General features: G+C 65.9%; 45 protein-coding genes and 1 pseudogene (1 of these 46 running past the window's edge). 22 read left to right on the top strand and 24 right to left on the bottom strand.

Going from position 1 to position 57,671, the window contains the following annotated elements:
• On the bottom strand, positions 1–1,132 hold the 5' portion of the coding sequence (locus ACLP9N_RS30370; protein ID WP_442410847.1) for a glycine--tRNA ligase. 260 nt of this gene lie to the left of the window's left edge; only the first 1,132 of its 1,392 coding nucleotides appear in the window; it begins with the start codon at positions 1,130–1,132; its stop codon lies beyond the left edge, outside the window.
• A gap of 166 nt (positions 1,133–1,298) precedes the next feature.
• Here ACLP9N_RS30370 and ACLP9N_RS30365 point away from each other — a divergent pair, with 166 nt between their 5' ends.
• Entirely contained in the window at positions 1,299–1,706 is a 408-nt protein-coding gene (locus ACLP9N_RS30365) for an ArsR/SmtB family transcription factor (protein WP_442410841.1), read from the top strand.
• 97 nt (positions 1,707–1,803) lie between these two features.
• Positions 1,804–2,196 (top strand): Fur family transcriptional regulator, encoded by a 393-nt coding sequence (locus ACLP9N_RS30360; RefSeq protein ID WP_442410840.1) that lies wholly within the window; start codon positions 1,804–1,806, stop codon positions 2,194–2,196.
• 16 nt (positions 2,197–2,212) lie between these two features.
• Here the strand turns inward: ACLP9N_RS30360 and ACLP9N_RS30355 are convergent, their stop codons facing one another.
• Genes ACLP9N_RS30355 through recO form a run of 3 tightly spaced genes read right to left on the bottom strand, consistent with a single transcriptional unit; the run spans position 2,213 to position 4,366 of the window.
• Complete coding sequence (locus tag ACLP9N_RS30355; protein WP_442410839.1) at positions 2,213–2,677, bottom strand: hypothetical protein; 465 nt, start codon at positions 2,675–2,677, stop codon at positions 2,213–2,215.
• Positions 2,677–3,567: a decaprenyl diphosphate synthase gene (locus ACLP9N_RS30350; RefSeq protein WP_442410838.1), complete on the bottom strand. Its 891-nt coding sequence runs from the start codon at positions 3,565–3,567 to the stop codon at positions 2,677–2,679. Before ACLP9N_RS30350 ends, ACLP9N_RS30355 begins: the two co-directional genes overlap by 1 nt.
• On the bottom strand, positions 3,560–4,366 hold the full coding sequence (gene recO / locus ACLP9N_RS30345) for a DNA repair protein RecO (protein ID WP_442410837.1): 807 nt from the start codon (positions 4,364–4,366) through the stop codon (positions 3,560–3,562). The genes ACLP9N_RS30350 and recO overlap by 8 nt, the downstream gene beginning before the upstream one ends.
• Before the next feature lie 61 nt (positions 4,367–4,427).
• Here recO and ACLP9N_RS30340 point away from each other — a divergent pair, with 61 nt between their 5' ends.
• Positions 4,428–5,882 carry an amidase gene (locus ACLP9N_RS30340; RefSeq protein ID WP_442410836.1) on the top strand — a complete coding sequence of 485 codons (1,455 nt, stop codon included), beginning with the start codon at positions 4,428–4,430 and terminating at the stop codon, positions 5,880–5,882.
• Here the strand turns inward: ACLP9N_RS30340 and era are convergent.
• The 8 genes from era to hrcA form a co-directional block, all read right to left on the bottom strand.
• Entirely contained in the window at positions 5,879–6,778 is a 900-nt protein-coding gene (gene era / locus ACLP9N_RS30335) for a GTPase Era (RefSeq protein ID WP_442410835.1), read from the bottom strand. The two genes, ACLP9N_RS30340 and era, sit on opposite strands and share 4 nt — an antisense overlap.
• Entirely contained in the window at positions 6,778–7,041 is a 264-nt protein-coding gene (locus ACLP9N_RS30330; RefSeq protein ID WP_442410846.1) for a cytidine deaminase, read from the bottom strand. Before ACLP9N_RS30330 ends, era begins: the two co-directional genes overlap by 1 nt.
• Before the next feature lie 49 nt (positions 7,042–7,090).
• The gene (locus ACLP9N_RS30325) at positions 7,091–8,395 is read right to left on the bottom strand and encodes a hemolysin family protein (protein WP_442410834.1); all 1,305 of its coding nucleotides are present in this window, start codon (positions 8,393–8,395) and stop codon (positions 7,091–7,093) included.
• Positions 8,392–8,925, bottom strand: a complete 534-nt coding sequence (ybeY, locus tag ACLP9N_RS30320; RefSeq protein ID WP_442410833.1) for an rRNA maturation RNase YbeY — start codon at positions 8,923–8,925, stop codon at positions 8,392–8,394. Before ybeY ends, ACLP9N_RS30325 begins: the two co-directional genes overlap by 4 nt.
• Before the next feature lie 19 nt (positions 8,926–8,944).
• Positions 8,945–10,003, bottom strand: coding sequence for a PhoH family protein (locus ACLP9N_RS30315; protein ID WP_442410832.1), 1,059 nt, complete (start codon positions 10,001–10,003; stop codon positions 8,945–8,947).
• Positions 10,004–10,111: 108 nt separating this feature from the next.
• On the bottom strand, positions 10,112–10,897 hold the full coding sequence (locus tag ACLP9N_RS30310) for a 16S rRNA (uracil(1498)-N(3))-methyltransferase (protein WP_442410831.1): 786 nt from the start codon (positions 10,895–10,897) through the stop codon (positions 10,112–10,114).
• Between the two features lie 9 nt (positions 10,898–10,906).
• Positions 10,907–12,055 carry a molecular chaperone DnaJ gene (gene dnaJ, locus ACLP9N_RS30305; RefSeq protein ID WP_442410830.1) on the bottom strand — a complete coding sequence of 383 codons (1,149 nt, stop codon included), beginning with the start codon at positions 12,053–12,055 and terminating at the stop codon, positions 10,907–10,909.
• Between the two features lie 70 nt (positions 12,056–12,125).
• Positions 12,126–13,157, bottom strand: a complete 1,032-nt coding sequence (hrcA, locus tag ACLP9N_RS30300) for a heat-inducible transcriptional repressor HrcA (protein ID WP_442410829.1) — start codon at positions 13,155–13,157, stop codon at positions 12,126–12,128.
• 209 nt (positions 13,158–13,366) lie between these two features.
• On the opposite strand from hrcA, the gene ACLP9N_RS30295 reads away from it, so the two are divergent.
• The 3 genes from ACLP9N_RS30295 (at position 13,367) to ACLP9N_RS30285 (ending at position 15,265) form a co-directional block, all read left to right on the top strand.
• Positions 13,367–13,681, top strand: coding sequence for a type II toxin-antitoxin system VapB family antitoxin (locus tag ACLP9N_RS30295; protein WP_442410828.1), 315 nt, complete (start codon positions 13,367–13,369; stop codon positions 13,679–13,681).
• Positions 13,682–13,775: 94 nt separating this feature from the next.
• A complete protein-coding gene (locus tag ACLP9N_RS30290; protein ID WP_442410827.1) occupies positions 13,776–14,363 on the top strand; it encodes a carboxymuconolactone decarboxylase family protein in 588 nt (195 codons plus the stop codon).
• Positions 14,360–15,265: a sigma-70 family RNA polymerase sigma factor gene (locus ACLP9N_RS30285; protein WP_442410826.1), complete on the top strand. Its 906-nt coding sequence runs from the start codon at positions 14,360–14,362 to the stop codon at positions 15,263–15,265. The genes ACLP9N_RS30290 and ACLP9N_RS30285 overlap by 4 nt, the downstream gene beginning before the upstream one ends.
• On the opposite strand, the gene ACLP9N_RS30280 is transcribed toward ACLP9N_RS30285, so the two are convergent.
• Positions 15,262–15,768, bottom strand: coding sequence for a hypothetical protein (locus tag ACLP9N_RS30280; protein WP_442410825.1), 507 nt, complete (start codon positions 15,766–15,768; stop codon positions 15,262–15,264). The two genes, ACLP9N_RS30285 and ACLP9N_RS30280, sit on opposite strands and share 4 nt — an antisense overlap.
• Positions 15,769–15,995: 227 nt before the next feature.
• Entirely contained in the window at positions 15,996–16,538 is a 543-nt protein-coding gene (locus ACLP9N_RS30275) for a hypothetical protein (protein WP_442410845.1), read from the bottom strand.
• Between the two features lie 228 nt (positions 16,539–16,766).
• Here ACLP9N_RS30275 and ACLP9N_RS30270 point away from each other — a divergent pair, with 228 nt between their 5' ends.
• Positions 16,767–18,173: a SagB family peptide dehydrogenase gene (locus tag ACLP9N_RS30270; protein ID WP_442410824.1), complete on the top strand. Its 1,407-nt coding sequence runs from the start codon at positions 16,767–16,769 to the stop codon at positions 18,171–18,173.
• Here ACLP9N_RS30270 and ACLP9N_RS30265 read toward each other — a convergent pair.
• From ACLP9N_RS30265 to ACLP9N_RS30255, 3 genes are read right to left on the bottom strand one after another with little or no spacing between them, the layout of a single operon-like run.
• The gene (locus ACLP9N_RS30265) at positions 18,170–21,667 is read right to left on the bottom strand and encodes a non-ribosomal peptide synthetase (RefSeq protein WP_442410823.1); all 3,498 of its coding nucleotides are present in this window, start codon (positions 21,665–21,667) and stop codon (positions 18,170–18,172) included. The two genes, ACLP9N_RS30270 and ACLP9N_RS30265, sit on opposite strands and share 4 nt — an antisense overlap.
• A 13-nt stretch (positions 21,668–21,680) precedes the next feature.
• Complete coding sequence (locus ACLP9N_RS30260) at positions 21,681–26,204, bottom strand: amino acid adenylation domain-containing protein (RefSeq protein WP_442410822.1); 4,524 nt, start codon at positions 26,202–26,204, stop codon at positions 21,681–21,683.
• A 10-nt stretch (positions 26,205–26,214) separates the two neighbouring features.
• Entirely contained in the window at positions 26,215–31,296 is a 5,082-nt protein-coding gene (locus tag ACLP9N_RS30255) for an amino acid adenylation domain-containing protein (protein ID WP_442410821.1), read from the bottom strand.
• Positions 31,297–31,594: 298 nt separating this feature from the next.
• Between ACLP9N_RS30255 and ACLP9N_RS30250 the strand changes: the two genes are divergently transcribed.
• From ACLP9N_RS30250 to ACLP9N_RS30230, 5 genes are all read left to right on the top strand, one after another.
• Complete coding sequence (locus ACLP9N_RS30250; protein ID WP_442410820.1) at positions 31,595–32,152, top strand: GNAT family N-acetyltransferase; 558 nt, start codon at positions 31,595–31,597, stop codon at positions 32,150–32,152.
• A 141-nt stretch (positions 32,153–32,293) separates the two neighbouring features.
• Entirely contained in the window at positions 32,294–33,052 is a 759-nt protein-coding gene (locus ACLP9N_RS30245) for a thioesterase II family protein (RefSeq protein WP_442410819.1), read from the top strand.
• Entirely contained in the window at positions 33,034–34,374 is a 1,341-nt protein-coding gene (locus ACLP9N_RS30240) for a polyketide synthase (protein ID WP_442410818.1), read from the top strand. Before ACLP9N_RS30245 ends, ACLP9N_RS30240 begins: the two co-directional genes overlap by 19 nt.
• Positions 34,375–34,378: 4 nt before the next feature.
• On the top strand, positions 34,379–37,420 hold the full coding sequence (gene nbtC / locus ACLP9N_RS30235) for a nocobactin polyketide synthase NbtC (RefSeq protein ID WP_442410817.1): 3,042 nt from the start codon (positions 34,379–34,381) through the stop codon (positions 37,418–37,420).
• 93 nt (positions 37,421–37,513) lie between these two features.
• Positions 37,514–38,875: an HNH endonuclease signature motif containing protein gene (locus ACLP9N_RS30230; RefSeq protein ID WP_442410816.1), complete on the top strand. Its 1,362-nt coding sequence runs from the start codon at positions 37,514–37,516 to the stop codon at positions 38,873–38,875.
• 145 nt (positions 38,876–39,020) lie between these two features.
• Here ACLP9N_RS30230 and mbtG read toward each other — a convergent pair whose 3' ends face one another.
• On the bottom strand, positions 39,021–40,307 hold the full coding sequence (mbtG, locus tag ACLP9N_RS30225) for an NADPH-dependent L-lysine N(6)-monooxygenase MbtG (protein WP_442410815.1): 1,287 nt from the start codon (positions 40,305–40,307) through the stop codon (positions 39,021–39,023).
• Between the two features lie 178 nt (positions 40,308–40,485).
• Between mbtG and ACLP9N_RS30220 the strand changes: the two genes are divergently transcribed.
• The gene (locus tag ACLP9N_RS30220; RefSeq protein ID WP_442410814.1) at positions 40,486–42,150 is read left to right on the top strand and encodes a (2,3-dihydroxybenzoyl)adenylate synthase; all 1,665 of its coding nucleotides are present in this window, start codon (positions 40,486–40,488) and stop codon (positions 42,148–42,150) included.
• Between the two features lie 52 nt (positions 42,151–42,202).
• Positions 42,203–42,532 carry a nitroreductase/quinone reductase family protein gene (locus ACLP9N_RS30215; RefSeq protein ID WP_442410844.1) on the top strand — a complete coding sequence of 110 codons (330 nt, stop codon included), beginning with the start codon at positions 42,203–42,205 and terminating at the stop codon, positions 42,530–42,532.
• A 60-nt stretch (positions 42,533–42,592) separates the two neighbouring features.
• On the opposite strand, the gene ACLP9N_RS30210 is transcribed toward ACLP9N_RS30215, so the two are convergent.
• From ACLP9N_RS30210 to ACLP9N_RS30200, 3 genes are all read right to left on the bottom strand, one after another.
• On the bottom strand, positions 42,593–43,609 hold the full coding sequence (locus ACLP9N_RS30210) for an acyl-ACP desaturase (protein ID WP_442410813.1): 1,017 nt from the start codon (positions 43,607–43,609) through the stop codon (positions 42,593–42,595).
• Positions 43,610–43,721: 112 nt separating this feature from the next.
• Complete coding sequence (locus ACLP9N_RS30205) at positions 43,722–44,504, bottom strand: sigma 54 modulation/S30EA ribosomal C-terminal domain-containing protein (RefSeq protein ID WP_442410812.1); 783 nt, start codon at positions 44,502–44,504, stop codon at positions 43,722–43,724.
• A 161-nt stretch (positions 44,505–44,665) separates the two neighbouring features.
• Entirely contained in the window at positions 44,666–46,018 is a 1,353-nt protein-coding gene (locus ACLP9N_RS30200) for a salicylate synthase (RefSeq protein WP_442410811.1), read from the bottom strand.
• 617 nt (positions 46,019–46,635) lie between these two features.
• Here ACLP9N_RS30200 and ACLP9N_RS30195 point away from each other — a divergent pair.
• From ACLP9N_RS30195 to ACLP9N_RS30180, 4 genes and pseudogenes are all read left to right on the top strand, one after another.
• Positions 46,636–47,871 carry a sodium-dependent bicarbonate transport family permease gene (locus ACLP9N_RS30195; RefSeq protein ID WP_442410810.1) on the top strand — a complete coding sequence of 412 codons (1,236 nt, stop codon included), beginning with the start codon at positions 46,636–46,638 and terminating at the stop codon, positions 47,869–47,871.
• Positions 47,872–48,274: 403 nt separating this feature from the next.
• Positions 48,275–49,522, top strand: a complete 1,248-nt coding sequence (locus tag ACLP9N_RS30190) for a sodium-dependent bicarbonate transport family permease (RefSeq protein WP_442410809.1) — start codon at positions 48,275–48,277, stop codon at positions 49,520–49,522.
• Positions 49,523–49,995: 473 nt separating this feature from the next.
• Positions 49,996–51,714 carry a SulP family inorganic anion transporter gene (locus tag ACLP9N_RS30185; RefSeq protein WP_442410808.1) on the top strand — a complete coding sequence of 573 codons (1,719 nt, stop codon included), beginning with the start codon at positions 49,996–49,998 and terminating at the stop codon, positions 51,712–51,714.
• Positions 51,715–51,752: 38 nt separating this feature from the next.
• Positions 51,753–51,839: pseudogene (locus ACLP9N_RS30180) on the top strand (hypothetical protein); the annotation flags it as partial.
• Positions 51,840–51,842: 3 nt separating this feature from the next.
• Here the strand turns inward: ACLP9N_RS30180 and hemW are convergent.
• Positions 51,843–53,015 (bottom strand): radical SAM family heme chaperone HemW, encoded by a 1,173-nt coding sequence (gene hemW / locus ACLP9N_RS30175; protein WP_442410807.1) that lies wholly within the window; start codon positions 53,013–53,015, stop codon positions 51,843–51,845.
• A gap of 146 nt (positions 53,016–53,161) precedes the next feature.
• Here hemW and ACLP9N_RS30170 point away from each other — a divergent pair, with 146 nt between their 5' ends.
• The 4 genes from ACLP9N_RS30170 to ACLP9N_RS30155 all read left to right on the top strand — a co-directional run bounded on the left by ACLP9N_RS30170 (position 53,162) and on the right by ACLP9N_RS30155 (position 56,585).
• Positions 53,162–53,266 carry an Ms4527A family Cys-rich leader peptide gene (locus ACLP9N_RS30170; RefSeq protein ID WP_442410806.1) on the top strand — a complete coding sequence of 35 codons (105 nt, stop codon included), beginning with the start codon at positions 53,162–53,164 and terminating at the stop codon, positions 53,264–53,266.
• Positions 53,267–53,381: 115 nt separating this feature from the next.
• A complete protein-coding gene (locus ACLP9N_RS30165; protein WP_442410805.1) occupies positions 53,382–55,049 on the top strand; it encodes a nitrite/sulfite reductase in 1,668 nt (555 codons plus the stop codon).
• Complete coding sequence (locus tag ACLP9N_RS30160; protein ID WP_442410804.1) at positions 55,046–55,789, top strand: phosphoadenylyl-sulfate reductase; 744 nt, start codon at positions 55,046–55,048, stop codon at positions 55,787–55,789. The genes ACLP9N_RS30165 and ACLP9N_RS30160 overlap by 4 nt, the downstream gene beginning before the upstream one ends.
• 49 nt (positions 55,790–55,838) lie before the next feature.
• Entirely contained in the window at positions 55,839–56,585 is a 747-nt protein-coding gene (locus ACLP9N_RS30155) for a sirohydrochlorin chelatase (protein ID WP_442410803.1), read from the top strand.
• A gap of 16 nt (positions 56,586–56,601) precedes the next feature.
• Here the strand turns inward: ACLP9N_RS30155 and ACLP9N_RS30150 are convergent, their stop codons facing one another.
• Both ACLP9N_RS30150 and ACLP9N_RS30145 read right to left on the bottom strand, forming a co-directional pair.
• Positions 56,602–56,988: a rhodanese-like domain-containing protein gene (locus ACLP9N_RS30150; protein ID WP_442410802.1), complete on the bottom strand. Its 387-nt coding sequence runs from the start codon at positions 56,986–56,988 to the stop codon at positions 56,602–56,604.
• Positions 56,989–57,027: 39 nt separating this feature from the next.
• The coding region (locus tag ACLP9N_RS30145) for a sulfate/molybdate ABC transporter ATP-binding protein (RefSeq protein WP_442410801.1) at positions 57,028–57,671 on the bottom strand (644 nt) is incomplete at its 5' end.

Genomic DNA, 57,671 nt, shown 5'->3' with positions numbered 1-57,671 from the left:
GGCGGGACAGCGGCAACACGGCGGCCTTGACCGGCGCCAGTCGCGGGTCCAATCGAAGCACCGAGCGCTTGTCCATCCCGCCTTTGGCATTCGGGGCTTCATCCTCGGTGTAGGCGTCGATCAAAAACGCCATGAACGACCGAGTCAGGCCGGCTGCGGGTTCGATGACGTACGGCGTGTACCGGGTGTCGTTGACCTGATCGTAAAAGGACAGGTCGACACCGGAATGCTTGGTGTGCGTTGACAAGTCGAAGTCGGTCCGGTTCGCGACGCCTTCCAGCTCACCCCACGGGTTGCCGACGAAGCCGAACTTGTACTCGATGTCGACGGTGCGGTCGGAGTAGTGCGACAGCTTCTCCTTCGCGTGTTCATACAGCCGCAGGTTCTCCGGATCGATACCGAGGTCGACATACCACTGCAGGCGGGTGTCGATCCAATACTGATGCCATTCCTTGGCGGTCGCCGGCTCGACGAAAAACTCCATCTCCATCTGCTCGAACTCGCGGGTGCGGAATATGAAGTTGCCCGGGGTGATCTCATTGCGAAAGCTCTTGCCGATCTGCCCGATGCCGAACGGCGGCTTGCGGCGCGCGGTCGTCACGACGTTGGCGAAATTGACGAAGATGCCCTGCGCGGTCTCGGGGCGCAGATAGTGCAGCCCCTCCTCGGTCTCGATGGGTCCGAGATAGGTCTTGAGCATCATGTTGAACTCGCGCGGCTCGGTCCACTCCCCTTTGGTGCCACAGTCGGGGCAAACGATCTCGGTCATCGGCACCGAATCGGGATCGACGATCCCCTTCTTCGTCGAGTAGGCCTCCTGCATGTGGTCCTGTCGATGCCGGTGGTGACAGCTCAGGCACTCGACCAGCGGGTCGTGGAAGACCTCGACGTGGCCAGAGGCCACCCACACCGGCCGCGGCAGGATGATCGACGAATCGAGCCCGACGACGTCGTCGCGGCCGGTGACGACCGCGCGCCACCACTGACGCTTGATGTTCTCCTTGAGTTCGACGCCCAGCGGACCGTAGTCCCACGCTGATTTGGTGCCGCCATAGATCTCACCCGAGGGAAAGACGAAGCCGCGCCGTTTGGCCAGGTTGACTACGGTGTCGATGACGGACGCCACAGGGATAGTCCACTTCCTTCCCGGATTGGGGCCAGGCGCGCGCGGTGACGAACCGCTGCACCCAAAACATCAGTCATGGTAGCGATCGGCACCTCGATCTTTGACATGCATCATCATGCATGTGACAGTGGAAGTCAGCCGAACCTTTCCCGACAGCGGGTGATGACTTCAGATGGCGATGTCCTCGACGCCGACCGCCGCAGACGGTTCATCGTCAACGATGACCCCTGATCTGCTTGGCGGCCACGAGCACGGCGGGCTTTCGGGGCTCGCTGACTACCCCGCGCCGCCGCCGCGCGAGATTCTGGACGCTGCCGGCGAGCTGCTGCGCGCGCTGGCAGCGCCGGTGCGGATCGCCATCGTGCTGCAACTGCGGGAATCCCAGCGCTGCGTGCATGAACTGGTCGACGCCCTGGGCGTGCCACAGCCGCTGGTGAGCCAACATCTGAAGATCCTCAAAGCGGCGGGGGTGGTCGCCGGGGAGCGCTCTGGCCGCGAAGTCCTTTACCGGCTTGCCGACCACCACCTTGCGCACATCGTCGTGGACGCGGTTGCCCACGCCAGCGAGGACAGGCCGTGACCTGCGCCGGCGACGATGCAGAGCGCAGCGATGAGGTGGGGGCACGCCCCCACGAGTGGGAGGTACCCCCATCCGCTTGCGGGGGAGAGTGGCGCCGATGACAGGAGCCAGCGTCCGTGCCACCCGCCAGCGAGCCGCGATTTCGACACTTTTGGAGACCCTCGACGAGTTCCGCTCCGCCCAGGAGCTGCACGACGAGCTGCGCCGCCGCGGCGAGAACATCGGCCTGACCACCGTCTACCGGACGCTGCAATCGATGGCGGCGGCGGGAATGCTCGACACGCTGCGCACCGACACCGGGGAGTCGGTCTATCGCAGGTGCTCCGAGCACCATCACCACCATCTGGTGTGTCGCAGCTGCGGCGCCGCCATCGAGGTGGGCGATCACGAGGTCGAGGTGTGGGCGGCGGAAGTGGCCAGCAAACACGGATTCTCCGACGTCAGCCACACCATCGAGATCTTCGGAACCTGCTCCGACTGCCGGACCTAGGAGCCTCCGAGCAGGCTCAGCCTGTTTGCGAGCCCGTCAGCGCGCGCCGAATCTGGGCGCCGGTGTCCAGCACCAGCAGGATCAAGGTGCGCAGCGCGGCGTCAGTCAAGCCGGCGCCGGGAAAGTTGTATCGCAGCATCACGTCTGCTTTTTTGGACGCGGTCGTGGACGCACCCCTGCCGGAGTTGCGCTGCGCGGCCTTCGCATCGGGCTTTTCGGAGACCTTCTCGACCATGGTCACCGTTCCGAGATTGGTATCGCGCGCATGCCTGGCCACCTGGTCGCTGACCTTCTTGGTCAGCGGCAGATCCCAGGCCAGTATCTGGGTTAGTGAGACCAGGTCGAGGTCCTCGACGATGTTCACCACGCGCAACGACGCGAACGTGTCGTCATGGCGCACCGTGAGCCCGCCGTCGGGTTCCTCCTCCACGGGCATGATTTCGCGGAGTATCGCTTCCAGCCGCTCCTGCAGGGATGGCACTAGGCGCTCCCGAACCGTCGATCGCGGTATGCGTATTCCTCGCAGGCCGCCCATAAGTCGCGACGGTCATAGTCGGGCCACAACTTGTCCTGAAAGATGAATTCGGCGTAGGCCGCCTGCCACAGCATGAAATTGCTGGACCGCTGCTCCCCCGAGGTCCGCAGGAAGAGGTCGACGTCGGGGATGTCGGGCCGGTTCAGGTGACGGGCGATGGTGGCCTCGGTGATGCGGTCCGGGTTGAGCCTACCCGCGGCCGCCTCACGAGCGATATCCCTTGCAGCTTCGGCGATTTCGGTGCGGCCACCGTAGTTGACACAGTAATTGACCGTGATGACGTCGTTGCCTGCCGTCATGGCCTCCGCGATTGCCAATTCATCGATGACGCTGCGCCACAGCCGTGGCCGGGAGCCCACCCACCGGATCCGGACACCCATTGCCTTGAGGTTCTCCCGTCGGCGGCGCACCACGTCGCGGTTGAAGCCCATCAGAAAGCGAACTTCCTCGGCGGAACGCTTCCAGTTCTCGGTGGAGAAGGCGTAGAGACTGAGCCACTTGATCCCGAGTTCTATTGCACCGCAGACGATGTCGATCACCACTGCCTCGCCCATCTTGTGACCCTCGGTGCGGGACAGGCCACGCTGGGTGGCCCAGCGGCCATTGCCGTCCATCACGATGGCGACGTGATTGGGCACCCGGTCGGCGGGAATCCGCGGCGCGGCCGCTTTCGACGTGTGCTGGGGCGGCCGACTGGGGCCGCCGTCCAAGGATGGCGGCAGCTCCGGGAAGACAACGGGCCATGTCGACTTGTCTGGAAAGGTCGGGTAGTCCTCGGGCGCGGCGGGCAGTTGCGGGAAGCCGGCAGGCTTCAGCTTGCGCGCGATCTTAGCCACAGGTCATATCCTGTCTGATCAGCGCGGCGCGCCGATCGGCAACCGAGCGATCGACCTGATACGCCTGATTGGTTCGTTCCACTAGCGGCAGGGTTTTGAGCTGCCGCTCCAGATGCCATTGCAGGTGTGCGGCCACCAATCCGCTGACGTGGTTGCGGTGGGATTGCGGCGCCTCCTGGGCGGCCTCCCAATCGCCGTCGTGCAACGCACACATCAGTTCCAGCACACCCAGCGGCGGCGTTGTCGAACCGGCCGGGCGGCAGTGCGCGCACACGCTGCCCCCGGCGGCGATGTGAAATGCCCGATGCGGACCGGGTGTAGCACAGCGGGCGCACTCGGTCAGCGCCGGCGCCCATCCGGCGATACCCATGGCACGCAACAGATAGGCGTCCAGCAGCAAGTCACGGGATCGGCGTCCGTCGGCCACCGCCCGCAGGGCGCTCACCGTGAGCCGGTGCAGCTCCGGGGCGGGCGCCCGCTCCTCACCGGCGAGGCGTTCGGCGGTTTCCAGCATCGCGCACCCACAGGTGTACCGGCCGTAGTCGCTGACGATGTCGGTGGCGAACGCGTCGATAGCGACGACCTGGGTGACGATGTCGAGGTTGCGGCCCGGGTGCAGTTGCACGTCGATGTGCGCGAACGGCTCCAGTCGCGCACCGAATTTGCTGCGGGTGCGGCGCACGCCTCTGGCCACCGCGCGAACCAGCCCGTGATCGCGGGTCAATAAGGTCACGATTCGGTCGGCTTCGCCGAGCTTGTGCTGGCGCAACACTACAGCCCGGTCTCGATACAGCCGCATCACAATAGTTTTGCACCCCGCCGCGACATTACGGGTATCCGCGCCGTTAGTCTCGTACCCCGTGATTGGCGCTTCTGGGTCCGCTTCCGGGTCCGCTTCCGGATCCCGCGACCAGCGCCTGCCCACGCTCACTGACCTGCTGTATAAGCTTGCCACCCGCTCGGTGACCTCCGACACACTGGTGCGCCGTTCCCTGCACGCGATCGACATGAGCCAGTCCACGCTGAACGCGTTCCGGGTGGTGCTCACCGAGTCCGCGCTGGCCGACGCAGCGCAGGCCGACCGGCGTCGGGCCGCCGGCGACACGGCGCCGTTGCTGGGCATCCCGATCGCGGTCAAAGACGACGTCGACGTTGCTGGAGTGCCCACCGCCTTCGGTACCGAGGGGCACGTCCGGCCCGCCACCCACGACGCGGAGGTGGTTCGCCGGCTGAAGGCGGCCGGCGCGGTGATCGTCGGCAAAACCAACACCTGCGAACTGGGTCAGTGGCCGTTCACCAGCGGACCCGGATTCGGGCACACCCGCAACCCCTGGTCGCGCCGGCACACCCCGGGCGGATCGTCGGGCGGCAGCGCGGCCGCGGTGGCCGCGGGGCTGGTGACCGCCGCCATCGGCTCCGACGGCGCCGGCAGCGTCCGGGTTCCCGCGGCCTGGACACATCTGGTGGGCATCAAACCGCAACGCGGCCGCATCTCCACCTGGCCGCTGCCGGAGGCCTTCAACGGCATCGCGGTCAACGGCGTGCTGGCCCGCACCGTGGCCGATGCGGCATTGGTGCTCGACGCCGCGTCCGGAAATGTCGAGGGCGACCGCCACAAGCCGCCCCCGGTGACGGCGTCCGACTACGTCGGCATCGCACCCGGTCCGCTGAACATCGCGCTGTCAACCCGGTTCCCGTACACGTTCTTTCGGGCCAAGCTGCACCCCGAAATCCTGGCGGCGACGCGAGCGGTGGCCAAGCAGCTCGAGTTGCTCGGCCACACCGTGGTCTCGGGCAACCCGGACTACGGCCTGCGGTTGTCGTGGGACTTTCTCGCCCGGTCCACGTCGGGCCTGCGGGACTGGGAGGAGCGGCTGGGCGACGGTGTCATCCTGGACCGCCGCACCCTGTCCAATCTGCGGATGGGTCATGTGCTGGGACAGGCGATTCTGAAAAGCGCGCGCCGCCACGAGGCCGCCGACCAACATCGGGTGGGTTCGATCTTCGACATCGTCGATGTGGTGCTGGCGCCGACCACCGCGCAACCACCGCCGTTGGCGCGCTCCTTCGACCGGCTGGGCGGCCTGGCCACCGACCGCACCATGATCCGCACCTGCCCGGTGACATGGCCGTGGAACGTGTTGGGCTGGCCGTCGATCAACGTGCCGGCAGGGTTCACCTCGGATGGCCTGCCGATCGGGGTGCAACTGATGGGGCCGGCGAACAGCGAAGGCATGCTGATCTCGCTGGCCGCCGAGCTGGAGGCGGTCTGCGGCTGGGCGTCCAAGCAGCCGAACGTGTGGTGGAACAGTTAAAACCCAAGTCTGCCAAGCTGTTTAGGGTCGCTCTGCCAGTTCTTGGCGACCTTGACACGCAGGTCGAGATAGATCTTGGTGCCCAACAGCTTCTCGATCTGGCCGCGCGCCGCGGTACCCACTTCCCGCAGTCGGGCGCCGCCCTTGCCGATGACGATCCCCTTCTGGCTGTCCCGCTCGACATACAGCACCGCGTACACGTCGATGAGATCATCCCGGCCGTCACGCCTTTCTACCTCGTCGATCACCACCGCCAATGAATGCGGCAGCTCGTCGCGCACTCCCTCCAGGACGGCCTCGCGGATGAGCTCGGCCATCAGGATCTCCTCGGGTTCGTCGGTCAGCTCACCGTCGGGGTAGTACGCCGGGCCCGCGGGCAAGGCCGCGGCCAGCACGTCGATCAGCACATCGACCTGCTCGCCGGTGACCGCCGAGACCGGAACGATCTCCGCTGCGTTGTCGACCAGTTCAGCGACCGCGACCAGCTGCGCGGCAACCTGGTCTTTGGAGACTTTGTCGATCTTGGTGACCACGACCACGAGCGTCGTCTTGGGCGCGACCGAACGGATCTGCTCGACGATCCACCTGTCGCCCGGACCGATCGCTTCGTCAGCCGGAATGCACAGCCCGATGACGTCAACCTCGGCATAGGTGTCGCGGACCAAGTCGTTGAGCCGCTTGCCCAGCAGAGTGCGCGGCCGGTGCAGGCCGGGGGTGTCGACCAGAATGATCTGGAAGTTCTCCCGGTGCACGATCCCGCGAATAGTGTGCCGGGTGGTCTGCGGCGTCATCGAGGTAATCGCCACCTTTGCCCCGACCAATGCGTTGGTCAGCGTCGACTTGCCGGTATTCGGCCGGCCCACCAAACACACGAAGCCCGAGCGGAATTCGGTCATCACAGCCGGCTTCCGGCGCTGTTGGTGACGATCACAACGGCCGTCGGCGACAGCTCGCGGACCGCGGCGATACCGGAATCGTCGACGGACCCGGCCACCAGCACGGCGGACCGAAGCGCTCTCGCCCCGCTGGATACGGCCGCGGCCACCGCCGGCTGCAGTGCGGTCAGCTCCAGCGTCGACAAGGCCACCGGCGCAGCCGCATGCGTGCGGCCGTCGACGTCCCGCACCGCGGCGGCGCTGCCGGCTTGGGCGCGCGCCATCGCAGCCCGCGCCAGCGCCACCAGCTCGGCGTCCTCGGCATCCAGCGGCTCAGTCACGACGATCGCCCTCCCGCTCGGAACCGTCGGATTCGGCCGGGCTGAGCAGGACGGTGCCGATCCGCACCCGCCCGCGATGATCGGGACCGCCTTCAGCGCGCAACCGCAAGCCGTGCGATACCACCTCAGCCCCGGGCAGCGGAACCCTGCCCAATTCCAGAGCCAGCAGGCCGCCCACCGTGTCGACGTCGAGATCGTCGTCGAATTCCATGTCGTACAGCTCGCCGACGTCTTCGATGGGCAGGCGCGCCGACACCCGAAACCGTTTTTCGCCCAAGTCTTCTACCGGTGCCGTCTCGGCGTCGTCGTACTCGTCGGCGATCTCGCCGACGATCTCCTCGAGCACGTCTTCGATGCTGACCAGACCGGCTATCGCGCCGTACTCGTCGACCAACAGGGCCATGTGGTTGCGGTCGCGCTGCATTTCCCGCAGCAGCGAGTCAAGCGGTTTAGAGTCCGGCACGAACACCGCTGGGCGCATCACCTGCGCCACCTTGGTGTGCCGGCCGCGATCTTCGGATGTAAACGTATGCTGGACAAGGTCTTTCAGGTACACGACGCCGACGATGTCGTCGACGTTTTCGCCGATCACCGGAATGCGGGAATGCCCGCTGCGGACGGCGAGAGTTGTGGCTTGAGCGGCTGACTTGTCATCTTCGATCCAGATCATTTCGGTGCGCGGCACCATGACCTCACGGGCCGGGGTGTCACCGAGTTCGAAGACCGACTCGATCATCCGGCGCTCGTCAGCGGCGACGACGCCGCGCTGCTGTGCCAGGTCGACGACTTCGCGCAGCTCGATCTCGGATGCGAACGGCCCGTTCCGTAAGCCGCGACCAGGGGTCAGCAAGTTGCCCATCACCACCAGCAACCGTGGGATCGGCATCAACAGTCGTGAGACCGCCTGCAGCGGAAGGGCGGTCGTGAGCGCGATGGCGTATGCGTGCTGGCGGCCAAGCGTACGTGGCCCCACGCCGATGACGACGAAGCTGGTTATCACCATTATGGTCGCGGCGCCGAACAGCCCCGAGGTAAGTCCGAAGTTGTCGTAGAGGAACACCACCAGCAGTACTGTCGCGGTGATCTCGCACGTGATGCGGAGCAGTACGACCAGGTTGACATAGCGCGGCCGGTCGGTCATGACCGTGAGCAGGGCCCCGGCGCCAACTCGCTCGTCGCGCACCAGCTCCTGCACTCGCGCCAGCGACACTGTGCTGATGGCGGCATCGATCGCGGCGAAAAGCCCGCCCAGGGCGATCAATGCGATCGCACCGACCAGCTGAGACAGGCCGGTCAAAGGTCGAAATGCCTTGACTTGTCCAGCAACCGGCGGTCCCGTTCTTCCTGGCGGTCTAGGTGGTAAGCCTCGACTTGTTCGGCGACCCACTCTTCCAGCAGCCGGTCCTGCAGGGCGAACATCTCTTTTTCCTCGTCCTTGTCGCCGTGGTCGTAGCCCAGCAGGTGAAGTACCCCGTGGATTGTCAACAGCGCCAACTCATGTCCGAGACTGTGGCCCGCCGTAGCCGCCTGTTCAGCGGCGAATTCCGGGCATAGCACGATATCGCCCAGCATGGCTGGCCCCGGCTCCGGCGCGTCGGGACGACCGCCCGGTTCGAGCTCGTCCATCGGAAAGCTCATCACGTCGGTCGGCCCGGGCAAATCCATCCAGCGCATGTGCAGGTCGGCCATCGCTGCGGTGTCCAACAGCACCATCGACAGCTCAGCGCCGGGGTTGACATCCATTTTGTCGATGACAAACCGTGCGACGCTAACCAATTCGACTTCGGAGACGTCGATGCCCGACTCGTTGGACACTTCAATGCTCATCGGATGCTCACAGCATTCATCATCGGCGACCGCGGGAGCCCGTCGCGCGCCGAGCAGCTCGGTTCATCCCCGAGCCGGGCTCCTCGTGTCTTGCGTAGGCGTCGACGATCTCGGACACCAGCCGATGGCGCACCACATCCGCACTGGTCAGTTCGGCGATGTGGATGTCGTCGATGTCTTCGAGGATGTCGACCGCCGCACGCAGACCGGACCTCGCGCCGCCGGGCAGGTCGATCTGAGTGATATCCCCGGTCACCACGACCTTCGACCCGAAACCCAGTCGGGTGAGGAACATCTTCATCTGCTCGGGCGTGGTGTTCTGCGCCTCGTCGAGGACAATGAAGGCATCATTCAACGTGCGTCCCCGCATATACGCCAGCGGCGCCACCTCAATAACCCCGGCGGACATTAGCTTCGGGATCAGCTCGGGGTCCATCATGTCGTAGAGCGCGTCATACAGCGGCCGCAGGTACGGGTCGATCTTCTCGCTCAGCGTTCCCGGCAAAAAGCCAAGGCGCTCACCGGCTTCCACCGCGGGGCGGGTCAGGATGATGCGGGTGACCTGTTTGGTCTGCAACGCGTTGACCGCCTTGGCCATGGCCAGGTATGTCTTGCCGGTGCCGGCCGGCCCGATCCCGAACACGATGGTATTGGCGTCGATCGCGTCGACATAGCGCTTCTGGTTGAGCGTCTTCGGTCGGATCGTCTTTCCGCGGCGCGACAGGATGTCCAAGGTGAGCACTTCGGCCGGCGACTCGTTGCCGGTGCCGACCAACATGGCGACACTGTGCCGCACCACTTCGGGCGTCAACGGCTGATGGCTTGCGGCGATGGCGACCAATTCGGAGACCGCGCGTTCGGCCAGCGCGACGTCGGCCGGCTCCCCGGAGATGGTGACGGTGTTGCCCCGCACATGGAGGTGGGCATTGAGGGCGCCTTCCAGGGCTCGCAGGTTTCCGTCGGCTGACCCGAGCAAGCCCACGACGAGGTCGGGCGGAACGTCGATGCTGCTGCGAACCTGAGCGTCGGTCTGCCGAGTTCCGGGTGCGTCGGCGGCGCGGGTCTCGCGGGGCGTCACGTGTTGTCCGATGCCTGCTTTCTGGGCCGGTGAATGTCGATCGTCAGTCTACCGCTGGTCAGGATCGCGTCCCAAAGATCGATACCCACCGGTGACGGCGTCGCCACCTTACGGTCTTGCCTCTGAGACAGGTGGTTCAGAGTCGGGACCATCCCATCGCGACGTCAGCACTCCCAGCGCTCCCAATGCCACCGCCGCCGCGGTCGATGTCCGCAGCACCGTCGGGCCCAGCCGCACCGCCACCGCACCCGCATCGGTCAGCACTTCGATCTCCTCCGGCGCAATACCGCCCTCGGGACCGACCACCAACATCAGCGAATCAGCTTGCGCGACAGCAACATCCGCAAGCCGATCAGTCGCCGACTCATGCAGGGCCAGCACCGCCGCGCCGCCGGCTACCTCGTCGCGGATCCGCTGGGTCAGCGCCGCGGTGGACACCACGCCGTCAACCGGCGGGATGTGCGCTCGGCGGGATTGCCGGGCCGCCGAGCGGGCGACCGCACGCCACCGGCGCAGTCCCTTGTCGACCCGGGCGCCGTCCCAGCTGCACACACAGCGGGCCGCCTGCCACGCGACGAATGCATCGGCGCCGGCCTCGGTGGCCAGCTCGATGGCCAACTCCGAACGCTCGGATTTCGGCAGTGCCTGCACCACCGTCACCGGCGGACGGCCGGGCGCGACGCTCCAACGGCCCAACACCCGGGCACGCAACCCGTCGCGTCCGGCGTGCTCGACCACACAGCTGGCGAGGCCACCGGCTCCGTCGCCGAGCACCAGTTGCTCGCCGGGACGGATTCGACGGACCGCGGCTGCGTGAAATCCTTCGTCGCCGTCCACGACGGCCAGTGCGCCGGTATCGGGCAATGCGTCGACGTAGAACAGCGTCGCCACCATGCGCAGGCGTTAGCGCCCGGTGAATGTCTCGCGCAGTCGGCTGAACAATCCGCCACCGGCGCTGTGCGTCGAGCGGACCTCGGCCACGTCGCGGCTGCGGCGGCTCTTCAGTTCGCGCAGCAGTTCGGAGTCATGGTGGTCCAACCGAGCGGGAACCACCACCTCGACGTGGACGTGCAGATTGCCCCGTGTGCTCGAGCGCAGCTGTGGCATCCCGTGACCACGCAGTGTGATGACCGAACCCGGTTGCGTGCCAGGCGGAATGGTGATCTCGCTGATGCCGTCCAGGATGGCGTCCACGGTGATCGTGGTGCCCAGCGCCGCGTCGACCATCGGCACCGAAGCCGTGCAATGCAGGTCGTCACCGTCGCGGACGAAGATGTCATGTGCCTGCTCGTGCACCTCGACGTACAGGTCACCCGCCGGCCCTCCGCCGGGGCCGACTTCGCCTTGGGCGGCCAGCCGGACCCGCATGCCGTCGCCGACGCCGGCGGGGATCTTGACGCTGATCTCCCGACGGGCCCGTACCCGGCCGTCGCCGACGCACTGGTAGCACGGGTCCGGGATGACTACCCCGACACCGCGACAGGTGGGACACGGCCGCGACGTCATCATCTGACCCAGCAGCGAACGCTGCACGGTCTGCACCTCCCCGCGACCGCCGCAGGTATCGCAGGGTATCGGCGCGGAATCGCCGTTGGTGCCCTTGCCCTGACACCGGTCACACAACACCGCGGTGTCGACGGTGACCTGTTTGGTGACGCCGGTCGCGCACTCCTCGAGGTCGAGCCGCATCCGCAGCAGCGAGTCCGAACCCGGCCGGACGCGCCCGATGGGACCGCGAGATGCGGAGCCTGCACTGAAGCCGCCGCCGAAGAAGGCCTCGAATACATCGCCCAACCCGCCAAAACCGCCGAAACCGCCGGCTGACGCGGCCGCGTTTTCGAGCGGATCACCGCCCAGGTCGACGATGCGGCGCTTCTCCGGATCGCTCAGCACTTCGTAGGCGGCGCTGATTTCCTTGAATTTCGCCTGCGCGGCCTCATCGGGGTTGACGTCGGGATGCAGTTCGCGAGCCAGCTTGCGATATGCGCGTTTGATGTCCGCATCGCTGGCGTTTTTGCTTACGCCGAGCAGCCCGTAGTAATCGCGTGCCACGCTTGACTCTCCTATAGGGGTCTTATGCCGCCCCTAGGCGGCTGTCCTCAAACTCTGCAGCAGGTGCACTTCATCGGGCACCCAGGACTTCGCCAATATAAAGAGCAACCGCAGCAACGCTGGCGATAGTTCCCGGATAGTCCATCCGGGTGGGTCCCAGCACACCCATACCGCCGTACACGGTATCTGACGTGCCGTAGGCGGTGGACACCATCGAGGTGCCCATCATCTGCTCGGAAGCCGTTTCGTGACCGATGCGCACCGTCACCTTGCCGGCTTCCTGCTGGGCCGCCAGCAATCGCAGCACCACCACTTGCTCTTCCAGGGCCTCCAGGATGGAGCGCAACGAACCACCGAAGTCCGCCGCGTTGCGGGTCAGGTTGGCGGTTCCGCCCATCAGCAGGCGCTCTTCGGTGTGCTCGACCAGCGACTCCAGCAATACCGTCGCCGCGCGGCCCACCGCGTCCCCGAAGCTGCCGGCGCCGCTCAGCTGTGTGGCGAGTTCAGCCACCGCGACCGAGGCGGCCGAGAGCTTCTTGCCGTCCAGCGCCTGACCGAGGACCTCACGCAGCTGGGAGAGCTGGTGATCGTCGATGATATCGCCGAGTTCGACGATGCGCTGATCCACCCGGCCGGACTCGGTGATGACCACCATCAACAGCCGGGCCGGTGTCAGCGCGATCACTTCCAAATGGCGAACGGTCGAGGTCGACAGCGTCGGGTACTGCACCACCGCCACTTGGCGGGTCAGCTGGGCGAGCAGCCGCACCGCACGCCGCAACACGTCATCGAGGTCGACACCGGACTCCAGGAAGCCTTGGATCGCGCGCCGTTCGGCCGATGACAGCGGCTTGACTTCGTCGATCCGGTCCACGAACTCGCGGTAACCCTTCTCCGTGGGCACCCGCCCGGAGCTGGTGTGCGGCTGGGTGATGTACCCCTCGGCCTCAAGCACGGCCATGTCGTTGCGGACGGTGGCGCTGGAGACGCCCAGGTTGTGGCGCTCCACCAGGGATTTCGAACCGATCGGTTCCTTGGTGGCCACAAAGTCGGCGACGATGGCGCGCAGCACCTCAAGGCGACGCTCGTCGGCACTGCCCATCGACTGTTCACCTCCTGGATCACGTTCATTTTATGGTCTCGGAAGGCTTGGAACTGACATGGACCGCCGCAGCGGCCCGGCGGCACGTGAGCGGTCCGGCAATTCGAGCCTGAGCTGCGATTCAGCCCACGTTTTCAAGCTAGCCTGTGCAGCATGATCCCGTCGGGCTTGGGCATGGGCTTGCACCCAGCGTCGGAGAGGATCCGCGGATGATCTTCAAAGGCGTGCGCGAGGGCAAGCCCTACCCCGAGCACGGGCTGTCCTATAAGGACTGGTCCCGGATACCGCCACAGCAGATCCGGCTCGACGAACTGGTCACCACGACTACCGTGCTCGCCCTGGACCGCTTGCTGTCGGAGGACTCCACGTTCTACGGCGACCTTTTTCCGCATGCGGTGAAGTGGCGGGGCGTCATCTATCTCGAGGATGGCCTGCACCGGGCTGTGCGCGCCGCGCTGCGCAATCGCACCGTGCTGCACGCGCGCGTATACGAAATGGACGTGCCGGTGGGCGGCCACGCCTAGGGCCGGTCACGTTTTGGCGCCGCCGGGTGTCGACAGAGTGAGGGCCGGCAAAGGCCTAGGCCCCTTATCGCAGCCCTGAGGCAGGAGGATCGCCATGTCCCGGCTTGAAGGAGTGTCCGACCGCGACGCCGGCCTGGGCGCCAAGATCGCCTTCTTCTTCACCAAGCGCAAGTTGGCGCGCATGACCGGGTTGAAAAGTCTGGGAGCCACCGAAATGCTCGAACCGCTGCGGATGTACGCCCATATCCCCCGGTTGCTGAACGCCTACGGCAGGCTCGAACAGGCCGAATCGAAGCTGGATATCCTCACCCCACGCGTGCGCGCCCTGGCCGAGCTGAAGTCGGCGACAACGGTCCGCTGTGAGTACTGCATCGACCTCGGTTCACAGATCGCGCGCGAATGGGGCATCACCGACGAAGAGCTGAGGTCGATGGCCGACTACCGGAACGCGGCATGCTTCTCCGAGGTCGACAGGCTGGTCTTGGAGTACGCCGCCGCGATCAGCCGCACCCCGGTCGGGGTGAGTGACGAGCTGTTCGACGCCCTGCGCGCCCACTTCGACACCGCCCAACTCGTCGGACTCACCCATGTCATCACGCTCGGCAACCTGCGAGCCCGGTTCAACATCGCGCTCCGCATCGGGTCGTCGGGGTTCTCGGCCGGTCGGGTGTGCGCCCGGTGACCCTAAGCGGATCGGCGGCGTCGGATGCCTCACAGGCGGCGCGATTCGAGGCGGCCCGGCCCCGGTTGGGCGCCATCGCCTATCGCATGCTGGGCTCGATCGACGACGCCCAGGACGCGGTGCAGGAGGCGTGGCTGCGGCTCAGCAGCGGCGGCGCGGGCGGCGGTGAGGACATAGCGAACCTCGATGCGTGGCTGACCACCGTGGTGGCCCGGATTTGCCTCAACACGTTGCGCGATCGCCGGGCCCGCGATCGCGAGGAGCTGGTCGTGCACCTGCCGGACCCGATCGTCGAGGCCGAAGGCGAATACGACCCCGAGCACCGGGCGCTGCTGGCGGACGCGGTGGGCCTGGCGTTGTTCGTGGTGCTGGACACCTTGCCGCCGGCCGAGCGACTGGCGTTTGTGCTGCACGACGTCTTCACCGTGCCGTTCGACCAAATCGCGCCGATCCTCGACCGCACCCCCGAGGCGACCCGCAAGCTGGCCAGCCGCGCGCGCAGGCGGATCGAACAGGCGGACCCCGTTCCGGACGCCGGCATGGCCGCGCAGCGCGAGGCCGTCGACGCCTTTTTCGCCGCGGGGCGCGACGGCGACTTCGGCAAGCTGGTGTCGGCGCTGGATCCCGGCGTGGTGCTGCGCGGCGACTTCGGCCCCGGCGCCGCCGTGTTCCGGGCCGAGGGCGCCGCCTCCGTCGCCAAGCTGGCCCGCAGTTACGCGGGACCGGAGCGTGATGTGCGCGCCGCCACCGTCAACGGCGCCGCCGGCGCAGTCATCTTCGTTGCCGGTCAGCCAACGGCGATCATGGGGTTCCTAATCCGCGGCGGACGAGTCGCCGCGATCGACGTGCTGGCCGACCCGCAGCGCATCGCGCGGATCGACTTGAGTGCGGCGGCCGGCTAGCTCGTCGCCGCCTGCAGCAGAGCGAGCGCGGCGTCATGCTGCAGTACCCAGTTGCCACCTTGGTTGACGAAGAAGAGGTGCTTCGTGACCGGCCCGGCGAACTTGGGACCCGAGATGGCTACGTCGGCCTGAGCCGCGTTCGGACCGGCCGGCGCGATATTCGTCACGTTGAACGTCTCGGGAAACTTCCCGTCTCGGTACGCCTTCCTCAGGTCGTGGTCGGCCACATGGCCCTCGTCCGGAGTGATGCCGTTCTCGACCAGATTGGTCTTGGTCGTGTACGAGACGCCGGGATCGGTCGCTTGCGTGCACAGGCTGGAAATCTGGTCGGGGGTCGGTAGGTCTTGCCCCGGCGGCGGGGGCAGTGGGTCCTGCGGCCGGGGCGCGCCGACTGCGGCCAGTTGCACCCCAGCCAAACCGGCTGGCGGTGCGATGGCAGCCAAGCCCGCGGCTGCGCCGCCGACGACGGCAAGCGCCGCCGCGCTTGTGGCGATCAATTTCATGGTTCCCCCTCCGATTCGCCAGGCCCGGGACGGGATGTGACCGACTGTCACAACACTGAGTGCCGTACCCGTTTTCCATGGCGAGACGGTGTCAGTGTGCCCGGCGTAGCTAGTGTTTGTGTCTCGGGGCGGTCACATTTGCAACGAAGCTACCTGGGAACGTCCTGAACGCACCGGGTGGATAACGTCAACGCGACGGCGATCCGCCCAGCCGGCGAATCCTTCGATCAGTGCCCGGCAGCTTGCAACAGCTCCATCGCCGAGGCGCGCGATAGCATCCAGCTGCCCTGGTTGACGAACGTGACGTTCTGGGTGACCGGGCTCGAGATCTTGGGACCCGAAACGGCAACGTCAGCCGTGGCCGAACCCGGAGCGGCGCCCGGTTGAATATTCGCCACGTTGAACGCCAACGGCAGGTCGCCGTTCTTGGCGGCCTTCTTCAGCTCGTGATCGGCCATGTGCGCCTCGGTTCCGCTGATGCCGCCTTCAACCAGGTTGCTCTTGTTGGCGAACGGAACGTTGGGATCGGCAAGGCTGTTCAACACGCCGGTCAACTGATCCGCGGTCGGGACGTTCGCGGCGGGAGCCGGCGATGGGGCCGGGTCCTGCGGCAACGGCGCGCCGACGGCGACCGGCTGCACCCGCACGGTCGGCACCGCGCCAGACGCGACAGACGTCACGGTGCACGTCACGATGGACGTCAGAAAGGCGGCCGCTGCCCCGATTGCGGCCACCGCCACAGCGCTGGTGGCGATGGTTTTCACGCTTATCTTCATGGTCAGGTCTCCCCCTCGATTGGCACCACGTTGCTCACATGTGGCGATAGTGCTGGTTGTGACAGGTGTTTCGTGCGCCAGTGCCGCGACGTTACCCAGGACGCCTGTGGAATACGCCTGAGTAATCTGTGCCGGAGCTGTGTGGCAGCCCAATTTACCGCTGGCCTACGCTAGTTGGCTTGGCACGGTCGCTTCACATTCACAGACGAAAGGGATTGCGGGTTGCGCGCCGTCACATACCCCGACCAAACGCGATTCGCGTTCCGCTCCGGCGTCACCTGCTTGACCACACCGGCCGGAGCGGTGCTGCTGAATCCTCCGCGCAGCGAGAAGCTGACCCGATTGACCGCGGGTCAACTCCACGCGCTCAAGGCGCTGAACCTAGCGCCGGCAACGGTTTCGGAGCTGTCCAAGCCCCCGGACGCAAACCAGGCCGGAGACAAGGCCGGAAACGACGTCGGCACCCTGATAAGCGAGCTTGCGGCCGGCGGCTGGCTGACGGTCGCGGTGCGTGACGGCGCCAAAGACCTGTATGCCATTGTGCCGTGCGGACAACCACCGCCACGACCGGCTTTGTGGTCGCCGCCTTCCGTCGTGTTGTCGAAATTCGCTGTATTGCATCGTGATTCGGAGGGCTTTGTCCTCGAGCATCCGTCGTCGTGGTGTGACGTGCGCATCCACGACGCGCGTCTGCTCCTCCTGCTCGACGGGTCCGAAAGCACAGACTTGCCGAGCGCCGTCGCGTCGCAGTTCATCGAGGACCTGCGCTGGAGCGGCATGCTTGTTGCGGTCGGCCAGGAGGACCAGGACTTCGAGGCCCTCAGCTGGAGCGCACCCGATCTGTGGTTCCACCGACGCAGCACGCTCGGTGAGCGCAACGTCACCTGGGAGCACTTCGGCCCGACCAAGTGGGCCAAGGGCCGGTTCCCGCAGCCGCCGGCGCGCACAACGAAATATTCGGGCGAGCCGATCGGCCTGCCCATCACCGACCTGGCGGACAAACGGACGCAAGACCCGACGCTGACGGCCGTCCTCGAAGATCGGGTTTCGACAAGGACATTCGACGATGCGCACCCGATCACCGTCGGGCAACTCGCCGAATTGCTGTACCGCACCGCGCGGACCCGCAGGACGCTGCCGGTCGGCGAGGGCGAAGAACTGCTGTCACGTCCGTACCCGTCCGGCGGCGGCATCTACGAACTCGAACTCTACCCCGTGGTGCGAAACGTCGCCGGACTCGAGGCGGGAATGTACCACTACGACTCGTTCGACCACGCGCTGCGTCTAGTGGCCGCCGGGGATTCAAAAGCGGTGTGCCAGTTGATGAAACCTGCCGCTGCGACGCTGACCGGGGGTGCTGAGCCGCAAATCCTGATCGTCATGGCCGCGCGTGCCGGCCGCATCATGTGGACGTACGAGCAGATTGGTTACGCCGCCATACTCAAGGATGTCGGCGTTCTGATGCAGACGATCTACCTTGCCGCCACCGCGATGGGCCTCGGCGCCTGCGCCCAAGGATTCAGTGACACAGCCGCATTCGTCGCGGCCACCGGTGTAGACGAACTGCATGAATGTAGCGTCGGCAGCATCATCGTCGGCTCCCCGGCCCGGACTCAGCCCGCGGCCTAGCCCTGCTGCAGTACCTCTTCATCGCTCATGGCCGCGATGTCGAGGTAGTGACGGGCGATCATGGCCAGTCGGTCCGGCGTGCCACGCTGGGCTTCTCGATTGTTCAGCCGCTCGGCGCAACCGGCCACGGTCCGCGTGGCGAACAGGTCCGCGACCACGGCATGATCGGCTTCCAGCCAGTCGCGGACCCGCGCGATGACGGTGGTGGCCAACACCGAATCTCCGCCCTGCGCAAAGAAATCGTCATGCACGCCAACCGTATCCACGCCCAGTACCTCGGCGACGATCTCGGCCAGCGCGGCCTCCACGTCGTTGCGCGGGGCACCGCCTCCGGCGGCCGAAGACTCGGGCGCATCCGGCTCGAGCAGCGCGGCCACCGCGCGGCGGTCCAGTTTGCCGTTCGAGGTCAGCGGAAACTGCCCGAAAAACACTGTGCGCGTGGGGACCATGTAGGTCGGCAGCAGCTCGGCGACGGCCCTATTAACATCTTTGGCGATGTCGCCGACCTCGCGTGGATCACCCGCGACGGCGGCGACCAGCTTCGGCGCGCCGGCATCGACGACGGCGGCGACGGCATGCCGCACCCCGGGAACGGCGCGAAGCGCGCTCTCTACCTCTCCCAGTTCGACGCGGTATCCGCGAATCTGCACCTGATGGTCGGCGCGGCCGAGGAACTCGATGGTGCCGTCGGGCCAGTATCTGGCCACGTCACCGGTCTTGTACCAGCGGATGCCATCATGTTCGACGAATACCTGGGCGGTGCGTTCGGGATCGTTGCGGTATCCCGCGGCGACGTTCGCGCCACCTACCCAGAATTCGCCGGGAACCCAGTCGGGGCAGTCGCGGCCCGAAGGCGACACCACCCGGCACCGGACGTTGCGCAACGGAACACCGAAAGGAACCGTCGCCCAGTGCGCCGGCGGTTCGCCGACCACTTCGCAGATGGTGTTGTGGATGGCCGTTTCGGTCGCGCCGCCGAGGCCCGAGAACCGGCATCCCGGCACCTGCCTGGCCAGCCTGCGAGCCAGGTCGGCGCCCACCCAGTCGCCACCGAGGGTGACGGCGCGTAACGAATCACCCAGCCGGTCGCCGCCGAGCTCCAGGATCATATCCAGCATGCTCGGCACGCAGTTGAGTATCGAAACCCGGTGTCGGCGCAGCAGTTCCACCCACGCGGTGGCCGCGGCCTTTTCGTCGGCATCGACCGCTACCAGCGAGCCGCCCACCGAGAACATGCCGAAGATGTCGTAGACCGACGCGTCGAACTCGAGGGCTGACAGCGCGAGCACCCGATCGGCGCTGCCGACCCCGAACCAGTCGTTCACCGCGTCGATGGTGTTCATCGCCGCGCAGTGCGGGACGTCGACGCCCTTCGGCTGGCCCGTAGAACCGGAGGTGAAGATCACATACGCGATCTGGCCGGTATCGGGAAAGACCGGCGCTTGCAACGGCTCCGGATGCACGGGCGCCACGTCGATGGATACGCACGAAATCCGCGGTCCCAGGTTCGCGCCGTCGACCGTCAGCGCCGCAACGATGTCGGCGGACTGAAGAATCTTGGCCCGGCGCGCTTCCGGCTGATCGAAGCCGATCGGCACATACGTCCCGCCGGCGGCAAGCACACCGAGCACGGCCGGAACCTGATCGCGTCCCTTGGGTAGCTGAACGCCGACCGCGTCGCCGGTGCGTACCCCGTTGGCGCGCAACGCTCCTGCGACGGCAAGCGCGCGCTCGGCGAGCTCCCGGTAGGTCCACCCACCCACACCGTCGTGCGCACCCCACACTACGGCGGGAGCGTCGGGGGTGGCCGCGGCGTGCTCGAAGAAGCCCTGATGCAAGCACCGCCCGCTGACCGGACCGTCGGTCCCGTTGACCGCGGCACGCACCTCAGCCTGGTCGGTGGGCAGCCGCACCGCGGCGGCGGCGTCCCAGCCCGTATCGCCGCCGGCGAGCCGTTCGACCGCCTCGGTAAATGTGGCGAACATGGCGTCGATCACGCCTGGCGGGAACGCCGACTCGCGGACGTCCCAGTTGATCAGCAATCCGCCCCGTAACTCGGTGACCTGGGCGTCCAGCAAGACCTGTGGCCCCTGCGAAATAATCCACACCGGCTTGCCGAATGTCTGGATCACGTTGTCGGCGAATAGCTCGCCGAGATCGAGGGCGCTGGTGAAAACGACCGGCGCCAGCACCGGCTCGCCCCGGTGCCTGCCCAGATCACGCAGCACTTCGAGTCCGGAATAGGTCGCGTGCGAGCCGCTTTCGTACATCGTGTGCTGCAGTTGGCGCGCGCGATCGGCGACGGAGACGTCAGCGGTGACGTCGACCTCGAGCATGATTGACGACGTGAAGTCCCCGATCACCCGGTTGATGTCCGGGTGCACCGATTCGCGGTGAAACAGCGGCACATTCAGCAGAAACCTGCTCTGCGCTGACCAGCCGGCGATGGTGTCGGCGAAGACCGCCGCCAACGCCATGGCCGGTGTGATGCCGCGCTGGTGCGACCCGGACACCAGCATCTGCTTGGCCTCCGGTGACAGCCAATGGTCGTAGCGGACGGTGCGATGCGCTGCCATGCGGTCGCCGAGCGGCACGGTGGGCAGTTCGGGAGCGCCGGGCATCTCGGGCAATCGCTGTTGCCACCAATCCCGGTCACGCTCGCGTGCGGCGGGATCGGGCTGACGCTCGCTGCGATAGCGGCAGTAGCTGTAGCCGGGCGCGAGCAGCGTCTCTCCTTGGGGCAACTTGTACGACGCGGCCAGCTCGGATGCCAGCACCCGATAGCTCAACGCGTCGCCGGCCAGCATGTCAATGTCCAGATGCAGCCGGCTGCGCTCCTCGTCCCACAGGGTCAGCGTGACGTCGAGGACTTGGCCGTCTTCAATTCCCAGCCGCTGGTGGGTTTTATGTTCGCGCAACTCCGCCAGTGCGGTTTGCACCACTTCCGAACTCTGTCCGCGCAGGTCGATCACACTGAAGACCGGCCGACCCGGTTCGGACATCGTCTGTTGCGTCCCGTTCGGCAGGAATCGGGTACGTAGCATCGGATGGGCCGCGACCAGCTGCGATACCGCTGCTTTCAGGCGCGTTGGATCGATGGGGCCACCATCGAATTCGACGTAGAGATGGGCGGCGACACCGCCCAACTCCTGTTCGTCGGAGCGACCGATCCAGTACGCATGCTGCATGGTGGCCAGCGGGAACGGCGCTGCTTCCAGGGCCTGGTCTGGCTCGGCGGGTCGATCGTCGGGTGTTGCAGGGCTTGATATCTCGTTACTGCCGAGCAGCGTATGCCAGGATTCGATGGTGGGGCTGCCGGCGAGGTCGGCGAAGGTGATGCCGGATCCCCGCTTACGCCACCCCCCCGCCAGCGCCATCATGCGCATGGAGTTCAGGCCCATCTGGATGAGATCGTCGTGGTCGGCGATCTCGGTGGCCGCGGAGCCGAGTTGGGCCGCGACCGCGGCCCTGATCTCGTCCCGGCTGATTTCCATGTCGGTTCTCTTCCTATGCCAAGCCCGCGGCGAGCGCGGCGATGCCGCGCTGCCAGAAATGCGTCAGACGGTCAATGTCGAAGCGCGCAAACAGCGCATCGCTCCACCGCCAGTTGGCGATCAGTTGCGGACCCTCGGGTGTCGCACCCACCAGCACGCTGATATTCAGCGCGAAGCGCAGCGGCAGATCCGGTTCGGGATCGATCGGGAGCGCGTCGATATACGGCGCGGTGAGCAGCGACCACGCTTGATCCGTTGCCCCACTGAGGTCCAAGCGGCCCAGATAGCCGAACTGAATCTGCGGCTCGGCCCCGCGCTGCAGCTCGGGGACGCGGTCGACGTAACGGAGCAGTCCATAGTCCAATCCCTCGTGCGGGATCGCACGCAGATGGGCCGTCACCGATTCCAGCAGCGCACGCGCCGCGCCCGGATCACCCTTGGCCCGTTCGATATCGACGGCCGCCGCGCCCACCCCGAGCCGCACCGGGAATGCGGTGGTGAACCAGCCGACAGTGTTCGTGGTGTCGGTGTCCAGCTCCGCGTCGGCGCGCCCATGTCCCTCCAGCGCAATCAGCGCGCCCGAAGCCGGATCCTCCCCACGCTCGCGACGCCAACTCGCGACCGCGATTGTCATTGCAGTCAAAAGGAATTCGCGCACACCTCCGTTTCTGGTCAGGGTGGCGAGCACGCGTTCCGTCTCGGGAACGGGGGTGATGACCTGGCTTACTCGCAGCGTTGACCATGTATCGCGGGTCGGGTTCGGATGCCGCCGGCCCAGCGCAGGATCGGCTTCCCGGACCTGCGTGATCCAGTAGTCGCGCTGGTTTTGCACCTCCGGCTCGGCAGCGCGTTCCCACATCAACTGCGACCAGCGGCGGTAGGAAGTGAACTCCGGCAGCGTCTTCGGCGCCGCGCCCGATTGCACCGAGCGCCATGCCTCGGCGATATCGCCCAGCATGATGTGCCAGGACACCACGTCGACCGCCAGGTGGTGCGCGGTGATCAGCAGCACCTCGCCGCGTTCGGCGCCGCGGAACCAGACCGCCCGCATCATGGCACCCGCTCGGGGATCGATCTCCTCGTTGACCGCGCGGGCGGAATCCGCGATGGCCGAACACAACTCCGCGGCGGTCGTGCTCGACACCGCCACGCGGGTAAGCACGTCGGCGGCCCGAACCACGCCGGGTTCGCGGGTGACCAGGCGCGGTCCCTCGGGAGTGTCGGTCAGGATCGACCGCAGGGTGTCGTGCCCGTCGAGCAACATCTGCAACATCAACTCGATTGTTGGACAGTCTATTTCGCCGGTTAACCCGAGCAGCACGGTGTGGGTGAAGCGGCGGTAATTGCCGTACTCGTAGAGCCAGGACACCATCGGCAGCGGCGCCACCTCACCGTATTCACCATCCTCGGCGGCGGTGCCCGGGTCGGCTTCGTCGATCGCCGCGGCCAGTTCGCGAATTGTCAGCGCGGTGAACACCATCCGCGGACTCAGAACCAGACCGCGCCGCCGGGCCTTATGGACCAACGAGATCGCCACAATGCTATCCAGCCCGAGAGCGAAGAGGTCGTCGTCGATGTGCGGTGCCACGCCGTTGAACTGCTCCTTGCATACTTCGCACAGCGTCCGCTCCGTCTCGGTCGACGCCGACGCCGCACCGTCCGTGTTGACACGCGACAGCGCGTCGGAGGCCAGTCGGTCCAACGCGTGACCGTCGAGCTTGCCGTTGGCGTTGACCGGCAGCCGCGGCAAAGCCACGATCCGGGCCGGCACCATGTACGGCGGCAGGCTTTCGGCGAGGCCGGCGCGCAGCCGGGCCGGGTCGCCGTTGGCATCCTGTTGCCACACAACGAAACCCACCAGACTGGCGCCCGTTGCACGGCGCACGACAGCGACGGCGGCATCCTCCACGTCGGCCCAGCCCCGCAGGGCGGCCTCGATCTCGCCGATCTCCACGCGGTAGCCGCGAATCTTGACCTGGGTGTCGGCGCGCCCCAAATAGGCGTATCCGCCGTGCGGCAGGCGACGCACTAGGTCACCGGTGCGGTACATGCGCTGTCCCGGGCGCAGCGGGTCCGCCACGAATCGGCTCGCGGTCAGCGACGATCTGCCGACATAGCCGCGCGTCAGCTGTGCGCCGGACAGGTAGAGCTCGCCAACCACACCGTTGGGCACCGTCCGTAACGTCGAATCCAGTACGCAGCCGACGGTTCCGACGTTCGCCGTGCCGATGGTCGGTGTCTCGTACTGCTTGACCGGGGCCACCACCGCCTCCACGGTCGCCTCGGTGGGCCCGTAGCAGTTGTAGACAGCCAGCGGCAGCGCGCGCAACTGTTCCCACAGCGCGGTATCGATCGCTTCGCCGCCCAGGGCTAACACCTCGAGTGGGCGGTCCAGCAGCCCGGCGGCGCGCAGCTGCACCAGCATCGACGGGGTGGTGTCGATCATGTCGATCTGCTGGCTCGCCATGCCTTGCACCAGCCGGTCGGCGTCGCGCATCTCCTCGGCGTCGAACAGGTGCAGGGCGTGACCGTCGAGCAAGCCGATCATGGGCTGCCAGGAGGCGTCGAAGCTCAGCGACCAGGCGTGCGCGATGCGCAGCGGACGGCCCAGCCGCGCCGAGGCCGCCCGGTAGACACGGTCGCGATGGTCGGCGAGATAGGCGAGTATCGCGGCATTGGTGCCGACGACGCCCTTGGGCTCACCGGTCGAACCGGAGGTGAAGATGACGTAGGCGCTGTGCTCGGGATCACGGCGCACAGCCGGAGCCGTCGCCGGCAGTTGCGAAATACGCTCGGCCACAGCGGGATCGTCCAGCACCAACGCGGGCAACCCTCCGGCCAGTTCCGCCTGGTCGGCCTCGATGATGACCAGTGCCGGGTTCGCCTGGCGCAGAATGGATTCGACGCGAGCGGCCGGCAGCGTGATGTCGACCGGCAGATAGGCGGCGACGGCGCCCAGCACCGCCAGGATCGCGACGATGGAGCGGCTGGAGCGCGGCAACACCAGTGCGACGACGGTTTCCGGGCCGATGCCAAGCCGCGCCAGCTCCCCCGCCAGTCGGCTGGCGTCGGCGTGCAGTTCGGCATACGTGTACCTCTCCCCACCGCCGGTGGTCAATGCGACGGCGTCCGGGGCGGCGCGGACCTGCGCCTCGAACGTCTCCCACACCGTGGTCCCGGGCGCCGACACAGTTGCGAGGTCGCTGAATTCGGCGCGCTCCGCCGAAGTGAGAATGTCCAGGGCCTCTGGCGTTTGGGGGGGATCATCACCGATGCCGGGGAGTTGACGCAGCACGGCAAGCAATCGCTCCCCGATCTGGTCCGGCCGAAGATGGGGCAGCGCCTGATGAATCGCCTCGACGAGAACGACCAGCGCGTCGCCTTTCAGGTGCGAGACCACGGTCAGCGGGTAGTGCGTCAGGCTTTCCATCTCGATCGGCGAGAAGCGGGCTCCGCCGGGCTCGGTGACCTCACGGATGGCGTCCTCGATGGGAGCGTTTTCGAAGACGAACATGCTGTCAAACAAAGCTCCGCGGCCATGTTCCCGCTGTACCTCGGACAGGCTGAGGTAACCGATGTCGCGCATCGCCGACGACTCGCGCTGCAACCGGAGGCATTGCTCGATCACGGACTCGGTACGGCTCACTCGGTGCACCACCGGCACGGCGTTGATGAACAGTCCGACCATGGTGTCCACGCCGGGCAACTGTTCGGGGCGGCCGGAGACGATGGTGCCGAAGACGACGTCGCGACGGTCGGTGAGCCTGCTGAGCACGACGGCCCAAGCGAAGAGCACCACGATGTTGAGGGTGAGGCCGTGGCGGCCGGCCCACTGCCGCAGGCGTGCCGTATCCGCCTCACCCAACAGCAGTTCCGTCTTTTCCGGCACGCCGTCACCCGCGGCGACCGTACCGTCGGCCACCATCAGCGGTCCGGACACACCGCGTAGATACTCGTCCCACTTGGCAATCGCGGCCGCCCTGTCCTGCCCGGCCAGCCATACGATGTAGTCGCGGTAGGGTCGCGGTGCGGGCAGCCCGCCGGCCGACCCACCCGCCCGATACACGGCGAGCATTTCGGTGAAGAACACCGCGAGCGCCCAGCCGTCTACCAGAATGTGATGCGCGGTGAAAATCATGCGGCGTCTGGTCTCGCCGGGAACCGTGAGCAACACGACGCGCAGCGCCGGACCGCGGCTCAAATCGAACGGCCGACGCCGCTCGGAGCGCGCGATGGAGTCGAATTCGGTTGGCGTCGCAATTCGTTCGGACCACGGCAGTTCCGCCTCGGCGGGCACGATCTGCACCGGCTTGGGCACGTCGCGATCCCAGAAGGCGGCGCGCAGGTTCGGGTGCCGCTCCAGCATCGCTTGAGCGCTGCGGCGCAGCAGCGCGACGTCGACCGGTCCGTCGATGTCGACCACGAACTGCATGCTGTAGGGGTCGACGCTGTCCTCGGCGAGTCGGTACAGCGCTAACAGCCCTTCCTGAAGGGGGCTGAGGGCAAGGACGTCCTCGATCTGCGGAGCTGACGTCACGAACGCGGCCTCATGACTGTCTCTGCCAGGACGCGGTCAGCTCGGCCAGCGCATCAGCGCTCAGGCCCGATGCGCTCATCGGCGTGTAGTGCTGCTCCGGCTCCGAATCCGGTTGGGCTGCGGGCTGATTGCTGGCGGCTGGGACCCCCGAGACCGCCGCGGCCAGCTCGGCGATGGTCATGTGCTCGAACACCATCGGCGGGGTCATGGCCAGTCCCTGCGCGTTGGCCTGGGCCGACCATTTGATGGAGATGATGCTGTCACCGCCAAGGGCGAAGAAGTTGTCCTCCGCTTCGACGCCGGTGATGTCGAGCAGCTCCTCCAACAGGGTGATCAGGACCCGCACGATCTCCGCCGGCGGCTCGGCGATCGGTTGCGACGGCGCACCAGCCTTAGGGGTCGGCGGGGCGAGCAGCTTGTCCATGTCGGCTGCGGGCAACAACTCCACGGTGGACACGGCGGCGTCCGGTGTCGTCGCGAAGGCATTCAGCGCCGCGTTGAGGGCATCGGCGATGAGCGCCGCCGTCTGCGGTTCGTACAGATCGGCGTTGGCGACGATCCGCACATCGAGTTCCCCGCCGGGTGTCACGTTCATGCCCACGTCGAGATCCAGCAGAGAGACCTCGAAGTCGATCGGAAGCGGAACGACCGTCGTATCCCCCGTCCCGGTCAGGTCACGGGGAATCAGTGCCCAGTCCTCACCTCGGAAGTGGATCATGCTTTGGTACAGCGGGTTCCGGGACCGCAACCGCGGCGGGTTGAGCGCCTCAACCAGGCGTTCGATGGGCAGTTCTTGGTGTGCGAACGCATCGAGGACCACGTCGCGGCTACGCGCCACCATGGCGCGCAGACTCGGATCGCCGGAAAGATCGTTGCGCAGCACCACCATATTGGCGAACAGGCCGATCAGGTTTTCGGTGGCCGGGTCGACCCGGGACACGACCGGACTGCCGATCGGAATGTCCGCACCGCCACCGAGCTTGTGCAGCACTACCGCCAGAACGGCCTGATAGACCATGAACTCGGTGGCGCCGCTTTGCTCGGCGAGCTGGGTGAGGGCGGCGCGGCGTGCGGCCGAGACCGTGAAACTCACCACCTCTCCGGCCTTTCCGATTACCGGCGGGCGAGAATGGTCCGGGGCCACCGAGATCTCGTCCGGCAATCCGGCCAGCGCATCACGCCAGTGCGCCAGTTCGTCCTGTCCCCAATCGCTTCCCGCCTCGAACGCATGTCGTTGCCACAGTGCGTAATCCGCGAACTGGACGGGCAGAGCGGACCACCGTGGGGCGTCGCCTCGCAGTCGCGCGCGGTACGCAACGATCAGGTCTTCGAAGAGGATGCCGAGGGAGGCATGGTCGCTGACGATGTGGTGGACGAGCATGACCAGGACGTGTGCTTCTGGGCCGAGCGCCAACAGGGTCGCCTTGATCAGCGGTCCCGACTCGGGGGTGAACACGTGCCTGCGCAGCTGGGCAACCGTCTCGTCGACCCGGTCTTCGCTGACGTAGTGGACCGGCAGTTCCACCCGTAACGCGGGATGCACGATGTGATACGGAACACCTTCGTGCTCAGCGAAATTTGTGCGCAGCGACTCGTGCCGCGCCACCACGTCGTTGAGCGCCTCGGCGAGCGCGCCAATGTCCAACTGACCGGTGAAGCGAAGCGCGAGGGGCATGTTGAAGCCGTCCCGCGCGCCTTCCAGCCGGTAGATCAACCACGCGGCCAGCTGCGAATACGACAACGGGGGTCGTTCCGGGCGAACCGCTTCGGCCAGCAGTTGTGGGCGCGAGGACTCTGCTACATGCTCGTCGGCGTCCATCTCGTCGAGGGCATCGAGGTCTATGTCGAACTCGGCGCGGAACTGCTCGATCAGCCGGGCCGCCAGTCCCGCCGGCGTCGGAGTGTCGAACGCGGCGCGTACGGCCAGTTCCACCCCGAACTCGGCACGGATCTGCGCGACCAGCCGCGCCGCCAGCAGCGAATGGCCGCCCAACCCGAAGAACGAGTCTTCGGCACCGACGCGCTCCCAGCCGAACAGCCCGGCGAAGATCGAACACATCCGCCGTTCGGTGGGCGTCGCCGGCTCACGGTAGGCCCGCACCGCGACCGGGGTTGGCGCGGGCAGCGCCCGCTTGTCCAGTTTGCCGCTGACGGTCAGCGGGATCTCGGGGATCACCGCAAACGCATTGGGCACCATGTATTCCGGGAGCATCGACGCCGCGTGGGCGCGTATCTCGTCGAGGTCTATCTGGGTGGACGCGCCGGCGATGTCGTCACCGGTCACCGGCACCAGGTAGGCGGCGAGCATGGGACCTGCCTCGGCGTCTTCGGTGACGACGAGGCAGTGTCTGACCGTCGGGTGCGTCGCGATCACGGCCTCCACTTCGCCGAGTTCGATGCGGAAGCCGCGGATCTTGACCTGCTCGTCGGCTCGTCCGACGAATTCCAGTTGGCCGGAGATGTTGCGGCGGACCAGATCTCCAGTCCGATACAGCCGCATGCCGGGGTTGAACGGATCGGGGATGAATCGCTCCGCGGTCAGCCCTGGGCGCCCCAGATATCCGCGCGCCAACTGGACCCCACCGAGGTAGAGCTCGCCGATCACCTCGGCGGGAACCGGTTGCAACTCCTCGTCGAGCACATAGGCATAGACGTTGCGGTTCGGCACCCCGATGGGCACCACGCGGTTACCTTGGGGTCCCTCCACCCGCATGTGGGTCGAGCAGACCACGGCCTCCGTCGGGCCGTAATGATTGCGCAATTCCGCGTCGAAGTAGCCGGCGAATTTTTCGGCCACCTCGCCGGGGAGTGCTTCTCCGCCCACCGGCACGTGACGCAGTTGCCGCCATTCATCAACGTCAAAGACCTGCGGCAGCAGCAACAGGATGCTCAGCATGGAGGGCACCATGTGCAGCACGGTGACGCGGTGGCGGCTGATCAGATCGGCGACATAGGCGATGTCGCCGAAAGCCCCGCCCTCGGCGGGCCTGGGCACAATCAGCTGCGCGCCGAGCGACAACGTGATGAAGAGATCGAGCAGCGAGGCGTCGAAGCTCACCGACGACGACTGCAGCAGACGGTCTTCGGCGGTCATGCTCCATTCGGCGGCGAAACCCTCGACATGCTCGGCGATCGCCTGATGCGAAACCGCCACACCTTTGGGCTGACCGGTCGAGCCGGAGGTGTAGATGACATAGGCCAGGTGCCCGGGAAGCAACGGACGTAGCCTGTCGTCGTCCGTGGGCGCGACGTCCGGTAACTGAGCCGCGGCCTGTTCCGCCGCGGCGAGTTCGTGGCGCCCGATGACCGTTTTCGGGTGGGCGTCGGAGATCAGGTATTCGATGCGTTCGTCCGGGTAGGCCGGATCGATCGGCAGATAAGCCGCGCCGGCTTTCAGCACGGCGAGCATTGCAACGACGAACTCGATCGACGTGCTCATGCGCAGGCCGATGATGTCGTCGGCGCCGAATCCCTGTCCGATCAGCCAGCGCGCCAAGCGATTCGCGCGCCGATGCAGCTCGGCATATGTCAGCCGTGCCTCGTCGGAAACCAGCGCGACCGCGTCCGGCCTGGCGGCCGGTGCCGATTCGAGGATCGCGACCATCGTGGTGGCCGGCATCGGGACAAGGTCGCCGTGCGACTGCTCCAGAACGCTCTGCCGCTCGCCGCTGCCGAGCATGTCCAGGCTGGCGATGCGGCGTTCGGGGGCCCTCAACGCGTTGTCCAGCAGCTGAATGTAGTGAGCCAGCATCTGATCAACGAGCGCGGCACCCAGCACGTCGGTTTGGTACTCAAACTCGACGAGCACGCCGTCGGAGTCCTGCACCACCGCGAGGGCAAGCGGAAGATGGGCGGTCACCGCGCCCAGTTGCAGTTGTCGCACGGTGACGCCGTCCAACGCGAAGCCGCTCGCGCTCTTGCGCATGCTGAAGCCCAAGCGGACAAGGTGATCCATGCCGTCGTGTCCCATGCGCTTAGGGTTGACTTCGCGCACCACCCGATCGATGCCGACGGACTGGTGGGCGAAGCCGTTGAGGCATGTCTCGCGCACCGCCTCGACGAAGGAGGTAAAGGTGTCCCGCGGTCGTGCGGCGATCCGCGGCAGCAGCGTGTTGCCGAAGTACCCGATGGCGCCCTCGGCCGCGGCCCCACGATCGGTTACCGGCACCGAGACCAGGAAATCCGTTGCCCCCGTGTAGCGGCGCACCAGCACGCCGAAACTCGCCAGCAACACCATGAACGGCGACGCGGCGTGCTCACGCGCAAAACTCTCCACGCGGCCGAGCAGGTCGGCGGGCAGCGGCCGGGTTCGGCGCTCGGCCCGTCTGGACGGATGCGCGGCGCGCAGCTGCGGGAAGCCAGGCAGCTCCAGCGGTTCGGGCGACGGCCGCAGCATGTCTGCCCAGTAGCCGACGTCGGCGATGCCGGGTTGGGCCGGGGTCTCGAGCACCTCGACCGCGACAAACTGCGGCGCGGTCCCGCACGGTTGGTGACCGCTGTAGGCGGTGCTGAGCTCGTGGAAGAAGACTTCCCACGAATCGTCGTCCCAACAGATGTGATGCACCGTGAGAAGCAGCACGAAATCGTCGGTACCGCTGCGGATCAGGGTGATCCGCAACGGCAGCTCACGCGTCAGCTCGAATGGGCGGCCGAACTCGTCGGCCGCCAACGCGTCGATCCGCCGCTGCCGGTCCTCCGTCGGTTGATGCGTCACATCCTCGGTTCGCCAACCGATCTGTGCACCATCTGGGCTGTCGGAAAAGACTTGATAGGGTTCGCCCTCGCTATCCACCCCGTATACGGTGCGCAAAATGGCATGACGCGCAACGACATCATTGAACGCGGAACGCAGGCGCGCCTCGTCCAGTGCGCCCGTCAGCCGGTACGAAACACAGATGTTGAGCGTGACGTCGCTCGCGTCCATGGCCTGCAGAAACCACATCCGGCGCTGGCCGGCCGACAAAGGGTACCGTTCTCCAGCGCGAATCGCGGACCGCTTGCCCGATTCGGCTGCCGCCATGCCACTTTCGGCGACGCGTCGACGCAGCAGTTCCCGGCGGCGTTCCTGCATCGTCTTGGCATCGTCTGCCATCGTTGGTCTCACCCCTGATATTCAGTTCGCTAGATCGATCAGAGCAGGCGGGGCCGAGTGCCCGGTCTGGCAAATGCACGACACGACGCGCCTCAACGAACCTCCAATTTGTCGCCATCCGCCACGGCCGGACTTGCGACGAACTCTGCCGTCCAGGCATCGTCCGCCAGCCCAGTTGCTTATGTTAGCCTTCGCTAAGTTGGAGGGCTGTTGGGGCTGTCACAGCAACGCGCCGGTCGGCCCTTGCGCGATGTGCTCACGGCGGACCATGCGGGCCGTTCGGTCGGGAGGTACGCCGGTGAAGAAGCTGGACCTGCGGCAGTGCCGAGCCGCGCTGGACCATGACGCCTTCTCAGGGGACTTCTCGCTGCGTCGGTTGAGCCCTGAAGACGACCTGGACGTGGTGCACACCTGGATGAACGACCCGGAGGTGGCCCGATTCTGGAGGATGCCGTGGCCGCCGGAACAGATCGCGGCCTACCTGCGCGGACAGGATCGCAGCGCGCACTCCACTCCATACCTGGGCGAGCTGGACGGCGTCCCGATGAGCTACTGGGAGCTCTACCGCGCCGACCTCGACCCCCTCGCCCAGCACTACGTTGCCCGTGAGCATGACGCCGGCCTGCACTTGCTGCTGGGCCCGGCCGAATGCCGTGGGCGCGGGCTGGCGGTAAACCTGCTTCGCGCGGTCTCGTCCTGGCAGCTGGATGCGGATTCGCACGCCGCCCGAGTGGTCGCGGAGCCCGACGCCCACAACACACGAGCAATTCGGGCGCTCGAGCGTGCCGGGTTCCGGCGCACCGTCGACCTCGACCTGCCGCACAAACGGGCCGCCCTCATGATCCGCGATCGGTAGCGCTTCAAGGCGCACAAGCAGCGAACCCCGAGGTCAACGGGCCAGACCCGCGGTCCACGCGAAGCGAAGCTTACGTTAGCCTTCGCTAAGTTGTACGGCTGTTAAGCGCCAGTCGAACCCGAGTGATCGAGAGGTGGTGCAATGCCGCGCACGCTGGGGTGGGTCAGGCAGTTTCACCAGCCGACCTCGCCCGAGAGCATTCCGTTGCTGGTCTTTCCCCACGCCGGGTCCGGCGCGTCGGCCTACCGGGACTTCTCAAAAGTACTCAGCAGGAAATTCAGAGTCATCATCTTCCAATACCCGGGACGCCAGGACCGCGCGGCCGAACCCGCGCTGGCCTCGCTGGAAGAGATCGCCGCTGGAGCATTCGCCGAATTCGCCGCGTCGGATCACGATCGCGCCGTCCCGGTCGTCACGTTCGGGCACAGCATGGGGGCGCTGGTCGCATTCGAGTTCGTCCGGCTCGCCGAGGCCGAAGGAATCGATGTGCGACACCTCCACGTCTCCGCCGCGGTTGCCCCCAGCAACGCCGCGGACAAACCATCGCACCCGAAGGATGACGAGGAGATCCTCAACCATCTCGCGGCGCTCGAGGGCACCGATTCCGATGTGATCGCCAACCGCGAACTCATGCGACTCGCGCTGCCCGTAATCAAGGCCGACTATAAGGCTTTTGACGCGTACTCCTGCGCCGATGACATCAAGGTGGCCGCCCCGATTCACGCGATGGGCGGTGATCAGGACCCCTACATCACCCTGGGCGACCTGTACGGATGGGGCAAACACACCGACACCGTCAAAGTCACGACGTTCGACGGCGGGCACTTCTACCTGAAGTCGCATATCGACGCCGTCGCGGAGCTGTTGGCGTCGAGCGCGCAATGCGAGCAAACCGCGTGAACAACAACGGATCTGCCGTGGCGACGACAACCGACCCGGTCGTCATCTCCGGCATGGCCGTCGAGGCGCCGGGAGGAATCGACAGCCCGGGTGCCCTATGGTCGGCCCTCACCGACTCGCGGGAGCTGCTCGGCCCCTTTCCGCGTGATCGCGGCTGGACCGTCGACGATCTCCTTTCGCCGTCACGGGTCGAAGAGGGTTGGCGACAGGTGTGCGATTCTGGCGGATTCTTGGACGGCGCAGCGTCATTCGACCCGCCGTTCTTCGGCCTGACCCAGCACGAGGCGATGGCGATGCACCCGCAGCAGCGGGTCGCGATGCGGGTGGCGTGGAAGGTGCTGGAGAACGCCGGGATCAATCCCGCGACGCTCGAAGGTGCGGAGGCCGGCTGCTTCGTCGGGATGTCGATGACCGAGTACGGCCAACGCACGACGACGACCGACGAGTACACCGGATTCCGGACCGTCGGCATGGGGCAATTGGGCGGTGCCGGCAGGATCTCGCACTGCCTTGGGCTAGTCGGCCCGTCGATCTCCATCGACTCGGCGTGCGCATCGTCGTTGACCGCGGTGCAGCTGGCCGCCAACGCGGTTCAGATGGACGAGTGCGACTGGGCACTTGCCGGCGCCGTGTGTGTCCTCGGAGAGCCGGCGGCCTTTTACGAATTCTCCCGACTCCACGCTCTTTCCGCGGACGGGCATTGCCGGGCCTACTCCGACGACGCCACCGGCACCGTGTGGGGCGAAGGCGCGGGAATGGTTGTCGTCGAACGCGAATCACGGGCGCGCCAACTGGGTCACCGAATCTACGGACGCATCATGGCGATCCGCACCAACCATAATGGCAAGGGCAAACCGATCCTGGTCCCCCGAACGCGGGCGCAGGCGCAGCTCGTCACCAAGACGCTCGATGCGGCCGGAATCGACCCCGTCGACATCGGCATGATTGAGGGGCACGGTACCGCGACGCTGGCGGGCGACCCACAGGAACTGACCGCCCTGTTCGCGACCTACGGCGCGGCCGGATCCGAGGCGCTGCTGGGCTCGATCAAGTCCAACGTCGGGCACGCGCAAGCGGCGTCGGGCATGCTCGGCCTGACCAAGCTGCTGCTGGCCGGCCAGCACGGTCACATTCCGCCAACCCTGTTCTCGGACAACCCAACCAAGACGGTGGATTGGGATTCGACGGGCCTGCGGTTGGCCACAAAACTCCACCCCTGGGAGCCCAAAGACGGCATCCGCTACGGCGCCGCCTCGTCGTTCGGCGCCGGAGGCGCCAATGCACACGCAATCATCGCCATGCCCGCTAGTTCCGGGGAGTGAGCAAGTGAAGCCCCTGACGTACCGGCTACCCGACGACAGCATTCCCGTGCTGGTATCGGCGGATACCCGCGATCTGCTGCACGACGAGGCGGCGGCCCTGCTTTCTTACACCACCGACCATCCCGAGGTGGCACCGCAGGAGATCGCCGACATGCTGTTCCGGACACGGGTCGCCCGCCGGCACCGAGCCCTGGCTATGGTGGCTAAGCGCGACGAATTGCTCGGCACCCTGCGGGCCGTTCTCGACGACGGGGAACATCCTTCGCTGGTTCGCACCGAAACCGCCGCCACGGCCCGCAAACTCGCTTATGTCTTCCCCGGGCAAGGAGTCCAGCGACCCGGGATGGGCCGGGTCTTCTATGATGGAGTCCCCGCGTTTCGGGCAGAGGCAGATCGCTGCGCCGAGGCCTTCGCGGACCGGCTCGGCGAGTCGCCGCTGAATTACCTTCTCGACGAGCATGTTTCGGCCGAAGATAATGCGGGCACCGTCCAGCCGGCGCTGTTCACTCAGATGGCCGGGCTGGCCGCGATGTGGCGATCATTCGAGATCGCGCCGGCCATCACCGTTGGCCACAGCCAGGGCGAGATCGCCGCCGCCTACGTGTCCGGCACGATCACGCTGGCGGATGCCGTCAGCGTCGTCGGGATACGCGCGGGCGCCGCCGACGAGTTCGAATCCGGCGACTACGCAATGGCAGTCGTCGCTGCCGACCGCGACACGTGCGAAGACCTGCTGGCGCGTTGTCCGGGTTGGGCTCAGCTGTCGGTCATCAACTCACCGAGCATGGTAGGAATTTCCGGCGATCGGGAAACGGTTCAGCACATCGTCGACACGCTCACGGAGCGGGGCACGTTCGCGCGCTTCATTCGCGTCCAGTACCCCGCACACACCAGCTTGATCAATGGCCTCGCCGAAAAGGTGCGCGCGGCCACGCAGCGCGAACTACAGAACCCGAAGTTCCTGGACACCGAAATCGACTGCCTGGGCGCCACACTCGGCGGCCCCATCACTTCGGACCTGTCGGTCGACGAATACTGGTTCTGGAACCTGCGCAACACCGTTCGATTCGACAAGGCGATCGCCGCCGCGCTCCCTCTCGGCATCGACACCTTCGTCGAACTGGCCGAGCATCCCACGCTGCAGCTGGCGATCCAGGAGAATCTCGCCGCCCTGCATGACGGAGACGAAGGCCCGACCCACGACGCCCGGGTGGTCGGCACCTCCCTCCGAACGGCCGCCGATCTCAGCGAGTTCACCCGCAATCTCGCGCAGCTGGCCGTTCGCGATCTGGAGTACCCGTGGGATTGCCTGGGCGCCGAGCCCGACGGCCCCGCCCGACTGCCACTGGTCGATTTCCCGAACACCCGGATGAATGACACCCGGCTGTGGCAGCTCTACCGCCCGGTTCTCCAGCCGACGGCGGAGCCGGCCCCCGAAGCTGAAACCGCCCCTGAACCAACAAGGGCGCGACTCTTCGTCGAGGAGTGGATGCGGCTGTCGCAGCGCTCGCTGGTGCCGCCGCGTGCCATCGGCATCGTCGATCACACCGGTGCCTGCGCGGAATTGTCCGCCGCCCTGTGCCGTGCGGCGGGAGAAATCGGCGCCACGGCTTACGTGGTCGACGTCGAAACTCTCCCAAGCGATCTCGACACTCTGGCCATCCTCCTCCCGCAATCGCGGAATATGGACGTCTACGCCGCCGCGGCCGAGGTCGCGATGTTCTTTTCCCACCGCACATGGTGGCCAGGACTGAACGGCGCGATCACCGGCTGCTGGCTGGTGACGGTGGGCGGCGAGGCGGTGGTGGCCAACGACGCGCCGCCAGATCCGGTGCACGCGGCGGCGAGTGCAGGCTTCCGCAGCATCGGCGCCGACCATCCGGGCGTGGGATTCAAGCACCTCGATCTACCGCCCGGAGCGACCGCGTCCGAAGCCGCGAACGGGATCCTCGCCGCGCTGCACACCAGCGAAGAGCCGGAGCTGGCACTGCGCAATGGCGGCCTGTACGCGAAGCGGATCGCGCCGGGCGACACGGTCCCCGCTGTTGATAGCGCCCCGCCCGACCACGTGCTCATCATCGGCGGCACCGGCAATCTCGGGCTCGAATTCTGCGATCACTTCGCGCGGCGCGGGGCTCGCCGCATCACGCTGGTGAGCAGATCAGGCGAGACCGCCACCGCCGTCACTGATCGGCTGCGTCAGATCCGTTCGGCCGCACAGACGGACGTCCGCGTCGCTCAGTGCGACGTGGGCGACCAGGCGGCGGTGACGCGGCTGGCTGGCGAGAACCCCGCAGCGGATTTGATAGTCCATGCCGCCGTGGACTATTCGGCGATCGAACTGGCCGACATCACCGCCGAGAAGGTCGACCACGCGATGCGGGCCAAGGTCGTCGGCATCGCCCAGGTGCTTGAGACGCATCCGCGCACCGATGACTGCCGCGTCTTGCTGTGCTCCTCGGCGAGGGCGACGATCGGTGGCCGCGGCCAGGTCGTCTATGCCGCGGCCAATCGCATGCTCGACGCCATGGCGCATCGGCTCCGTGCCGAGGGTCTGGACTGCGTTTCGGTGCAGTGGGGTCAGTGGACGGTGCATTTCGATCTCGACGCGACCAGCACAGCGCAACTGGCCGCGACCGGTGTCATTCCCATGACTCCCGCCGATGCGCTCGCGGTGGGAATGACGCAGTTTCACGGGAATGCCATCGTGTTGGCGTACGACTTCGATCTCGCTCGTCCGATGCTGGAGGCCTACGGCTACGGCCCCCTGATATCTCAGCTGTCAGGGCAACCCGTTGAAGTCCAATCAGCTGTTGTGGATACGGGCATCTCGGGACGGCTGCTGGGCCTACTGGCCACCGCCATCGGCGAAGACCGTGCCGAAAACATCGACATCACAGCCCCCATGGTCGCGATCGGCCTGGATTCGTTGCAGGCGCTAGAGCTGCGCCGCCGCGTCAAGATCGAGTTCAATCACGACCTGGAGGTATCGGATCTTCTGGGCGGGGCATCGATTGCGGACGTGCTGGCCAAGCTCGGCGGATGACCGGCTAAAATCCCTGTAATCCCTTGTGTCACTTTAGCTTCACTAGTCACAACGGGGCGTTTTGTGTCGGTGGGCTTTCGTAAAATTTGAGGCATGGGTTGCAGCAGTCGCGAAGAGATCGTCGAGGTTTTCGACGAGTTCGATGGCGTCCTGGACCGCTTGTGTGAGTTGTCTTTTGACGTGTTCACCACCCCGGAACGGTTGCGGGCGTTGGAGCGCCTGGAACGGGGGGCGCGCCGGCTGCGCACACCCGAGCATGCGTTGATCAACCAACTCGACGCGCAGGCCGGCGAGGAAGAGTTGGGCGGCACGCTGCGTTCGGCGTTGGCCGATCGGCTGCGTATCACCAAGGCCGAAGCCGGCCGGCGGATCGCTGAAGCCGGCGATCTTGGGCAACGGTGGACGTTGACCGGTGAGCCGCTGGCGCCGCAGTTGGCTGCGACCGCGGCCGGGCAACGCGACGGGCTCATCGGGGATGGGCATGTGCAGGTGATCCGCAGCTTCTTCGCACATCTGCCCGCCGAGGTGGACCTGTGTACCCGGGAGGCCGCCGAAGCCGACCTGGCCGGCAAGGCCAGCGGGTATCGCCCCGATGAGTTGGCCACATACGCCCAACGAATCATGGACTGGCTGCACCCCGACGGAGAATTCAACGACGCGGAGCGCGCGCGCAAGCGCGGCATCATGCTGGGCAAGCAGGAATTCGACGGGATGTCACGCCTCAGCGGCCTGGTCACCCCGCAGTTACGGGCCGCCCTCGAGGCCATGCTCGCCAAACTGGCCGCCCCCGGGGCGTGCAACCCCGACGACGAAACACCGGTGGTCGATGCGACACCCGATCAGGATGCGGCGCGCCACGATCACCGATCCCAAGCCCAACGCAACCATGACGGTTTCCTGGCCGGATTGCGCTCCCTGTTCGCCTCGGGCGAGCTGGGCCAGCACAACGGCCTGCCCGTGTCGATCGTGGTGACCACGACGCTCAAGGACCTCGAAGCCGGCACCGGCAAGGGCCTGACCGGCGGGGGAACCCTGGTGCCGATGTCAGATGTGATCCGCTGGGCCAGCCACGCCCACCACTACTTGGCCATCTTCGATCACGGCAAGCCCCTGGCCTTGTATCACACCAAACGGCTGGCTTCCCCCGCGCAACGAATCATGCTGTACGCCAAGGATCGCGGGTGTACGAAGCCGGGCTGCGACGCGCCCGCCTACCACAGCCAGGTCCACCATGTTCGGGGATGGAAGGCCACCAACCGCACCGACATCAACGAACTCGCCCTGGCCTGCGGACCCCACAACCGACTCGCCGAAAAAGGCTGGACCACCCGCACCAACACCAAAGGCGACACCGAATGGTTACCGCCGGCACACCTGGACCACGGCCAACCCAGAACGAATACCTTCCATCACCCCGAGAAACTCCTGGCACCCGACGACGACGAACCCGATTGACGGTGGCATTGATTGCGAGATTGTCAGACACGACTTAGAAGCCGGCCATCGCTTCTCGCAGGCTTCTTGACCGCGTGCTGTTTCTCTCCGTTGACCAGGACGTGGAACGTGCCTTATGAACAGGCCCTGTCCGCCTCAAGGGAAGTCAAACGGATTGGTACTCACCGCTTCTCCCCATCGGCGGGTCGGTCACATCCAGCTCGACGCCAAGCACACGGTCGGACAGCAGCCCCAGGCAGCTCAGGTTCGGGAATCCCGGGCCCTCGTTGACGCCAGACAGATTGGGCAGCACCAGTTTCGGGGTGACGCCCTCAACGGCCAGGTCGTGGCCGATGGAGTCCTCCAGGCGCTCGCAGGTCAGCGACCCGCCCAGCCCAAGCGCCAGCAGGTCAACCGCGGGCTGTTGCAGCAGCGGCACGAACCACAGCGGGTCAGCGCCGGAGCCGTCGATCACGAGGTCGAAGTTGTGCAGCATCTCCCGCGGTTCACCATTGGTATCAGTGCTCAGTGTGATCCAGATTCGGTTGTCGCGGTCGACCACGCGAGCCACGCGCCCGCGCAGATGCTTGATCCTTTCGTCGGCAAGCAGCGACTCCTGAACCCGCGCGGAGAACACCCCGCGGTCGGTGCGGGCAATGCATTCACGCCGTTCGGCCGGCGTGAGGCTGCGCCACCCGGCGGGGTCGGAAAACAGCGAATTCTCGAAGAAGCCCTCACCGCGGGTGAACAGCGTCGCCTGCGGCGAGATCGCCGTGATGGTCGAAATCCTGTGGTGGAATAGCTCATTGAGCATCGACGCCGCGGTCTCCCCGCCGCCGATGACGGCCACGTTTTCGGCGACGATCCGGTCGTGGCTGTTCGCACGGTCCCAGAACTGCGCGATCGACAACACGCGCGGATCACCCGGAAGAATGCACCGTTCCGGTTGCCCCGGGCCCGTAATCATCAGCGTGTCGGCGGTCAGGCTCGACTCGTGAGTGTCCAGCACCCAGCGAGATTCGTCGAGCGAAATCCGAACCACCTCGCCGCGAACGACTTTCAGGCCCACCTCGTCGGCAACCCAGCGCAGATACCGAGCCCAGGTGTCGTGCGTCGGCGCCGGCCTGCCCCGGTCCACCCAGCCCACGAACTGGTCCGAGGCAACCAGATACGACTGCCAGCTGAACTGCATCATCCGCTCGTCGACCTCGGTATTGCGACCCGGCACCAGCGTGGAGCGGTACGGGAAGCCGACGTCCTTTTCAGGACTGGTGCCCAACCGCTGCCGCCCGTCGGTCCAGCCGCCTCCGGCGCGCCAGTTGGCCGCGACGCCCGTGCGTTCGACGGCGACGATCTCGGGAACATCGACGCCCATGTCGCGCAGCACCGCCGCCTTCGTGGCCACAGCCACCGCCTTCGCGCCGGCTCCGATGATCGCTACCGTGCGGCTCACCAGGCCCCCGCCGATCGCGCGCGGACGCGGGGACGCACGCCGGCGAATGATGCGCCAACCACAGCCCCACCTCCGTCGCTCAGCTTAGCTCAGGCTGCCCTAACTTTTGTGTACGCTACCCTATGGCTCAAGCCAGTCCACAGGCCAGTACACGCCTGCCCCGAGGGAGCCCAACGAGGTGCCTGTAACCCCGCCCCCGCCGTCCGAAACCGCAGGTACGGATGGTCACGTGGATGGATTCGTGGCTTTTCCGCCACAGCGGGCCGCAGCGTACCGGGAGGCCGGCTACTGGACCGGGCACACCGTCGACTCACTGCTGCGACATGCCGCGTCGACGTGGCCCGACCGCGTCGCGGTCGTGGACGACATGGGCAGCCATACGTACTGCGACCTGGACGAACTCGCCGAGCAAACCGCCGGCGGTTTCGCCGCCCTGGGTATACAGCCCACTGACCGGGTGCTGTTGCAGCTGCCGAATTCCCGACGGTTCGCCGTCGCCCTGTTCGGCCTGCTGCGCGCCGGGGCCATCCCGGTGATGTGCCTGCCCGGGCATCGGTTCGCGGAACTCAGCCACTTCGCGGCGGTCAGTGGTGCTGTCGGGTTGGTGACCGCCGACACGGCGAACGGCTTCGACTACCGGGCGATGGCCGAGCAGTTGGTCAACGCGCATCCGCAACTCCGCCACGTCGTTATCGACGGGGTCGACGGGGACCCCGGTCCGTTCACGTCGTGGTCGGGGCTGCCCGCCGGTGGCCCGCCCGCAATCGCCGTCGACACCGCGTCCCCAGCGCTGCTTTTGGTGTCGGGTGGCACCACCGGCGCGCCGAAGCTGATCCCCCGCACCCACGACGACTACGTCTACAACGCCACCGCCAGCGCCCAGCTGTGTGGGCTGACCAGAGAGGACGTGTATCTCGCAGCGTTGCCTGCCGCGCATAATTTCCCGCTGGCATGCCCCGGCATTCTCGGCGCGATGACGGTCGGCGCCACGGTCGTTTTCAGCAGCGATCCGAGCCCGGAGGCCGCGTTCGCCGCGATGGAAAGGCACGGTGTCACCGTCACCGCGCTGGTGCCGGCGCTGGCCAAGCTGTGGGCGCAAGCCTGCGAATGGGAGCCGGTGACACCAACGTCGTTGCGACTCTTGCAAGTTGGCGGCTCCAAGCTGGAAGCTGAGGACGCCCGGCAGATACGCGCCGCGCTGACCCCCGGCCTGCAGCAGGTGTTCGGCATGGCGGAGGGACTGCTGAACTTCACCCGGCTCGACAACCCACCGGACCTCGTCGACCACACCCAGGGCCGGCCACTCTCCCCGGCCGACGAGCTGCGCGTCGTCGACACCGACGGCCGGCCGGTGGCGCGGGGCGAAGAAGGTGAACTGCTGGTACGCGGGCCGTACACGTTCAACGGCTATTTTCGCGCGGAGCGCGACAACGAGCGCTGCTTTGATCCCGACGGCTTCTACCGCAGCGGCGACCTCGTCCGCCTCCGGGATGACGGCTACCTGGTGGTCACCGGTCGGACCAAAGACGTCATCTGCCGCTGCGGTGAAACCATCGCCGCCCAGAGCATTGAAGAGCCGCTGCTGACTCACGCCGCCATCTGGTCGGCTGCCGCGGTCCCCCTCCCCGATCCTGACCTGGGGGAAAAGATTTGCGCAGCGGTCATTTTCGCCGGGACCCCGATGACGCTTGCCGAGGTGAACGCTTACCTCGACGAGCGCGGGGTGGCCGCGCATGCACGGCCCGACATGCTGGTCGCGATGGCCGCTCTACCCACGACGCCGGTCGGCAAGATCGACAAACGGGCGATCGCCCGGCAGGTCGGCGTCGCAGGCACCGACTGACTTTGATTGCCATACTTGTGTGGTGCAACTCGAAAATCTTGGACGCCTGCTGATGCGCGCCGCGCCCCTCGTCAATGCGCCGGTGGCCGCCTTGGCCAACTCGCCACGCTTTGGCAAGTTAGTGAACCGCAACATCGCGATGGTGACCTACACGGGACGGCGGTCTGGACGCACATTCAGTATCCCGGTGGCCTACCGCCGTTCGGGTGACGACGTGATCATCAGCGTCAACATGCCTGACGCAAAGACGTGGTGGCGGAACTTCCTCAACGACGGTGCGCCGCTGACGTTGCGACTTGATGACACGGATCGCGTTGGACATGCGGTCGCCAAACGGGACGAAAAGGGGCGCGTCACCGTTACGGCGCGACTGAGCAGCTGACGCTTCGCTGCACGAGTTCAATCTGCTGAGGAACTCCGTCGACAACATGGCTCGACATGACTACCGTCCGCTAAGCGTCAGCGTCCCTTTGGTTTTCAACACCTTGCCGGCCGTGATCCTTTCGGTCTTTCGAGCTTCTCGCTCGAGGTAGCGCTGCTTGGATTCGTCGAATTTGTCGCAGGCTTGCTCGAGCTCCTTGATCAGCACGGCCAGATCGTCGCGCATCCACGCGGCCTCGCCGGTGAAGTCTTCGCGTTCGAAAATCCGCCATTTCTTCAGCACTGGCATGACTACCTCGTCGAGGTGTATGCGCGGGTCGTAGATGCCGCCGACGGCGATGATCACAGCCTTGCGACGGAACTCGGGCACCGTGAAGCCGGGCATCTTGAAGTTACGCAGAATCCGGTGCACCGACTTCAACGCCTGGTTGGGCGCGATGTCCAGGCCGGCCGCGCTGACGTCCCGGTAGAAGAGCAGGTGCAGGTTCTCGTCGTGCGAGACCCTGGCGAGCAGTTGGTCTGCGATCGTCTCGTTGCAGGCTTTGCCGGTGTTGCGGTGCGAGACGCGGGTAGCCAACTCCTGAAACGAGACATACATGACGGAGTCGAACACACTTTCGGCAAACATATCACCCTGCTGATTCTGACCCGGGCTGAAGCCCCTGGTCATTTGCTCCATGCGCAATTTCTCCAACTCGACTGGGTCGACGGCGCGGGTGACCACCAGGTAGTCGCGTAGCGCCGTGCTGTGCCGGTTCTCCTCGGCGGTCCACCGGTTGACCCACTGGCCCCAGGGTCCATCCATGCTGAAGTTCATCGCGATCTCGCGGTGATACGACGGCAGGTTGTCCTCGGTTAGCAGGTTTTGCACCATCGCCACCTGGGCCACGTCGGAGAGGCGGCTCTGCCCGGGCTCCCAGTCCTGCCCGCCCCGGGCGTAGTAATTCTTGCCGTCCGACCACGGAATGTAGTCGTGCGGGTTCCACTCCTTGAACATCGAAAGGTGCCGGTTGAGCAGGCCCTCGACCACGGGCTCGAGCTCGTGGAGTAGCTGCATGTTGGTCAAGTCCTTGGACACGACCCCTCCCAGTTATGTGTTCCGATAAGTTACATTCAATGTATGTGTATAAGGCGGTCACATGCAAATCAGACACGCCGAGACACCCCGATGCATTGACGCCGCGGCGCGACTACGCGTCACCCCCGTCGGCCGGCGTAATCATCCCGAGGTTGCCGTCGTAGCGGGGATACAGCAGCTGGCCGCGGCCACTTGCGGGGTCGGTGAAAAACAGCAATCGCGAACGGTGCTCGCGCATCCCACGCACGGCGGCGGCCTCGGTGAGAACCGGTGCCCGACGGGGATTGACCACCAGCGGCACCGGCGGACCGGAAAGCTTCGACGACAACGACCACCCGGGGGGAAACACCTGGTGCTGGCGCGCCAGCCGCAGTCCAGACGGCCCGGCCCGGTACACCACGGCGTCCTCCCCGGTCTCGTCATCGGTGAACAGATGCGCGTCGTAATCCATCGCATCCATGACCTCTGCCGCCTGCATAGGGGTCAAGCGCTGGGGCAGAACGGCCTTGCGGCGCGCGACGACTGTGTCCGGCCCCGCGGTCAAGATCCGGCGAGTCAAATCGGGCCACGGTCGCGGGCGCCACGGCGCGGACAGCGACACGATCTGACGATCAAGCCTGGCTAGCGCCGGCGTGAGGTCACCGGTGCCCGCAGTGACGGCCATGACCCGCGCCGGGGCGTCGCGCACCCGGAGATTCACCTGCACCACCATGGGTCCGCGGTCGCAATTCCCCGTCTTCAGCCGTACCCGAGCACCCCCGGTGAACTCTCGACGGGCTAACGCGCAACCCACCGCGCGCGCCAACCGCTCGGCGTGTGACGAGGAGACCCGGCGGCTGGAAAGCATTACGACGTCGGGGAATTCCCGCACCGACCATGGCTCGGGTGCATACACGGCGCAGGTCCCCGCTTTCAGTACCATGCGCAAGCAAAATCGTTTGCGGCTCGGTCTGAAGCATCGCCAGCCGGCGCGCCCGTCAACTAGGGCCAAAAGCCCCACACAAAAATGCCGTTCGTCCCCAAACCCCCTGGCGACCGAAATCGGCTGCTGCGGTGCTAGGGACGCGCAATCAAATACGGCGCCAGCGTGGACAGCTTCTCGCAGGTCTCTTCGAATTCGCGCTCGGGTTCCGACGCTCCGATGATGCCGGCGCCGGCGCGTAGCCAGGTCTTCCCGTCCTGTTCGTAGGCCGCTCGCAGCGTCAGCGCGGCATCCAGCCCGCCGTCTGAGGAAATCAGCGCCACCGCACCGGAATACAGACCGCGGGGGCCCTCGTCGAGGCGCAAGATGGCTTCGACGCCGGCGGCTTTCGGGATGCCGGAGGCGGTGACCGCCGGGAAAAGCGCCTCCAGCGCGTCCATGCGGTCGCTCGACCGGTCCAGCCGCGCACTGATCGTCGAACCGAGATGCTGCACGCTCCCACGCTCACGGACCGTCATGAAATCGGTGACGGCTGCGGTGCCCGGTTCGGCGATCTCGGTGATCTCCTGAAGCGAGCTGCGCACCGAAATAGCGTGCTCCACAATCTCTTTAGAGTTCGATTCGAGGTCGTCACGCGCCTCACGGTCAAGCGTCGAACCACGACCGAGCGCGCGAGTGCCGGCCAACGGCTCGGTGATCACCGCACCATCGTGATGGACCGCGGCGACCAGTTCGGGGCTGTACCCCACAGCGCGAATTCCGCCCAGCCGCAACAAAAACGACCTGACCGGAGTGTTGTGCCGGCGCCCCAGCCGATAGGTGGAAGGAAAGTCAAGTGCGAAAGGCACTTCGACAGAACGAGACAGGATCACCTTGTGGTAGCGGCCGGCGGCGATCTCGCGGACGGCTGTCGCGACCCGATCCCGATAGCCGGACGAGTCGGCCGTGACGTCAACCGTGCGGGCCTGCGGCGTTGTGCGGACCCCGTCGCTGACCAACCCGCGCACCGCTTCGAGGTGACCGGCCTCGGCGCCGAATAGTCGAATCGCGTTTCCGCTCACGACGATTCGGGTGCGCGGCCAGAAAATACGGGCCAGTGGGGTTCGCGGCGCAAGTCGCTCCTGCAATCCGTACCGGTAGACGCCGAATTCAAAGGCGATCCAGCCGAAAAGCTGATCGGTCTCCAGCAACAGCCGGTCTATGGCTTCGCCCAGGACCGGTCCGGGTCGACCCGACCACTGCTGCCGCTGAGGCACTCCGTCGCGAATGACACGTAATTCGTCGCTATCCAGCTCGACCATCGCAAGCACCCCGGCGGCCAGAAGCCATTGACCGTCACGCTCGTAGAGCAGGTACTCCTCGCCGACTCGCTCCGGCAATACCGCCGCCAGCTCGGCTGCCAGATCGCCCGGGTCGATGTGGTCCGGAAGCGGAATCGACAGTGACGCGGTGCCGGCGGAACTTGGCTTGATGCTGACATCGGTCACGGTTAGTAAATGTAGCCTAACCTATGTAACTGCGCGCAACCCTTTCTACTAACCGTGGCGAACCCCACTGCCGGGCGCCACACGGAGAGCCCTAACAAGGCGTTAACGACGACCGTTTTCGCTCATCGCGGCTAACGGCGGTCGCCATCGAACACCCGCGGCCGGCAGGAACATCAACAGTTCGCAATGGGCTTGCAGTCGGCGGAGAAGTCCAGGCAGGTGGGGTCGACGAGGTCTTGATCAACCGACAGAGCGGTATACGGTAGATGTTTGGCCTGGCCGACTTCGGGGGAAATCGGCGGGCACCGCTCGGCTTCGGCGCAACGGTCGGGTGACACAACGCCAGCGCGACTCCCCACAGCAAATCCACAACATAGTCACAGTGGATTCACGCTAAACGCGCATTACCCGGCCCGACCAGCGCGGCTCTGACGACTGACTATAGGCAACAGGGGCTATTCGTGCACGCGTCGACCGAACCTGGGCATAACGCGCCGTGTCCGAGTGGCGGTGCCACATCGGCGGCGATAAATTTTGGCACGGTTCTCGGGACTGCGTGGTTGCCCTGGTTGCAGACGGTCCTTCCCCTGATCACCGCATCAAGAAGAGAGGCACCAATGCTGCAAGAGTTTTGGCAGAACTTCACCCACAACCTGTTCAAGCCGCTCCTGCTGTTCTTCTACTTCGGGTTCCTGATTCCGATCCTCAAGGTGCGGTTCGAATTCCCTTATGTGATCTATCAGGGCCTAACCATGTATCTCCTGCTGGCCATCGGCTGGCATGGAGGCGAAGAGCTCGCCAAGATCAAGCCCGAGGAGGTCGGCAACATCGCCGGCTTCTTGGTCCTGGGCTTCGTGTTGAACTTCGCCATCGGAGGCTTGGCCTACCTGCTGCTGAACGTCATGAGTTCGATGCGAAAAGTCGATAAGGCGACGGTCGCCGGCTATTACGGGTCGGACTCGGCAGGGACCTTTGCCACCTGTGTCGCCTTTTTGGCGGGTGTGAACATCGCCTTCAATGCCTACATGCCGGTCATGCTGGCCGTCATGGAGATTCCTGGCTGCCTGGTGGCGTTGTACCTGGTCGCGCGGCTGCGGCACCGGGGTCTGAACGAGGCGGGGTACATGCCCGGCGAGCCCGGCTACATCCCGCCGGTCAAGGTCGGGGTCGGTCCCGGCACCGCCGCGCGGCCCCCGCACGGCCAGAGCCTGGAGACCGAGAACGAACGCGGCATCGAGCAAGAGCTGGAGCTCTCGATGGAAAAGCTGGAGCATCCGAACTGGGAGCCCGACCGGTCCCCCGCTCTCGGGAAGCCCAAGAGGATGCCCATCTTCTCCCGTGATCTCCTGCAGGAAGTGTTCCTCAACCCCGGGCTCGTACTCCTGATCGGCGGCATCCTTATCGGCCTCATCAGTGGGCTGCAGGGGCAGAAGGTCGTTGCAGACGACGACAAATTCTTCGTATTGGCATTCCAGGGTGTGCTGTGTCTGTTCCTGCTCGAGATGGGCATGACGGCGTCGCGCAAGCTGAAAGACCTGCGAGCAGCGGGCCCCGGTTTCATCGTCTTCGGTCTGCTGGCGCCGAATATCTTTGCGCCGCTAGGAATCATCGTCGCCCACAGCTACGCGTCGCTCACGCACACCGATTTCAAGCCGGGAACCTACGTGCTGTTCGCGGTGCTGTGCGGTGCGGCGTCCTACATCGCCGTCCCGGCGGTCCAGCGGCTGGCGATCCCCGAGGCCAGCCCAACGTTGCCGTTAGCCGCATCACTGGGTTTGACGTTTTCGTACAACGTCACTATCGGGATCCCGCTCTATATCGAGGTCAACCGTTTGATCTCGCACTGGTTCTGATCTCCTGAGGCCGAAGGCTCCGCGTCGGCCAGCAGTCGGTCACGCGGAGCGAGCACCGTGCCACTGTGCGGCCGTCGGCTGATGTCCTACTAAACGCCCTGGGCCACAGGATTATTGACGGGTGCCGTCTTGACCCGCCGCGATGCCCGACTCGGTGAGTAGCTTCGGCTCACGGCACTTCTGGAAGTTGCCCGCTACGCAGGCTGTCACGCGAACCGGACACACAAGCCACCCAGACCGAATGGTTGATAGTGCCCGCAACAGGGTTGTTAATTGTGCGTAAAGACGGCTTCACCCAGTTGACTTAGGTCCCGTGAGTCCTCAAGGTACTAATGGTGTTTGCGGACGCCCCGCGATAGTTGCTGCTCACCTCATCGCCGGACTGAATCAACCGGAGGCACCGATGCTTGATGAGTTCTGGCAGAACTTCACCCACAATCTCTTCAAGCCGCTGTTGCTGTTCTTCTATTTCGGTTTCCTCATCCCGATCCTGAAGGTTCGGTTCGAGTTCCCCTACGTCATCTATCAGGGCCTGACCATGTACCTGCTGGTGGCCATCGGCTGGCAGGGGGGCGAAGAACTCGCAAAGACCCAACCGGCCGACATCGACAACATCGCCGGCTTCACCGTCCTGGGCTTCGCCTTGAACTTCGCAATCGGATGTTTGGCGTACTTCCTGCTGAAGTACATGACCCGCCTGCGGCGAGTCGACCGGGCGACGGTCGCCGGTTATTACGGTTCGGACTCGGCGGGAACCTTCGGTACCTGCGTGGCCGTCCTGGCGGGCGTGCACATCGCCTTCAACGCTTACATGCCGGTCTTGCTGGCCGTGATGGAGATTCCGGGCTGCCTGGTGGCGCTGTACCTGGTGGCGCGACTGCGGCACCGAGGTCTCAGCGAATCGGGCTACATGCCGGACGAACCCGGCTACACCCCGCCAGTCGAGGTCGAGGTCGGTCCGGGCACCGCCGCGCGGCCCCCGCACGATCGGATTCTCACGACCGAGGACGAACGCGGTGTCGAGCAGGAACTCGAGCTCTCGATGGAAAAGCTGGAGCATCCGAACTGGGAGCCCGACCGGAGTCCGGCGATCGGTAAGGCCACCCGGATGCCCGTGTTCTCCGGCAAGCTCCTGCAGGAAGTGTTCCTCAATCCCGGGCTGATTCTCCTCGTCGGCGGCATCATGATCGGCTTCATCAGTGCACTGCAGGGACAGAAGGTCGTTCACGACCAGAACGAGTTCTTCGTTGCGGCGTTCCAGGGTGCCCTCTGCCTGTTCTTACTCGAGATGGGCATGACAGCGTCCCGTAAGTTGCGTGATCTCAAGTTTGCCGGTCGCGGTTTCATCTTCTTCGGTCTGCTGGCACCCAATTTGTTTGCGACACTGGGGATCCTGATCGCATACACCTACGCCTACCTCACCGACACCTACTTCCAGCCGGGCACCTATGTGCTGTTCGCGGTGCTGTGCGGCGCGGCGTCCTACATCTCGGTCCCGGCGGTCCAGCGGCTGGCCATCCCCGAGGCCAGCCCAACCCTGCCTTTGGCCGCATCCCTGGGTTTGACGTTTTCCTACAACGTCACGATCGGAATCCCGCTCTACATCGAAATCGTCCGCGCCGTCGGGCACTGGTTCCCGGTTGCTGCATGACACACGTCGATATCGGGATCCCGCTCTACATCGAGACCGCGCGCATAGTGACGTGCTGAGTCGCGCTCAATGAAACGGTGCTACCCGAGCAGCATGCGCACCACGTGGGTAATCCTGAAAGACGTCTTCGGCAGGTAGTCCTGGGAGTTCTGGCCCCACGGGCTTCCGCACCCTAGCGCCGATGACCGTGAGCACTAATCCGGCCACTCACCGCGTCGCTTGCCACCTGGACGTACTACCCACCCGACACCCGTGGGGTGACTGGATGTTTCCGGGGCGCCAAACTGCGGTGTCAATTGCTCGTAAAAGTCGTGTCAATAGTTCGTAAAGACCAGTTCACTTCGGCCATCGCAGGTGCGAGAGGGAGGATGCTGCATGAGTCGGGTGAGCATTTCACCTACAAGCCCTTTGAGCTGCTGTTGAGAGGAGGCTCACCAATGCTGTTGAGAGGGGGCTCACCCACGCGATTGCACGTGACCGTTCCGACCGAAAAGCCCCGCAATTGCCTGGCCGGTCTCAAGCACTGGCCCTATGACCTTCGCTCGGGTTTTACGGTGGCCATGATCTCGCTGCCGTTCTCGATGGGAATCGCGATGACCTCGGGTGCGCCGCCGATCTGCGGGATCATGTCGGCGATCATCGCCGGTTTCATCCTGCCGTTTTTAGGCGGCTCATATGTAACCATCAGCGGCCCGGCCGCGGGACTGGCGCCGGCCCTGTTCGCTGGCATGATCGCACTGGGACACGCCCGCCTGGGCCACGGCGCCTCGACATCCGAGTTGCTCGCCGTGGGATACCCATTGGTCCTGGTTGCCATCGCCATCGCGGGCGCGTTCCAAGTGATCCTCGCCAAGTTGAAGGTGGCGCGCCTGAGCGCCATCTTCCCGGCCGCGGCCATCCAGGGCATGCTGGCGGCGATCGGCCTGATGATCATCGTCAAGCAGATTCCTCTTTTCATGGGAGTGAAGTTCGAGGCCCACGAATTCTGGGCGGTCCTGGGCGAAGTGCCCCGCCATGTCGAGTCGATGAGCCACCAGGTCCTCGCCCTGGGGGTCGGTTGCCTGGCGGCGCTGTTCGTGCTGTCGGCCCTGCCCGGGCGGCTGCTGAAGGTCATGCCGCCTCCGGTCTGGGTGTTCCTTGGTGGCACGGTCATCAGCACATTCCTCCTGAAGTTGGACAAATCCCATTTGATCAACGTGCCCGATTCGCTCGAGCACGGGATCGTCTTCCCCCAGTTCGGTGCGGCATTCACCGATGCCGCACTGTTGCTCCCCCTCGCCTACCTGGTTATCACCCTGCTTTTGATCGACGCGACCGAGTCCCTGGCGACGATCGCGGCCGTGGACAACATCGACCCCTATCGCCGCCGGTCCGACCCGGACCGGACCTTACTGGCCATGGGCGTGTCTAACGGCGCCTCGAGCCTGCTCGGTGGCTTGACCATCATCCCCGGCATGGTCAAGAGCACGGCGAATGTCCTGGCCGGCGGCCGGACCCAGTGGGCCAACTTCTACAACGCCTGCTTCCTGCTGACGTTCGTGCTGCTCGGCCGCTACGTGATCGACATGGTCCCGATGGCGGTCCTGGCCGCCATCCTCGTCTTCATCGGCTACAAGCTGTGTAAGCCCGCGCTTTGGCTCAAGGTCGCGCGGGTCGGGACGGAGCAGTTCGTCGTCTTCTTCACCACATTGCTCGTGACCGTGACGACGGACCTGCTCGTCGGCATCGTCGCCGGCATTGCCGTGGAGTTGGTCCTGAACCTGTGGTACGTGGGCCTCTGGCACACCCTGAGGAACGGCCCGGAACTCACCAAGCCGAGTTTCGCCGTCCGCTTCCTCGGTCTTTTCCGCAATCCGGTGTCCCAACGGGAATTGGCTGAGGACACATACCACCTGTACCTGGATGGTCCCCTTGTGTGTTTCAACCTGTTCCATGTAATTCGGGAGCTGGGGCAGCTTCCCCAAGGTACCCAGGCGGTGTATCTCCACTTGAGCTCGCGTGTGCCTATCGTCGATCACACGACAGGTGAGTCTCTTCGTCATTTCCTGGAGGAGTTCAGCGGCCAAGACCAGAGTCCGAGGCTGCTGATCGAGGGATGGGACCACATGCGGCGCCTGTCCAAACATGACACGAGCACGCGGCTCGCCCTGGCCAACGTCCACGAGTTGGGGGCCGCTCAAGCTACGGATTGACGACCGACTCTTCTCTCGGCGGCCGTGAGGCCCGGCTCGTAACGTTCTCCTACAACGTCACCGTCGGAATACCGCTTTACATCGAGATCGCACGTCTCCTCGGGCATTGGCTACCGAGCGCCTGAGAACTACCCCAGCAGCGTGCGCACGACTCCGTCGGCGAGCAGCCGTCCGCGGGCGGTGAGGACCAGTCTGTCGCCTTCGGCTACCAACAGCCCGTCGGCGACCACCGCTTCGGCGCGTTCGCGTTCGGCGGCATCGAGTGCGGCGAGCGGAAGCCCTTGGCGCAGACGGGTTTTCAACAGCACGTCTTCGGTGTGCAGAGCCTCCGCGTCAAGCTGCTCAAAACCGGCCACCGGCAGCGCGGCGCCGGCCAGTACCTCTGCATAGGCGTTGGGGTGCTTGACATTCCACCAGCGCGTCGTGCCGATGTAACCGTGCGCCCCCGGTCCCGCACCCCACCATTGGCCGCCGTCCCAGTAGCCGAGGTTGTGCCGGCACTCACCGCCCGGCCGACACCAGTTGGACACCTCGTACCACGCCAACCCGGCGGCCGACAGTCGCGCGTCGACCAGTTCGTAGCGGTGCGCCAGCACGTCGTCGTCGGGGGCGGCCAACTCACCGCTTCGGACCCGCCGCGCCAGCGCGGTGCCCTCCTCGACGACCAGAGCATAGGCCGACACATGGTCGACACCCGTCTCGATCGCCGTGTCGACCGACCACAACAGGTCGTCGTCGGACTCCCCCGGCGTGCCGTAGATCAGGTCCAGGCTGACGTGTTCGAAGCCGGCAGCCAACGCCTCGCGGGCCGCGTCCGCCGACCGGTTCGGTGTGTGAATCCGGTCGAGCACCCCCAAGACCCGCGGCGCCACCGACTGCATGCCGAGCGATACCCGCGTATAGCCGGCCGCGCGGATGGCGTCGAAGAACTCCGGCCACGTCGACTCGGGGTTGGCCTCGGTGGTGACTTCGGCGTCCGGCGCCAACGTGAAGTGTTCGCGCACCATGTCGAGCAGCGTGGCCAGGCGCTCACCCCCCAGTAACGACGGCGTGCCACCGCCGACGAACACGGTGCTCACCGTTGGTGCGTCCACTCGCGCGGCCGCCAGCTCGAGCTCCGTGCGCAACGCCAGCAGCCAGGCGTCCGGGTTGACGCCACCCAACTCGGCCGGCGTATAGGTGTTGAAATCGCAATAACCGCAACGAGTTATGCAGAACGGGACATGCACATACACACCGAACGGCCGCCCGGGGTTCGCCTGCATGGCGGGCAGATCGACCGGTGCCTGGCGAAGGGTCATGCCAAATCTTTGCACGATGTCCCGTTCTCAGCTGATTCCCGGCTTTGCTTACCAAATCACCCAGACTTGGCGGGTAGTTTTAATCACCGTGAGAAGAAATTTGACCTGGTTGTTTGGCTTGCCGTCATCCATGGCAGAATGGGCGCGTGATCGCCGCCAACCCGAACCTGCGCTCCCATTTGAGGACAGCCCTGGTGGTACGGCGGCATATCGACCTCAAGCGCGTCTGTAGCTGTTGCTGTCTGCCTTGACGTCGTAGACCCAGCCCCCCTGTACTCCAGCCCGGCCACCGGATCTGCGCCACCGGAAGAGAACCGGTGTTCTGCGCGTTCCATGGCTGACAACGTTCGCGAAGGAGCCCCCTGAATGACGACAGCGCGTCCGGCGAAAACTCGCGACGAGGGCCAGTGGGCGCTCGGAAGTCGCGAGCCGCTCAACGCCAACGAGGAGTTCAAGCAGGCCGGCCCGCCGCTTGAGGTTCGGGACCGCATCGAGAACATCTACGCCAAGCAAGGCTTCGACAGCATCGAGAAAAACGACCTGCGCGGCCGGATGCGCTGGTGGGGCCTGTACACCCAGCGCGAGCAGGGTTACGACGGCAGCTGGACCGGCGACGAAAACATGGACAAGCTCGAGGCCAGATATTTCATGATGCGGGTGCGCTGCGACGGCGGCGCGCTGTCGGCTGCCGCGCTGCGCACGCTGGGACAGATCTCGACCGAATTCGCCCGCGACACCGCCGACATCTCCGATCGGGAGAACGTGCAATACCACTGGATCGAGGTGGAAAACGTCCCCGAGATCTGGCGGCGCCTGAACGAAGTCGGCCTGCAGACCGCCGAGGCGTGCGGCGACTGCCCGCGCGTGATCCTGGGCTCACCGCTGGCCGGCGAGTCGCTGGACGAGGTGCTGGATCCGACCTGGGCGATCGATGAGATCGTCCGGCGCTACATCGGCAAACCCGACTTCGCCGACCTGCCCCGCAAGTACAAGACCGCCATCTCGGGCCTGCAGGACGTCGTCCACGAGGTCAACGACATCGCGTTCATCGGCGTCAACCATCCCGAACACGGGCCCGGCCTGGACCTGTGGGTCGGCGGCGGCCTGTCCACCAACCCGATGCTGGGCCAGCGGCTCGGCGCCTGGGTTCCGCTCGAGGAGGTGCCCGAGGTCTGGGCAGCGGTGACCTCGGTGTTCCGCGACTACGGCTACCGGCGGCTGCGGGCCAAGGCGCGGCTGAAGTTCCTGATCAAGGACTGGGGTATCGAAAAATTCCGGGAAGTCCTGGAAACCGAGTACCTCAAGCGTCCGCTCATCGACGGCCCCGCGCCCGTGCCGGTCACGCACCCGATCGACCACGTCGGGGTACAACCGCTCAAAAATGGCCTCAACGCCGTCGGGGTCGCCCCGATCGCGGGGCGGGTGTCCGGCACCATCCTGTCCGCGGTCGCCGACTTGGCCGAGCAGGCCGGGTCCGACCGGATCCGCTTCACCCCCTACCAGAAGCTGGTCATCCTCGACATCGCCGACGACAAGCTCGACGACTTCGTCGCCGGCCTCGAAGCGCTGGGGTTGCAGTCGCGGCCTTCACATTGGCGCCGAAACCTGATGGCGTGCACCGGTATTGAGTTCTGCAAGCTGTCCTTCGCCGAAACCAGGGTGCGGGCACAGTCGTTGGTGCCGGAGCTGGAGCGTCGTCTCGACGACATCAACTCCCGCCTGGACGTGCCGATCACGGTCAACATCAACGGCTGCCCGAATTCGTGTGCACGAATTCAAGTGGCCGACATCGGTTTTAAGGGCCAGATGGTCGATGACGGTGACGGCAACTCGGTCGAGGGGTTTCAGGTGCACCTGGGTGGCAGCCTCGGCCTGGACAGCGGCTTCGGCCGAAAACTGCGCCAGCACAAGGTCACCAGCGGCGAGCTGGGTGACTATATCGAACGAGTGGTGCGCAACTTCGTCAAACACCGCAACGCGGGAGAACGGTTTGCGCAGTGGGCGATTCGCGCCGAGGAAGGTGACTTGCGGTGAGCGGCGAAAATACCAAGCAGACCGAAGACGAGCTGCGTGAGCTGGCGGCGCGTGGCGCGGCGGAACTCGACGGCGCCAACGCGACCGAACTGCTGCGCTGGACCGAAGACAACTTCGGCGGTGTGAACGGACCCCGCGGATGGGCGACATGCAACTACGTGGTGGCCTCCAACATGCAAGACGCCGTGCTGGTGGATCTGGCCGCCAGGGTGCGCCCCGGCGTACCGGTGCTGTTCCTGGACACCGGTTACCACTTCGTCGAAACCGTCGGCACCCGGGACGCGGTCGAATCCGTCTACGACGTCCGGGTACTCAACGTGGCTCCGGAGCACACTGTGGCCGAGCAGGACAAACTGCTGGGCAAGGACTTGTTCGCCCGTGATCCCGGCGAATGCTGCCGGCTGCGCAAAGTAGCCCCGCTGGGCAAGGCGTTGCGCGGCTACTCGGCGTGGGTGACCGGGCTGCGCCGGGTGGAGGCGCCAACCCGCGCCAACGCCCCACTGATCAGCTTCGACGAGGCCTTCAAGCTGGTAAAGGTCAACCCGCTTGCGGCGTGGACGGACGAGGACTTGCAGGACTACATCGACGAGCACGATGTGCTGGTAAATCCGCTTGTCTACGAAGGCTATCCGTCAATCGGCTGCGCTCCCTGCACAGCCAGACCGGCCGAGGGCGCAGACCCGCGCAGCGGGCGCTGGCAAGGACTCGCCAAGACCGAATGCGGATTACACGCCTCGTGACGCGCGTCGGCGACGATGCAGAGCGAAGCGATGAGGAGGAGCGGCGCTCGTGACGCTTGCACCCAAGCTGGTGCTGACCGCGCACGGAAGTGCGGATCCACGGTCGGCCGCAAACGCACGCGCCGTGGCCGGCCTGCTCACACACATGCGGCCCGGCCTCGACGTTCGGCTGGCTTTCTGCGAGCTGAACGCCCCGAGCCTGGTCGACGTGCTCGACGGCGTGCCTAGTAGCCGCGGCGCTCCCAGGGCAGTCGTGACCCCATTGCTGTTGGCGAACGCCTACCACGCCCGCGTCGACATCCCGGGTCAGATCGCCGCCTGCGCCGATTCCGAAAGAGTGTGGCAAGCGCCGGTGCTAGGCGAGGATGACCGGCTAGTGACGGTGGCCCGTCAGCGCGTCGCCGAGTTGGGCGTGTCGCGGCTGGACGACACGCTCGGTGTCCTGGTGGTGGCGATGGGCTCGTCGAATCCCGCGGCGAATGCTCGCACCGCTCAGGTGGCGCCGAGGCTGTCGGCGGGCACCCGCTGGGCGGGCGTGACGACCGCGTTCGCCACCCGCCCGGAACCGTCGTTGGCCGATGCGACCGACCAGTTGCGGCAACGCGGCGCCCGCCGAGTGGTCATCGCGCCGTGGTTTTTGGCGCCGGGGCGATTGCCGGACCGGGTGCGGACATTCGCTGGCGGCGCCGGCATCGAGATGGCGGCTCCGTTGGGGGCCCACCGGTTGGTGGCCGAAACGGTGCTGGATCGCTTCGATCAGGCGCTGAAAGCTCGCGCCGAGCGCATCGCGGCCTGACCATAGCGGCCGGCGGTCAGGCCGGTGCGGTGTCGATCGCCCCGCCGCTGTCCGCCCAGTCCGCGAACCCGCCCAGGTTGTAAACCTCGCCGTAGCCCATCTCCTTGAGCGCCTGCCCGGCGAGAGCCGCGCGTCCGCCCCCCGCGCAGTACACGATCACTGTCTTGCCCGTCTCGAAACGCGGATCGTGGGCAGGCGATTGTGGGTCCGCCACGAATTCGAGCAGTCCGCGCGGGACGTGTACGGCGCCGGTGACCTTGCCGCTCTGCTGCACCTCGGACGCTTCCCGTACGTCGACAACCAAGGTGTCGCCCTTGGCAATCAGCTCTTGCGCCTGCGCCGCCGCGATTCGCGGCACGACTGCGTTCGCGGCTTGCACTAACTGCGTGACATTCGTGGCCATGACCGCCCCTCTGCTAGCACTGTTGGGTTACGCCCCCGATCACGCTGTGGTCAGCGTGCTCGGATCCGCCTCGGAACCTCCGGCGTCGGCGTCGCGGGAAATCGTAGTGTCACCGGCAATGGGCGGAATCCGGGTGGCCCGCACGTAGACAGTGTCACCCTCCCTCAAGGCGAGCGCCTCGGCATCGCCGCGGGTGATCTGGGCGGTGAAGTTGCCGCCAGTGGCCGCGCTGATCAACTCCACGCGAACCTCGAAACCCAGCATCACGATGCGGTCGATGGTCGCGCGCAGGACGCCGGTGGCCTCCGCGGTGCCGTCGGCGGTGGCGACCGCCATATCGGCGTTTCGTCCCACCCGGATGTCGTGGGGGCGGACCAAGGCACCGTTGAGCACCGACACCGCACCCAGAAACGACATCACGAACGCGTTCGCCGGGGCGTCATAGACCTGGGTGGGCGAGCCGACCTGTTCGATGCGGCCCTTATTGAGCACCGCGATGCGGTCAGCCACATCCAGCGCCTCGGACTGATCGTGGGTGACTAGCACCGTGGTGACATGCACCTCGTCGTGCAAACGGCGCAGCCAGGCCCGCAGATCCTCACGGACCTTGGCATCCAGCGCCCCGAACGGCTCATCGAGCAACAACACCTGCGGATCCACGGCCAGCGCGCGGGCCAGCGCCA

This window comes from Mycobacterium sp., assembly GCF_052144515.1.
Lineage (GTDB): Bacteria > Actinomycetota > Actinomycetes > Mycobacteriales > Mycobacteriaceae > Mycobacterium.
The sequence above is the reverse complement of the archived record's forward strand: the minus strand, read 5'-3'. Positions and strand labels throughout refer to the sequence as shown.

Coding starts and splice junctions, on each gene's coding strand:
- ACLP9N_RS30255 (WP_442410821.1), bottom strand. CDS start 31,296: ATGGCAGACGATGCCAAGACGATGCAGGAACGCCGCCGGGAACTGCTG.
- ybeY (WP_442410833.1), bottom strand. CDS start 8,925: ATGAGCATTGAAGTGTCCAACGAGTCGGGCATCGACGTCTCCGAAGTC.
- ACLP9N_RS30215 (WP_442410844.1), top strand. CDS start 42,203: ATGCGCGCCGCGCCCCTCGTCAATGCGCCGGTGGCCGCCTTGGCCAAC.
- ACLP9N_RS30310 (WP_442410831.1), bottom strand. CDS start 10,897: ATGGTGGCGACGCTGTTCTACGTCGACGCATTGCCCGATACCGGCGCA.
- recO (WP_442410837.1), bottom strand. CDS start 4,366: ATGCGGCTGTATCGAGACCGGGCTGTAGTGTTGCGCCAGCACAAGCTC.
- ACLP9N_RS30295 (WP_442410828.1), top strand. CDS start 13,367: ATGATCTTCAAAGGCGTGCGCGAGGGCAAGCCCTACCCCGAGCACGGG.
- era (WP_442410835.1), bottom strand. CDS start 6,778: ATGACCGAATTCCGCTCGGGCTTCGTGTGTTTGGTGGGCCGGCCGAAT.
- ACLP9N_RS30265 (WP_442410823.1), bottom strand. CDS start 21,667: ATGGAAATCAGCCGGGACGAGATCAGGGCCGCGGTCGCGGCCCAACTC.
- ACLP9N_RS30150 (WP_442410802.1), bottom strand. CDS start 56,988: ATGGCCACGAATGTCACGCAGTTAGTGCAAGCCGCGAACGCAGTCGTG.
- hemW (WP_442410807.1), bottom strand. CDS start 53,015: ATGACCCTTCGCCAGGCACCGGTCGATCTGCCCGCCATGCAGGCGAAC.
- ACLP9N_RS30190 (WP_442410809.1), top strand. CDS start 48,275: ATGCTTGATGAGTTCTGGCAGAACTTCACCCACAATCTCTTCAAGCCG.
- ACLP9N_RS30330 (WP_442410846.1), bottom strand. CDS start 7,041: ATGGCGCGCGCCCAAGCCGGCAGCGCCGCCGCGGTGCGGGACGTCGAC.
- ACLP9N_RS30290 (WP_442410827.1), top strand. CDS start 13,776: ATGTCCCGGCTTGAAGGAGTGTCCGACCGCGACGCCGGCCTGGGCGCC.
- ACLP9N_RS30360 (WP_442410840.1), top strand. CDS start 1,804: ATGACAGGAGCCAGCGTCCGTGCCACCCGCCAGCGAGCCGCGATTTCG.
- ACLP9N_RS30195 (WP_442410810.1), top strand. CDS start 46,636: ATGCTGCAAGAGTTTTGGCAGAACTTCACCCACAACCTGTTCAAGCCG.
- hrcA (WP_442410829.1), bottom strand. CDS start 13,157: ATGGGCAGTGCCGACGAGCGTCGCCTTGAGGTGCTGCGCGCCATCGTC.
- ACLP9N_RS30165 (WP_442410805.1), top strand. CDS start 53,382: ATGACGACAGCGCGTCCGGCGAAAACTCGCGACGAGGGCCAGTGGGCG.
- ACLP9N_RS30280 (WP_442410825.1), bottom strand. CDS start 15,768: ATGAAATTGATCGCCACAAGCGCGGCGGCGCTTGCCGTCGTCGGCGGC.
- ACLP9N_RS30230 (WP_442410816.1), top strand. CDS start 37,514: ATGGGTTGCAGCAGTCGCGAAGAGATCGTCGAGGTTTTCGACGAGTTC.
- ACLP9N_RS30245 (WP_442410819.1), top strand. CDS start 32,294: ATGCCGCGCACGCTGGGGTGGGTCAGGCAGTTTCACCAGCCGACCTCG.
- ACLP9N_RS30240 (WP_442410818.1), top strand. CDS start 33,034: ATGCGAGCAAACCGCGTGAACAACAACGGATCTGCCGTGGCGACGACA.
- ACLP9N_RS30365 (WP_442410841.1), top strand. CDS start 1,299: ATGGCGATGTCCTCGACGCCGACCGCCGCAGACGGTTCATCGTCAACG.